Below are 57,291 nucleotides of genomic sequence, written 5' to 3'. Positions count from 1 at the left end.
GTGGCCTCGAACAGCCGCAGCTCCACCTGATAGTTGATCTGTGGGGTCAGCCGGGCCTGGGCCCAGCCGGCCGCGATGGTCAGGCCACCTCGCGCCGACACCGCCGCCGCGGCCACGATCAGGGCCGGCAGGGCCGAACGGACCCGGTCCGGGGTGGGGCCGGCGGCGAACAACTCGCGGAGCACGCTTGTCGTGGCGAGCAGGCCGAAGGTGGTCATCACCCCGGCGGCGATGTTCAGGCCGATGGAGGCGATCGTGTCGCGGCGGTTGGTGGACCAGGCAAGGCCGACCGCTTCCCGGACCAGCCGGGGCAGTCGGCGGGCCACCGCCCGGAAGCTGGTGTGTGCGAACTCCTGCGCGTGGTGCAGCCAGTCGCGATCCTCCAGCTCCGGCAGCATCGTGCCTGGTGGATCGTCCGGCTGGTCGTCCTCGACGGGGATGCGCTGGCGGGCCATCGACTCCACGGAACCCTCCTCGGGGGCGGGATCACAGACGCCGCCCGAGACTACTGCGCGCAACCACCCGATGTCTCTAGGTAGCCGGCGCGTCGCGTGGCACGTCCGGCGCACCCCCCGTGATCGGCAGCAGCACCCGGAAGGTGGTTCGTCCCGGCTCGGTCTCCACCCGGATGTCGCCGTGGTGTTTGTGCACCACGATCCGGTACGAGATGTCCAGCCCCAGGCCGGTGCCCGAGCCGACCGGCTTCGTGGTGAAGAACGGCTCGAAGATGCGCGGACGCACCTCCGGCGCGATACCCGGCCCGGTGTCGGTGATCTCCACCGTCAGCTGGTCGCCGACCCGTCCGGTCTGGACGGTCAGCACGCCCTTCTCCCCCATCGCGCCCAACGCGTTGTCGATCAGGTTGGTCCACACCTGGTTCAACTCGGCCGCGTACGCCGGCACCGGCGGGAGGCTGCGGTCGTACTCGCGGACCAGCTTGACCTCGGCGGGGATCTTGCCCTTGAACATCACAAGCGTGGCATCGAGCAGGTCGTGCACGTCCACCACCCGGTGCGGCGCGCGGTCCAGCTGCGAGTACTGCTTGGCGGCGTCCACCAGCCCGGAGATCCGCGTGACCGCGTCGCCGATCTCACGCATCAGCAACTCGGTGTCGACGGTGTAGGTGAGCCAGCGCACCGCCGCCTCCAGGTCCGCGGCGCCGACCTTGGCCTTCACCTGCGCCAACCAGGCCGCGTCGAGCCCACCGCCGACCAGGATCGGCGCCAGGTCCCACGCCCCGGCGACCCCGTGCTCCTCCAGCCAGTCGGTGAGGGTGTCCTCGGCGTCGGCGGTGGCCATCGGAGTCAACTTCGGCGCCGTGGCCACCCGGGCGACCGCCTCCTCCTGCAACGCGACCAGGCCGTGCAGGGCGCTGCCGTCGAGTCGCCCATCGGCGATCATGGCGAGCTTGTGCCGCATCCCGGCGACCCGGTCCCGCAGCACCGACGTTGCCCGTACCGCCGCCGCGGCCGGGTTGTTCAGCTCGTGGGTCAACCCCGCCGAGAGCGAACCGAGGGCCAGCAGCCGCTCCCGCTCACCGACGATGGTCTGTGAGTCCCGCAGGCCGAAGAACAGCCCCTCCAAAAGGTGCATGGGCATCGGGAACCACGACCGCAGGGCGTGCGCGAAGTCCTCCGCCGGCAGCACGAAGAAGTCCGAGTCGGCCACCGCCCGCATGCTGTTGCGGTAGACCTGGTCGACCTGATCACCCAGGTACGCCTGGACCGCTCCGCCGTACACCCCACGCTGGTCGGTGCGGCTGACCTCGACATCGTCTCCGCGTACCTGCCGGCTCAGCGCCACCGCCCCGCGCACCAGCACGAAGAAGCAGGTCGCCGCCTCGCCCTCGCCGTACACGAGGGTGCCGCCGGCACGCTGCTCGACGCGGCCACGCTCGGCCAGCCAGTCGAGCTGCCCGTCGTCGAGCGCCTCGAACAGGAACAGGGTGCGCAACTGCGCCGGTGTCAGCCGGTCAGACTCGGTGGGCACAGGGACTCCTTCGCTCGCGACTGCGGGGCTCATTGGGCTTCCAGGTAGCGGTGCACCAGCGACACCGCCATCGCACCCTCGCCGACGGCCGACGCGACCCGCTTGACCGACTCGGCCCGCACGTCCCCGGCGGCGAACACGCCCGGCACGCTGGTCTCCAGGTGGTACGGGTCGCGCGACAGCGACCAGCCGGCCGGCCGCCGCCCCCCGGCGAGCAGATCCGGGCCGGTCACGATGAACCCGCGCCCGTCGCGGACCAGCACCCCGTCCAGCCAGTCCGTGCGGGGCTCCGCGCCGATGAAGATGAACAGCCAGGAGGTGTCGACCGAGCGGGCCTCCCCGGTGCGGGTGTCGCAGAGGGTGAGCCGTTCCAGGTGGTCCTCCCCCGCCCCGGCGACCACGGCGGTGTGCGGATGCACGGTGATCCGGTCGATCCGTTCCAGCTGGTCGATCAGGTAACGCGACATCGAGGCGGTCAGGTCCGCACCGCGGATGAGCAGGTGCACCCTCGACGCGTACCGGGAGAAGTGGACCGCCGCCTGGCCTGCGGAGTTGGCCCCGCCGACGATGTAGACGTCCTGTTCGACGCAGCTCGGCGCCTCCGTGGCGGCGGCCCCGTAGAACACCCCCCGCCCGGTGAAGTCGGCCAGCCCCGGGGCGTCGAGCACCCGGTACGACACGCCGGTGGCCAGCACCACGGTGTGCGCGGCGATCTCGGTGCCGTCGCCGAAGCGCAGCAGCCGGGCGCCACCGGCCTCGCTGAGACCGACCACCTCCCGGGCGCTGAGCAACTCGGCGCCGAACTTGACCGCCTGCCGCCGGGCCCGATCGGTCAACTGAGCGCCGGACACGCCATCCGGGAAGCCCAGGTAGTTCTCGATCCGGCTGCTCTGCCCGGCCTGACCGCCGGTCGCCCGTCGCTCCACGAGCACGGTGCGCAGCCCCTCCGAGGCGCCGTACACGGCCGAGCCGAGACCGGCGGGGCCGCCGCCGATCACCACCAGGTCGTAGAAGTCACACGCCGGCACCACTGTCAACCCGGCCAGCGCGGCCAACTCGGCCTCGCTCGGGGCGATCAACGCCTTGCCCTCGGGCGTCACCACCAGCGGGACGTCCGCCTCGGTGGCCCCGGCCGCGTCGAGCAGCCGGACGCCCTCCGGGTCGTCGGACAACAGCCATCGGTACGGCACCAGGTTGCGGGCCAGGAAGTCACGAACCTTGAACGACGGCGCCGACCAACGGTGCCCGACGACCCGGATCTCGGCGCTGGCCGCGTCCGGGGTGACCGCCCACGCCTCCAGCAGGCCGTCGACCACCGGGTACAGCTTCTCCTCCGGCGGGTGCCACGGCTTGAGCAGGTAGTGGTCCAGGTCGACCACGTTGATGGCCTCGATCGCGGCGTCGGTGTCCGCGTACGCGGTGAGCAGCACCCGGCGGGCGGCCGGGAAGATGTCCATGGCCGATTCGAGGAACTCGACGCCTGTCATCTCCGGCATCCGGTGGTCGGCCAGCAGCAGCGCCACCTGTTCGCCGCGCAGTTTGACCTCTCGCAACGCGTCCAGCGCCTCCGGCCCGGAGGAGGCTCGCAGCACCCGATAGCGGTCGCCGTAGCGGCGCCGGATGTCTCGGGCAACCGCCCGGGACACCACGGGGTCGTCGTCGACGGTCAGGATCACCGGGTTCGCCATGGCGCCATGAAATCACCTGTCGGGGGTCGCCCGCACCATCGCCAGGCTCGGGCCACGGTTGATCGCGTTCGAGATGGGTAAGCCGGGGAGCCGCGCGGGTCGGCCGGACATCGACGGCCCGCCCGGTTGCCGCGCACACCTCGGGGGGCCCATGGCGGACGCGACACCGACCGGACCGACGTCGTCGTCGTCGAGTGGGATCGTGGAGCTGCGGGTGCACGGTGTCTCCGGCGCGGGGGCGGACCAGGTGTTGGACCGGCCGTACGTGCACCAGGTCGCCGGGGACCGCAGCGGGGGGTTCTACCGACCGCGTCCCGGCTATCCGGACTCCACCGGGACGGACGGGGTGACGCTGGAGGCGTACCGCTGGAGCGACCTGCCGTCCGGCACGGCCGTGCGGACGCTGTCGCTGGTCTTCCTGCTGCCGTTCATGCTCTGCAACGTGGCGCTCTGGATGCGTCCGGCGAACACCGTCTCGACGCGCGGCTTCATGGCGCTGTGCCGGGTGCTCGCCCTCACCCTGACAGCCCTCTACGTGCTCTCCATCGTCGGGGTGGCACTGGACCTGATCGCGTGGCGCTGCATGGACACCCCGTCGTGCCTGGCCGGCCGGAGCTGGCTGTCCTGGCTCGGCGGACGCCCCACCGGGCTGCGCCTGGGTGTGCTGGCGCTCGTGCCGGTCGCCGCCATCGGGCTCGTCTGGTGGCTGGGCGCTCGCCCCGGCCATTCGTTCGACGCGTTCCGGACGCCGTCGACGCCGGCGTCGAAACACCAGCTGAGCGCCGTCGGCCAGTGGGACGGCGAGCCGCTGGTGGGTCGGCTGCGCTCGGTCCACGTCGCGGCGGCCTTCGCCACACTGAGCGGCAGCCTGCTGGCCGCGCGGGCCAGCCAGCACCGCTCGTGGGTGATGGTGATCCTGCTGATCGCCACCGGGGCGGTACTGCTGGCCTGCCTGGTCCTGGTCACCGTGGTGCCGAGCATCGACCGCACCGACCCGTCACCCCGGGTGGACGGCGTGTTCCGCGGGCTGCGCACCATCGCCTGCGGCGTGACGATGTTGGTGATCGTGCACATCGTCATCAGCCCGGCGCCGTGGCCGCAGGGCGGTGCGCTACCCGGTTACAGCGCGATCGTGGCCTGGCTGTTCGTCAGCCAGACCGTGCTGGTGGCCGCCCTCGCCGCGCTGGTGATCTGGCGGCGGGGCGGCGGGCAGCGCCGGTCACCTCTGCGCGCGTTGGGAGCGCCGGTCTTCATGACGATCTCGGCCGGGCTCGCCGTGGCGTTCTCGGCCGAGCTGGTCTACCGGGTGGCGGACCTGCTCGATCGCGAAGGGACGACGGCGGACGGCCTGGAGACCAGCCCTCCCCTGGCGTACAAGTGGGCGATCTTCGGGTTTTTCCTGGCCGTGATGACCGCGCTGCTGGTGGCCGCCCTGGTCACCAAAGTGACCCGGCAGGGGCGGCGGCGGGCCGCGCGGGCGATCGTGGCAGCCGACTTCCCGCACGCGCCGCCGCAGGCGGCGGACCGGCTGCGGCGGGTCGAGCAGGCGGTGGCCCGGGCCCGTTTCACCGAACGGTTGGAACCGCTCTCCGTGGTGTACGCCGCCCTGGCGGCGCTCGGCCTGGCCACCAGCGTGCTCGGCCTGCTCCAACTCCTGCCGGGCGACGTGGCGCAGCGCTACGTCGGAGTGCCCGAGGGCATGGTCAACTTCCTGATCGGGTCGGGCAGCTACGTGATCGCCGCGATCCTGCTGGGCCTGGTGGTGGGCGGCATCTTCGCCTACCGGACAGCGCAGTTCCGCAGGTACGTCGGTGTGCTCTGGGATCTGGGCACCTTCTGGCCCCGGGCGGCGCACCCGTTCGCGCCGCCCTGTTATGCCGAGCGGGCCGTGCCGGAGCTGGCCAAACGGATCACCTACCTGGTCGAGCAGGGTCAGGGTGTGCTTCTCGCCGGACACAGCCACGGCTCGGTGCTGCTCGCCGCCACGGTTCTGCAACTACCCACCCGGATCACCGACCGGGTCGCCCTGCTGACCTACGGGTCGCCGCTGGGTCGGCTGTACTCCCGGCTGTTCCCGGCGTACGCCGACGAGCCGGCGCTGCGGGAGATCGGCGAACGGGTCGGCTGGCGCTGGATCAACCTGTGGCGCGACACGGACCCGATCGGCGGTTGGATCTTCGCCTCCCACCGCCCTGGGGAAGCCGAGACGCTGACCGGCCCGGCGGCGACGGTGGACCGGCGGTTGACCGACCCGCAGGACGTGGTGCCAGCCCCCAGCGACAGCGTTCCCCCACCCATCCTGGGACACTGGCCGTGTGAATCGCAGGAGGCGTTCGCGGACGCGGTACGGGACCTGACCGCGCGACTACGCCCCGCACGCGGCTGAACCGGCCGCCACCACTACCCCGGGGGCCGGATATCGTCGCCTGGTGACCCCGTCCAAGCCGCCCGCACGCCGGTTGATCGCCTCGAACAAGAAGGCCCGGCACGAGTACACCGTGCTGCGCACGTACGAGGCGGGCATCGTGCTGGTCGGCACCGAGGTGAAGTCACTACGCGAGGGGCGGGCCTCGCTGGTGGACGCGTTCGCACACGAGCGCGACGGCGAGATCGTGCTGTACGGCCTGCACATCGCCGAGTACACCTACGGCACCTGGACCAACCACGCCCCGCGCCGCAACCGCAAACTGCTACTGCACCGGGCCGAGATCGACCGGATCCTGGACAAGGTCCGCGAGGGCGGCGTGACCCTGGTCCCGCTGTCGATGTACTTCGAGAACGGCTACGCCAAGGTCGAGTTGGCCCTCGCCAAGGGCAAGCGCTCCTACGACAAGCGGCAGACGCTGGCCGAGCGCGACGCCAACCGGGAGATCGCCCGCGAGTTGGGCCGGCACCTCAAGGGCCACCCCCGCAGGCCCTGACGCGCCCGCCTTCGCCCAGCACAGGGTCCCGTCCGGACGCGCTCTTCGCGGGCGTTCTTCGCGGGCGCTCTGTGCGGGCGTTCTTCGCGGGCGCTCGGTGCGGGCGCTCGGTGCGGGCGCTCGGTGCGGGCGCTCGGTGCGGGCGCTCGGTGCAGGCGCTCGGTGCAGGCGCTCTGTGCAGGCGCTCTGTGCAGGCGCTCTGTGCAGGCGCTCTGTGCAGGCGCTCTGTGCAGGCGCTCGGTGCAGGCGCTCTTCGCGGGCGCTCTTCGCGGCCGTTCTTCGCGGGCGCTGGGTGCGGGCGTTCTTTGCGGGCGCTGTCTGCGGGCGCTGTGTGCGGGTGCCTTCGCGTGCGCTGTGCGTGGTCGCGGCGTGGCGCGCCGGGACATCGTTGACGTCGTCGGGGAGACGTGGTCTGCTCAGTCGATGCCGTTATCGAAAACGGTAATCATTATCTGATGCGGAGGAGAACCATGTCGCTCACTGTCCCGCCCGCCCTGCTCGACGCCGCCGAACGGGGCCCCGTCGACGACGACGCGTTCATCGCCTGCGTTCGCGACTCGCTGCCGTACGCCTGGGCCACCGTCAGCCGGGTCGTCGCCGAACTGGAGGCCAGCGACGCCGAACTGGCCGACAACGTCGTCCCCCCGCCCACCGACGACGACCGGGGGCAACTGCTCCGCGCGCTGGCGAGCGACGCGATCCGCGCCGGCCTGGAGCGGCACTTCGGCGTACGCCTGGCCTTCCAGAACTGCCACCGCGTCGCCGCGTTCCGCCCGTCGGCCGTCGACAGCGAGCGCTACCGGCGGTTCGTGTCCACCCGTGGCCAACTGCTCAACCAGTCCCCCGAACTCCGCAACTGCTGACCCTCGCGGTTGCCGGGCGGGCTCGCGCAAGCCCGCCCGGCTCCCGCGCACCCGCGCACCCGCGCACCCGCGCACCCGCGCACCCGCGCACCCGCGCACCCGCGCACCCGCGCACCCGCGCACCCGCGCCAAGATCTACGTCAACATCCCGGATGTTGCTGCCTCCGACGCGCGGGAGACAGCAACATCCCGGATAGTGCCCGGATCTTGATGACGAGCACCGTGCCCGAAGCCCCGGAGCGGGTTCGGGACGCCCCCGCACCCCGCACCCCGCACCCCGCACCCCGCACCCCGCACCCCGCACCCCGCACCCCGCACCCCGCACCAAGATCGTGCTCGAACCAGGATGTAGTGGCCTCATCGATACGCCGACACCACTACTTCCTGGTTCGAGCACGACCATGGGGCGGGCCCGAGGGCCCGCAGGCGTCTCGAGGCGAGCGGAAGAACGCAATTGCTGGCCTGACAACCGGCATGGCCGTGCGGTTGCTACCCGTGCAGGTCTTTCGCCCTCGCAATTGCGGGGTTTAAGGTGAGCGGGTGACGACGTACCGGATCGGGGAGGCCGCCGACCTGCTCGGCGTCAGCGCCGACACCATCCGCCGCTGGGTGGACGCCGGGCGCCTGACGGCCGGGCGCGACGAGCACGGCCACCGGGTCGTCGATGGCGTCGACCTGGCGGCGTTCGCTCGCGCTCAGGCCGCCGACCCGGACGCGGGCGCCGAGTTCTCGTCGGCCCGCAACCGGCTGCGCGGCATCGTCGTCGACGTCCGCAAGGACACGGTGATGGCCCAGGTCGACATCCAGGCGGGTCCGTTCCGGGTCGTGTCGCTGATGAGCCGGGAGGCCGTCGACGAGCTCGACCTGCGGGTCGGGTCGGTCGCCGTCGCGGTGATCAAGTCGACCACGGTGGTGGTGGAGCGGGCCGCACCCGCTCCGGCGCGGGGACGGTCGGCCGGATGAGCGCAGAGACGACCGGGCGGATGAACGCAGAGACGACCGGGCGGATGAACGCAGAGACGACCGGGCGGATGAGTACACGGACGACCGGGCGGATGAGCACACGGAGCAGACGTTCGGCGATAGCTGTCCTGGTGGTGGCGGGCCTGACGGTGGCCGGCTGCGGTGCGGGCGACGACCGGCCGGCCGGCGGCAGCGGGGACGGCCGGGTGACCGGCACGGTGACCGTGTTCGCGGCCGCCTCGTTGACCGAGTCGTTCACCCGCATCGGGAAGGACTTCGAGGCTGCCAACCCGGGCAGCAGGGTGAACCTGAACGTGGCCGGCAGTTCCGCTCTGGCCAACCAGATCATCCAGGGCGCGCCGGCGGACGTGTTCGCCTCGGCCGCTCCGGCGAACATGACGACTGTCACCGAGGCCGGCGCCGCCGACGGCACGCCGAGCATCTTCGCCCGCAACCAGTTGGTGATCGCCGTGCCCCGGGGCAACCCGAAGGCGGTGAGCGGCCTGGCCGACCTGACCGGCCCGGGCGTGAAGGTGGCGCTCTGCGCCAGTCAGGTGCCCTGCGGCGCGGCGGCCCGCACCGCCCTGGACGCGGCGGGGGTCGCGCTGACGCCGGTCACCCTGGAACGGGACGTCAAGGGCGCGCTCGCCAAGGTGAAGCTTGGCGAGGTCGACGCGGCACTGGTCTACCGCACGGACACGCGGGCGGCAAGCGCCGACGTGACAGGTGTGGAGTTTCCGGAGTCGGCGCGGGCGGTCAACGACTACCCGATCGTCGCGTTGAAGGACGCGCCGAATCCGAACGGCGCACGGGCTTTCGTCGCGTACGTCCGGTCGGCGCCGGCGCAGGCGGTTCTCGCCGAGGCGGGGTTCCAGGCTCCGTGAGGCAGGTCCACGACGACGACACACCCGGCGGGCGCCCGGCCACGCCCCGTCGGCGGGGGCGGGTGCCGGCGGCGCTGCTGATCCCCGCCGGGCTGGGGCTGCTGTTCCTCGTCCTGCCGTTGGCCGGGCTGTTGATCAAGGCACCGTGGACGACCCTGCCGGAGCGGCTCACCGAGCCGGGCGCGTTGACCGCCCTGCGGCTGTCGGTGCAGACCGCCACCCTGGCCACCGCGCTCTGCCTGCTGCTCGGGGTGCCGCTCGCCTGGGTGCTGGCCCGGGTCGAGTTTCCCGGCCGTCGGCTGGTACGCGCGCTGGTCACCGTGCCGCTGGTGCTGCCGCCGGTGGTCGGTGGGGTGGCGCTGTTGCTGGTCTTCGGCCGGCGTGGCCTGCTCGGCGGCTGGCTCGACAGCACGTTCGGCATCACCCTGCCCTTCACCACCATGGGTGTCGTGCTGGCCGAGGCGTTCGTCGCCATGCCGTTCCTGGTGATCGCCGTGGAGGGTGCGCTACGCGCCGCCGACCACCGCTTCGAGGAGGCCGCGGCGACGTTGGGCGCCAGCCGGTGGACCACCTTCACCCACGTCACGCTGCCACTGGTGGCGCCCGGCCTGGCCGCCGGGGCGGTGCTGTGCTGGGCGCGGGCGCTCGGTGAGTTCGGTGCCACCATCACCTTCGCCGGCAACTATCCCGGTCGGACGCAGACCATGCCGCTCGCCGTCTATCTGGCGTTGGAGACCGACCTGGAGTCGGCGATCGTGCTCAGCCTGGTGCTGCTCGTCGTGTCGGTGGGCATCCTGGTGGCGTTGCGGGACCGCTGGATGACCACCGCATGAGCGACCGACTTCTCGACGCCCGGCTCGTCGTCGACCGGGGCGTCTTCCGGCTCGACGTGCCGTTGCGGGTCGCGCCGGGCGAGGTGGTGGCGCTGCTCGGCCCGAACGGCGCCGGCAAGACCACGGCGCTGCGGGCGTTGGCCGGGCTGCATCCCCTCACCGACGGGCACGTCACCCTCGACGGCGTCGACCTGGACCGCCCGGCAACCGGTGGCTGGGTGCCCACCGAACACCGGTCGATCGGCGTGGTCTTCCAGGACTATCTGCTCTTTCCGCACCTCAGCGCATTGGACAACGTGGCCTTCGGGCCGCGCCGACACGGCGTCGAGCGGCGGGCCGCCCGCGCCGCCGCCCGGGAGTGGCTGGGCCGGGTGGGGCTTGACGCGCAGGCACAGCGTCGGCCCCGGCAGCTCTCCGGCGGTCAGGCGCAGCGGGTGGCGCTGGCCCGCGCGCTGGCCGTGGCACCGTCGCTGCTGCTGTTGGACGAGCCGCTCGCCGCGCTGGACGCCCGCACCCGGTTGGACACCCGCGCGGAGCTGCACCGGCACCTGTCCGCTCACGCGGGCGCGACGGTGCTGGTCACCCACGACCCGCTGGACGCGCTGGCGTTGGCCGACCGGCTGGTCATCGTCGAGGGTGGCCGGGTGGTGCAGGAGGGCGACGGGCCGAGCGTCACCGCCCGGCCGCGCACCGACTACGTCGCCCGGCTGGTCGGGCTGAACCTGTACCGGGGTCGCGCCGACGGGCACGGGGTGCGGGTGTCGCCGGAGCTGACCCTCACGGTCGCCGACCGGTTGGACGGCGAAGCGTTCGTGGCGTTCCGCCCGGCCTCGGTGGCTCTGCACCCGGCCCGGCCGGAGGGTAGCCCGCGTAACACCTGGGCGGGCACCGTGGCCGGCGTCCAACGCCACGGTGACAACGTGCGGGTGCAACTGGACGGGCCGATCGGGGTGGCCGCCGACGTCACGCCGGCCGCCGCCGCGCAACTGCGGCTGATCCCCGGCCAGCGGGTCTGGGTGGCGGTCAAGGCGACCGAGACCCACGCGTACCCGGCCACCGGCTGACAGGTCCAGGCCGGGTGGGTGGGCTCGCCCGGCGGACGCCGACGCCCCGACACAGCCGGCGCCGATCAGCAGCCACGGACCAGCAGCGCAACCAGCAGCGCGAAGCAGCAGCGCGGACCGGGTCAGCCGGCGAGCAGGTCGGCGTGTGCGGCGCGCAGCCGGGCCAGCGTCGGATCGCTGCCGGGGACGACTCGGCGATCCAGCTCGGCCCACGCCTCGGCCAGCGCCGCGCGGACCGCGCCAAGCTCGGCGGCGTGCCGCTGTGTGCTGCGTCGGTGCTGCTCCTCGAGGCGGCGGGCCCAGCCGGCGGTGACCGTCGCGAGCCGGTCGGCGTCGGCGCGGGCCTGGGCGCCGCTGCGGGCGGCTGCGGCGGGGACGATCGCGGCGACCGGACGCGGATCGCCGTCGCGGGTGACGACGGTGACCGCGTCAGTCAGCTCGGCCAGCGCGACGAGCTGACTGAACCGGGTGCGCGCCTCACGCAGCGGCACGGAACGCGGCGGGTCGGAATGAGGGGTGAGCGCGGGGACGGCCATGGATGCATGGTGCCGCGCGGGTATGACAACTATTCGCTGTCGTCAGTGGACGGTGCGTGGCGGGCAGACCACTCGTCGGCCAGCACCGACCAGACCTCGAGGTCGATCCGACCGTGCGGACCCGGGCTGACCTGGCGCAGCGTGCCGTCGAGGCGCAGGCCGAGCCGGTCGGCGAGGGCCTTGCTGCGGGTGTTGTCGGCGTTGGTACGCCACTCCACCCGTTGGATGCCGCGCTCGCGCACCGCCCAGTCGACGATCCGGCACACCGCCGGGGCGACGATGCCCCTGCCCTGCGCTGCCGGCTCCACCCAGCAACCGACCTCGCAGACGCCCCGGGTCACGTCGAACGACACGAACATGACCCCACCGACGAGCGTGCCCCGCCACCACAGCCCCCAGATGCCACCGCTGTCGCTGGCCCAGAAGTCGGCGTAGCGCTGCAACACCGCACGGGCCGACGGCAGGTCGGTGGCGACGAAGGACGGCGACACCCAGGGCTGGATGTGCTCACGGGCCCGATCGAGGTGGGCGAGGAACTCCTCGGCCCGCCACGGGTTCAACGGGCGCAGCTCGACGTCCTCGGACAGCGGCAGGGCGAACACCGGGCCTCCAAATCAATGCGCTTCTCACGTGGGTAGCCAGGCTCGCACAGGCACCGCGGTCGAGGCACGGCCGCCCTGCGCGCTCACACCGGCAGGTGGGTACGCAGCGCGGCGAACTGGGCCACGGTCAGGTAGGAGGGGTTGGCGGCCTGCGGCTGACGGAACACCTCCAGGGCGGCGAGCCGGTCATCGGCGCGCAACAGCAGCCGGGAAACCCGGTCCCGTTCGGCGAGGATGGGCAGATCCAGCGGTACCGACCACGGCTGCCCCGGTGCGCCTGGCCCGGCCGCCCCGGTGACCCGCCCGACACCCCACACTCCGTACGGCAGTCGGCCCCGGCTGCCGCTGGCCCAGAAAACCACCGGTTGCCCGGCGCGCATCAACCGCGCCCGGTAACCGGGGCGCACGCACCAGTTCGTCACCAGTGGCTCACTGGCGAACCGGGCGGCGAGGTCGACCAGGTCCGCGTTGCCCTTGATCAGCCAGGCGCCCAGGTCGTCGAGGCGTACCCGTGGCTCGGTCATCACGTATATCTTGCCCGGACCGCCGCCTGTTCGATCAGATGCGATTACGCGCTCGTTGGCACGCGCCTCGAACACCAGCAACGCTTCGGGTCCTACGGGCACGCCTGCACCGCGCTCGGACAGCCATGAGAGTGCACCGCCGACCAGTGAGTGCGAGAGCCACGGTGCGCTCCGTCGCCCAGCCGATGCTAGGTTCGCCGGCGTGACGGTGCAGATCACGGCCGGGCAGTTCCACGCGGCCGACGGTGTCGAGGACTGGCGCTGCCTCTACCACGTGGTCTCGGCGTACTTCCGCACCGGCTCGCTTGCCAAGGGCATAGCGTTCGTCGATGAGGTCGGCCGGCTCGCCGGTGGCGCGGAGCAGCAGTACGTCAACATCGATCTGCGTCATGTCGGCGTCACTGTGTCCCTGTTGTCGCGCGACGTTGCGCTGGCCCGGCGAATCTCGGCTGCCGCCAGGGACCTGAACATCCCCGCCGACCCGACCGCCGTGCAGCTCATCAACGTCACCCTCGACGCCCTCGTCGGCGCGGACGTGCTGCCGTTCTGGCGGGCGCTGCTGGGTTACCGCCAGATCGATGACGACTATCTAGCCGACCCGGCGCGCCGGGGTCCGGGCTTCGGAATGCAGCAAATGGATGCCCGGCGCCCACAACGCAACCGCATACACCTTGATGTCGCCGTCCCGCATGATCAGGCCGAGGCCCGCATCGCCGCCGCACTGGCCGCGGGCGGCCAGCTGGTCTCTGATGCGCACGCACCGAAGTGGTGGGTCTTAGCCGACGCCGAGGGAAACGAGGCGTGCGTCGCCACCTGGGTCGGCCGAGAATAGCGGCCTACTCGAAGGTTCGCGGCCACAATGGACCGTATCGACGCACGCTCGCGGACGTGGTCCGGCACTAACAGACACACTGGCTTGACCGTCGGCCACACTGACGGCATGACGACGACGATCCTGCCGATAGCCTCCGCCCATCCGGCGTTCGATCAGGTAGCTGCTCTGTTCGACGACTACCGGGCGCACTACGGCCAACCGTCAACCCCAGAGATCACCCGCTCATGGCTGCACGACCAACTCGCACAGCACCGATTCTCCGCCGCTGCCGCCACCCGAGCTGATCACGTTTGCGGCTTCATCACTGTCACGATCATGCCGGCATCGCTCATGCTGGGCACCTCATGGTCGATCCGCGACCTCTACGTGGCCCCACACCATCGCCGTGGCGGTATCGCGAACGCCCTGCTCCAGCACGTCATCCACAACGCTCGTGCCGCTGGCGCGCATCGCGTTTCACTCCAAACCGAGACCGACAACATCCCCGCCCTGACGCTTTACACCGACATCGGCTTCCAGCCCGTCACCGGCCTGGAACTACTCAACCTCACCTTCGATCCCACCCGCCAAGATCCAGGAGACATGCCCTAGACCGACCAGTTCCACCACCCGGTCTCGATCGAGGACGTACCGGGATGCGGTCGCAGACACCCCGGGGCCCTCCACATCGCGGTCCGGGACGACAGCAGAACGAATACGCGGCTCATCAAGCTGATCGCGGCCGGCGATTTCCCCTTCGACGGCACCTACACCGACTTCCGTCCGGACCAGCGCTGCCCGATGCTGCGGCTCCCGGCGACCCTCGACCCGCAGCCAGGCTTAGCCGGATAGCAGGTCGCCCAGGGCTTGCCCCCGGATTTCATGTGATGAAGGATTCCTTGTTCCGCCGGTTGACAAGCACTTGGTCGACACGGAGGAATGGCCCCGCCACGCCCGATCAACCCGCCACAGTCGAATACGCGCCCCTACCGGTCGCCGACGGCAGCGCCAATCAGATGATCATGTGGGTCCAGTAGCTGAGCCAGAGCACGAACAGCACGCCCTGCACCAGGGCGAGCGTCGCGGTCAGCCACACGTCGACGCTGGCGTGGCGGGCCCAGCGGGCCAGCACCAGCGCCACCGGGAACGCGGCGAGCAGATAGCGCAGCAGGCTCTTGTACACCGGCGGACCCATCGACAGCGGCACCAGCACCATGAGGGCGCCGTACACCAGGTAGGCCAGCTCCCGGCGGCGGAACCCGGCGACCAGCACGGCCAGGACGGCCACGGCGAACCACACCCGAGCGGCGTCGCGCGGTTCCCCGGCCAAACCGTCCAGCAGCACCGCAACGGGGTCCTGCACCGTGATGCCCCATCCGGTCTGCTGGGCGTGCTGGTAGGCGAACCAGTCCCCACCCCGCCACCGGCAGTACGCCATGAAGGTGAACCACCCGGCGGGCAGCAGCAGCAACGGCCAGCCGATCCGGAGGTAGCCGAGCAGGGCGCGCGGCCCGAGCCGCCAGTCGTGCTGCCGGAGCAGCACCAGGGCCAGCGGGAGCACCACGAGCAGGCCGACGGAGCGGCTCATCGCCAGGAAGTAACCGAACACGCCGACCAGCAGCCACCGGCGTCGTTCGGCGTAGTAGAAGGCGGCCAACGCGAGGCAGACGAAGAGCGACTCGGTCAGCGCGGCCTGGAACAGGAACGCGGTCGGCAGCAGCACCAGATACCGGGTGAGCCGGCGGGCCGCGTGCGCGTCACCGAGCAGCAGCTCCGCCAGCCGGTAGCCGTACCAGAGCGCCAGCAGGAACGCGACGTTGCTGATCAGTAACAGGGCGAGAGCGGTGTCGCCGCCGAGCAGCACGCCGACCGGCCGGGCCAGGAACGGGTACAGCAGGGGGAAACCGAAGTCGTTCCACGGTCCGGTCAGCGGCAGGGTGCTCAGCCGCAGGTAGAGCAGCGAGTCCCAGGCGAACCAGAAGGAGATCCACCGGTGCCCGGAGATCTCGCGCTGTTGCGCCCACATCAACGCCTCATCGGCCGGCGGGGCCCCGGGGACGCCGTCCCAGGCGTGCAGGACCAGGAGCCCGAGCAGGGTGAGCAGCAGCTTCGCGCCGAGGAACAGGCCGATGACGTACGGCCAGGGCGCCGGTGCCCGGCGGGCCAGGCGCGCTCCGCCGCGGCCGGCCGCGACCGCCCGGGCGGCCAGCGCCGCCGCGCCGCTGCGCCACCGGTCCATCAGCCCCGCTTCCCCGCTCCCCCGGGCCGCGCGGGGAGTCGCTCTTCTCGTGGTACGCCGCAGCGCACCCCCGCCGAAGCGGGGACCAGCCACCACCAAGTGTGACATTCTGCGCAGAACGGGTAGTCGCCGCGCCTCAACCATGGCGGTGAGCAGGGGAGCGCGCCAGCATGAGCGAGCAGAACGGCACGGTGGTCATCGGTGCGGGGCCGGCCGGGCTCACCGCGGCGTACGAGCTGCTTCGGCACGGCCGGTCGGTCCAGGTGTTCGAGGCCGACGAGGTGGTCGGCGGGATCAGTCGCACCGTGGAGCGCGACGGGTGGCGGTTCGACATCGGCGGGCACCGGTTCTTCACGAAGGTGCCCCGGGTGGAGGCGTTCTGGCACGAGATCCTGCCGGACGAGGACTTCCTGACCCGGCCCCGGATGAGCCGCATCTTCTACCGGGGCGCCCTGTTCAACTACCCGCTCAGCGCCGTGAACGCGCTGCGGAACCTGGGTCTGCCGGAGGCCGCGCGTTGCCTCGGCTCGTACGCCCGCGCCCGGTTGCGGCCACCACGGGACCAGTCCCACTTCGAGGGCTGGGTGTCGGCCCGGTTCGGCTGGCGGCTGTACTCGATCTTCTTCAAGACGTACACCGAGAAGGTCTGGGGTATGCCGGCGGACCGGTTGCAGGCCGACTGGGCCGCGCAGCGGATCAAGAACCTGTCGCTGGCCACGGCGATCCGCAACGCGCTGCTGCCCCGCCGCCGGCGCACCGACGTGACAAGCCTGATCGAGCAGTTCCAGTACCCGAAGTACGGGCCCGGGATGATGTGGGAGCGCTGCGCCGAGCAGGTCCGCGAGCGGGGCGGGCAGCTGTCCACCGGCAGCTGGGTCACCGCCGTGCACCGCGACCCGGACCGCCGGCGGGCGATCAGCGTGACGGTCAACGGCGCGGGCGGGCAGCGTACCGAAGCCGCCGACCACGTGATCTCGTCCATGCCGATCTCGGAGCTGGTGGCCGCGCTCCACCCGCCGGCGCCACCGGAGGTGCTGGCCTGCGCGGCCGACCTGCGCTACCGCGACTTCCTGACGGTCGCCCTGGTGGTGCCGGCGGAGTTCTCGTTCCCGGACAACTGGATCTACGTGCACGACCCGGGGGTACGGGTGGGCCGGATCCAGAACTTCGGCTCCTGGTCGCCGTACCTCGTCAAGGACGGCCGCACCTGCCTGGGCCTGGAGTACTTCGTGTTCGAGGACGACGACATGTGGCGTACCCCGGATGCAGGCCTCGTGGCCCTCGCCACCGCGGAGCTGGAGCGGTTGGGGTTGGTTCGGCCCGGCGTGGTGGAGGCCGGCTACGTGGTGCGCATGCCCAAGGCCTACCCGGTGTACGACGAGCGCTACCAGCACAACGTGGACGTGATCCGGGCCTGGCTGGCCGAGGCGGTGCCGAACGTTCATCCGGTCGGCCGCAACGGCATGCACCGCTACAACAACCAGGACCACTCGATGTTGACCGCGATGCTCACCGCCGAGAACATCGCCACCGGGAGTACGCACGACGTCTGGTCGGTGAACGTGGAACGGGACTACCACGAGGAATCCTCAGGCGGCGGCGGCGACGGCCGGCGGGGCACGGGCCGGGACGCGCCGGTGGTGCCCAGTCGGATCATCGCCGCGCCCGAGGGTGTCGGCGCCGTGGGAGGCGGCGACCGGTCGACGCAGGTGCCGCTGGGCTGAGTCGCCGGTCCAGGTCTGGAACCGCCGACGGGCATGGTCGACTCGGGCCTCCTTGGTGTCGGGGTGTCCCGGCGGCCCGGACGCCCCGACTTCCGGGACCGTGAGTGGATCAGAAGCGATTCACCGTCGGCCAGTAGGCCACGGTGGCGTCGTCCGGAAGCTGGACGTCGGGGCCTGCCTGGGCCTCGGCCTGCCGGACGCGGCTGAGGACGCCGGCCGGTCCACCGACGCGAAGCAGCTCCAGAACGCCGGGCCAGTCGGTCAGGCCGTACGGATCGACAAGACGACTGGCGCCGTTGCTGAGCAGCGCGACACCGTCCAGTTCCGCGAGGGGCCGATCGCCGGTCACCGCCTCCTGCGCCGCCTGCGGGTCGTCCTTGGCGATCCAGTAGCCGCCAGGCTGGTTGCGACGGGCACGGAGCGCGGTGGCGCAGGAGGCTCGCACGCGGTCGTACTCCGGTGTCCCCCGCGCGACGCCTTCCAGGGGCGCCGAGCAGTCGCGCCTGGCGATCCGCTCCCGCTCGTCGGTGACCACCCGGGGGCCGACGTGGGCCTGGTCGAGGACGAGGAAGGAGTCCGCGAGCAGGAGCCAGTCCAGGCGACCCCGGTCGGCGCGGACCATCGCGACGGTGGCCTGCGGGCTGCTGACGTCCGCGATGTCGCAGGTGTCGCCGTGCTCGGCGGCGATCTCACCGATGGCGGTGGCGAGGATCGCGGCGAGGTCTCGCCCGTCGCCGCGCGACAGGTGGCCGAGCAGCGCGCCGCCGAGGCGGTGGGTGTACCAGGCGACACCGTGGTGGCAGAGGTGTTCGGCTCCCGGAATGCCGGCGCCGTCGAGCAGGACGACAGCGCCGGGCACCGCGCCGACGAAGTCCTCGTTCGGCTGTTCGGTCCGGCCGGCGCTCGTCGCCAGGCTGACGTGCACTCGTCACCTCCAGTCGATAGCTGCCAGCAGGGCCAGGAAATAGGGAAACGGAACGGCCTGAGCAAGTGGCCAGCCATGATCGTTAAACCATAACGGTGTCGCACGCGGACGAGTCTTCGTCGATGCTGTCCAAGAGTTCATTGTGGACCCGACGGTCGATGGTTATGCTCCTGCTAGCCGCCCTGAGGCGTCTTCCCACAGCACAGGCCGACGCGGCCGCAGAACACCGATCGCGCCAGCGTGGTGACAAACGAGTAGGGCTTAAATTGACGGCAGCTACCGAAGAGCCAGCAGATACTTCTGACTTGCCAGAATATCGCGCCTATCTCCAACGCGGTGAGACACGACTGTCGACTCTCCACCGAGTAGCCGGCGCGTTTCTCGGTGGCGCGGGTCTGTTGACACTGCTTCCAGTCCTATTTCGGGACACCTTTTCGCAAGTCTTCTCTGGCCTGATACTTCTGCCCTATCCGTCATTTCCGGCGCCCGGTTCCCTGCAGCGCTGGCTGGTAATGGTGCCGGTGACCCTGTCTCTGGTGATCCCGCTGTGGGCACTATATGTACTACTTCGCGACCTGGTGCGTTTCTACTTCACGAGTCATCATTTCGGTGCGCAATCGGGAGGCGTCTCGTACCCCCGGTTCATCCTGTCCGGCATCCGCGTGTCCGACAAGTCCTTACGGAATCCCGAATTCATCCGTCAGGCCCGACAAGAGCTTGGGGTGACGGAACTCCTGGTGCCGGCGTCCGCAGTCGCGAGACAACGACTGCTGCGGGAAGCTCATTTGATAGGCCAGTGCAAAGGCATCGAAGTTACGTCGAACATGACCGTCGTCCAGAACAAACTTCGCGAGTTCATGTTCAACTACACGGCCTCGATGCAAAGAACACTTGCTCAGGAGTCGGCGAAGATGGAGGCGTCGGTCGCGCGACACAACCTCCTTCTGAGAGTGCTCGTGCTCCGATATGCCAAGGCGTTCCTTCTTACCATCCTGACTACCGGGATCACGATCATGGCACTCGTCATCCTGGACCTGGCCACCCCGGCCCGCAGGGCCGACTTGACGGGATCGCCGTCTGGAGAGGCAGTGCCCGGGAGTCTGATGTGGCTCGGCGTACTGGGAATCTATGCACTTTGGTGTCCTGTCGCCGCCTTCGTGGTACGTCGACCGGTAGCGTGGATCTACCAGGAACTCGACGACAAGAACCGCTCGTTCAGAACTCCGCAGAGTCTGCTTCAGTTCGAGATCGTCACGTTGGGCGCTGTCGGTTTCGCGAGCGTAAGCGTGACCGGCACGCTCTGCTGGTACGTCAATGATTCGGGAGACATCAGCCAGTTGTGGCCAGCGGTCGCCCTGGGGGTCACATTAACCGTCATCACACTCACTTATGTCGGACGAAATATTGCAGCTGGGCTGGCGAGGGGAAAATGACGGTCAGCGAGCACCGCGACGAGCAGGGCGCGGACGTGGCGGGCGATGTTGGTCAGACCGACCTTGAAGCAATCGGGGTCCTGCACCTGGAGGTTGCTGAACTCCGCGTCCAGTTGGAGGCACTGAAGAACGAATATGAACTCGCGGGCGCCTCTGTCAGAACTGACGCCGACGCGGACGTCGAGTTTATTCGAGAGTTGCGCGAAGAGGCCGAGAGCGTATTGAAGCTAGTGCGCGGCGCCACCCTCTTCGGCAGGTACGCGGACGACGCCGAGTTGCATCGCCGACAGGCAAACCGGTGGCGGAACTACGCGGTGGTGGTCCTCTTGGCCGCGGTCGGCCTCGGCTTCTACCTTGCCGTGCTGCATCCAGAAATTGCGTTGCTCACAGCAGCAGCGCCGCTGCTGCCGCTCGCGCTCCTCTTCACCTATGCGTCCATCGAGTCGCACAACCACCGTCGCACAGAATTTGACAGAAGACGCATATATCTACGGATGGCCGCGATCGAGGCCTACACGACCACGGACATCAGCAATGACGTACGCAACGATCTAGGCGGACTGCTGAACAAGTTCATCGAGAAACACTTCATCGAACCAGAATTGGACCCCAACGACCTCTCGTCAGTCTCCACCGGTTGGCTGGCACCGTGGCGTGCCCGGGTCGATGTTCGGCGCGGGTCAGGTCAGGCGCAGCGAGAACCCCAGCCCAGCGAAACTACCGGCACGCCGTCCTGACCACTGACGACAGTGCCATTCGTGTCAACGCACCCCTTCGTCTGACCGGGGACGGGCCTGGCCCGTACTCCGACACCCGAAGCGGTCGCGCCGAGGACGCCTCGGCCGCGCTGCTCGCGGCCGGTCCGGACCCTGGTTGCAGCAACACGCCGTCACTGGTTCGTCAGCGTCCACTCGAAGATTTCGTAGAGGGGAACGATCGTCAGTCTGCCCGCGGGAATGGGGCCGGACAGCCAGGTGGTCCCGCCGGCGTAGTGGAACGTGATGTCGGGATTTGGCGCCGGCGCCGGCGCCACGCTCATGAGCAGTGAACTACCTTTCCGACCGCCCGCCTCAAGCGCCCTTTTCCAGTCGGCCGACAGATGCACCCATTGCCGGATCATCGGTCGGAGGCCGCCGCGCTGGCTCTGGAAGATCTCGTTGACCGCGCGGATCGGCGTCGCGTGAAACAGCCGCGGTTGCTCCGTCAACTCCATGTAGTCGATCTCAACAGGCACCGAGTGGCCGTACATTGCCCGGATGTGCGTCTCCGAGCACTCGAACCGGGTCTCGTCGATTGCTGCGGCGACTGCCAGCACGTCGACAGTGGAGACGCGGAGCCCGTCCGCCCGCAGTTGCGCGGTGAGCACGTCGACCGGGGCCCACCCGGCTGAATCCCTGACGATCACCGGGTTGTGCCGCAGGTGGAAAGCTAGTGCCTTACTGATGTGCCGGCGTCGGGAGTCCGCAGGTTCGGGTACCGCCAGGCCGGCCGGAGCGCCGGTCCGGTGGGCCCACCGAATGAGGAAGTCCCGGGCCAGATCACGTCCGTGCGCTTCCGAAGCCTCGCCCGCGATGAGCCGCAGCAACCTCTGCCCGTGCAAACGCAGGGCACGGCTGCCGCCGGGTTCGGTAAGCGCGCGAACGGCGCGTGCCATCAACCCGGCGGTGTAGCCCTTGAGCAGGTCTTCGTCGCCGACCTCAGCACCGTCCAGGGCGAGCGTTCGACCGTACTCGTTCAGGATGTCGAGGCGTAGGGCCCAACCGTCAGTGGTGCAGCTCAGGACCGGGACGTCGTCAGTCAGCTGAGCCAGTTCGTACCCGACCGGACGCCACCCGACCGCCTCAAGGTCCACGGCGAGGATGCGTTCTTCGTCGGTAACGATCCAGTTGAACGCGTGGGCGTCGCGTCGCGGAAAGGAGGGCACCGCCCCGGCCAGCTCCCACCAGCGCTGGAAGTAGGACCGGTCTCCCGCCCGATCGACGAGGACTTTGAGCCAGCGCCCGATCTCCTTGGTCTTCAGTTCCTTGCGCATGCCGTGTGGCACACCAGCCGTCTGACGTTCGGTCGCGTGGATGTGCGCGAGGTACCGGGCCGTCGACGTGAGCCGGGCCAGCGCGACCGCTTGACTCTCGCCCCCGATGTTGGCGAGCGAGGAGCCTCTGGCGAATCGACGGACGGTCATCACCGGCCGCAGCTCCCCGGAGCCATCGGGCAGGCGTTCTTCGAGAACCGTTATGTGGTCGACCAACCCGTACCGGTCGGCCAGACCGGCCCGGCTGAGGGCCTGCTCGATAACCTCGGCTCGGCGTAGCTCAAGTTGACTGCTGCGGAACGACGTCCGCTTGAAGACGAACGTGTCGGTCGAAAGGCCAAGGTGGTCCTCGACGGTGAGGGCGTTGCTGCGGCCGCCGAGATGCCGATGCCGGACATCGGGGCTGCGGATCGCGCGGGCAGCCGCGGACCGGTACAGCTCGGTCGCGTCCCCGCGGGCGATGGCCCGCAGCCACAGCCGATAGCCAGACTCGTGCTCCAGTCTGCGTTCGATGTCGGCCAACTCCGTCTCTATGACGGCGCCGTTCTCCTCGATGTCGCGGCCGAGGACGACCAGGGGGTTGCAGGAGTTGGGGTCAGACACCGCCTCGTTCAGCAGCCGGATGATGCCGTCCTTGCGGAGCCGGGGGTTGCTCGTCAGCGCCGCAAGGTGGATCAGGTCGTCCCCCTGGCGAATCCGGCTGCCCTCGTCGCCGAGTGGCGCGGTGTTTCCCTGTCGGATCCGGCTCGCCTCTCGCAAAGCCGAGATCTTGCGATGTGTCGAGACAACGGGTGACACCGAGACCGCGCTCTGCAGGTCGGCAAGGACCCGCCGGCACAGCGGCTCGTCCCGCGAACTGATCATCAGCTTGGTGAGCGCCGTGATCAGTTGGTCGACCACGTCGAGGCCGGCACGGACGTCGTCCGTCTCGGCGAGCAAGGTGTTGAGGGCATGTTCGGCGAGGCCGAACGGGGTCCGCATGGAGCGGATGACGACTCGCGGATGCCAGTGTGGCGCGGCGTCCGTCAGGAGGTCGGCGAACGTTCCGAGGATCGTGCAACGCACGCGATCCGCTGGTTCGAGCCCAGTCGACTCGCGCGCCTGCCCGATGCTGTCGTGGGCGCGTCGCAGGCAGAGCGCCCTGGCGTCCTTCGAACCCGCCGCCTCGGCAAGCCGGAGCCACATTTCGGCTAGATTGAGGCAACGCCCGGGACGGGGTGGGTCGACGTCGTCGGTGTGCTCGTACTTGCGACGGGCGTCCACCAGAATCTTGACGTCGCCGGTGAGGTCGTAGAGACGGATCGTCGCCTCCAGGTAGTAAGGCACGGCGTCTTGCGCGGGGTTGCCGAGGCGCATCGATTCGTCCAGCAGGTTGAGGGCGTCCCGAAGCTGCTGTTCCTCGCAATTCTCGAACCGGGAGATCAGCACGGTCGCGACGGCCGCCTTGCCGAGGAACTGGCCGCGCGTATGCTCATTTGTCAGATGATGCTCCTCGACCACCTGCCGCAGATACTCACGAGCGAGTGACAGCGTCCGGGTGAAGACGAAGGGCCGCCGCCAATTCAGTTCCCGAGCATGCTCGTAGAGCGCGATGCCAACATGTTGGCGGCAGACGTGCAGCGACTTGTCGAATTGCATGCCCCCCGGCAGTGCAGAGGCGACGGCGTCAGGATGTGCTGAGAACCAGCGCTCGAAGGCGAGCATCTCCAGGACGCTGAGGTCACCGTGCTGCAGATGCTGTCTCCACAGGGCGACCACCTCAGGGGCACTCGTTCCGATCCCCAGCAGGGTAGCGAGTGAACTGGGCTCACCCTCGACGAAATGGTCCTCCAACGCGCTGGCGAGCGAAGTCATCCCCAGCTGGTCGACAATCCACTCCAGATCTTTCGCCTCATCTGCAAACTCAGCGGCTGCCTCCCGCGGGTTCACGACGATGCGCGGTGGCAGAGGAGTGGCTCTGTTTCGCAGCGCCGTGTCGGATCTCTGCCGGATCCGCCGAGCCACGTCGCCCGGCGTCGGAACTGGAGCAACGCCACCCATGACGTCACGATAGTTGCAAGGCGCGGCAGTGCTGTCGATTTCGACGGTCCAAAGTCGACTTCCGGACTCTAGGCCGATGCAGCAATCAGCTCAGGACGGACATTGCCGGCCGGCACGACCGATGGCGTCCCCGATCGCCCGGACCGGCACCGAACGAGCCGTCGCCGGGGCGGGAAACCGCTTACCAGAGGGCTATTGACGGTCGTCACTGGCTGTCAGTACCGTGATACGGGCAGCGAGAAAGCGCTTTCCGACCCTCACCGTCCGACAGGGAGCGCCCCCATGCCCCGACACCTCCGTGTGCTCTGCCTGATCCTGCTCGCCATCGCCACCGTGGTGAGCACCACCACCGCCCTGCCCGCCGAGGCCGCCCCGCGCTTCCGGGTGCTGGTCTTCTCGAAGATCACCAACTTCTACCACGACTCGATCCCGGCCGGCATCGCCGCCATCCAGCAGCTCGGCGCCGCCCACAACTTCGAGGTCGTCGCCACCACCGACGCGGCGGCCTTCACCGACGCCAACCTCGCCACCTTCGACGCTCTGGTCTTCAACAACACCAACTCCCTGCCGACCTCGGGCGACCTGCTCAACGCCAGTCAGCGGGCCGCGTTGCAGACGTTCATCCGCAACGGCGGCGGTTGGGCCGGTCTGCACGCCGCCTCGGCCAGCGAACGCGACTGGCCTTGGTACGAGGGCCTGGTCGGCACGATCTTCGACTACCACCCCGACTTCTCGTCCACCGGCGGCACCTTCCCCGGTCGGGTCAAGGTGCTCGACCGGGCGCACCCGTCGACGCGCAACCTGCCGGAACTCTGGGAGCAGAGCGAGGAGTGGTACAACTGGCGGACCAACCCGACCGGCAACGTGCACACCCTCGCGCAGATCAAGGTGCGCGACGGGATCAACGGCCTGGACGAGGGCGTCGACCACGCGTACTCCTGGTGTCAGCGCTACGACGGCGGCCGGTCCTGGTTCACCGCCGGCGGGCACGCCAGCTCCCAGTTCAGCACCCCGACGTTCCTGGAGCACCTGCGCTACGGCATCGAGTGGGCGGCCGGCGCGGTCGCCGGTGACTGCTCGGCCACCAGGACCAGCAACTTCGAACGGGTGGGGCTGGTCACCGAGAACCTGGCCGACCCGTTCGAGCTGGCCGTCGGCCCGGACCGGAAGGTCTACTACATCCAGCGCACGGGCGCGCTGAAGGTGGTCAACTCCGACACCCTCCAGGTCACCACCCTGCTGGACTTCGCATACACCTCGGCGATGACCGACCAGTCCGACGGGCTGCTCGGGATGACGCTGGACCGCAACTTCGCCAGCAACGGCTGGGTCTACCTGCTCTGGTCCGACAAGACCCTCAAACAGCTCAACCTGTCCCGGTTCACGGTCGCCAACAACAGCGTCGCGCTCTCCTCGGAGAAACGCCTCCTGACCGTCCCCACCTACCGGGGTGAGGGCCGGGCCAACTCGCACATGGGCGGGTCGCTGGCCATGGACGCGGCCGGGCGGCTCTACGCGGCGATCGGTGACAACACCGACCCGTTCGCGTCCAGCGGCTACACCCCCGTCGACGAACGCGCCGGCCGCGCCGCCTGGGACGCCCAGGGCACCGCCGGCAACACCAACGACCTGCGCGGCAAGATCCTGCGCATCACCCCACAATCCGACGGTACGTACACAGTGCCGAGCGGCAACCTCTTCCCGGCCGGCACCGCGAGGACCCGGCCGGAGATCTACGCGATGGGTATGCGCAACCCGTTCCGGATCACCATCGAGCCGCAGACCAACGCGGTGCTGGTGGCCGACTACGGCCCGGACGCCCGCGCCGCCGACCCCAACCGTGGTCCGGAGGGGACTGTCGAGTTCAACCGGATCACCACCGCCGGCAACTTCGGTTGGCCGTACTGCGTGGGCAACAACATCCCGTTCAACGACTACAACTTCGCCACCAACACGTCGGGGGCGAAGTTCAACTGCGCCGCGTCGGTGAACAACTCGCCCAACAACACCGGCCTGACCACCCTGCCGGCGGCGAAGTCCGCGCTGGTCTGGTACGCGTACTCGGCCTCCACGCAGTTCCCCGAGCTGGGCACCGGTGGTGGCGGGCCGATGAGCGGTCCGGTCTACGACTACGACCCGGCCAACACCCGCACGACGAAGTTCCCCGAGTACTTCGAGGGCAAGTGGATCACCTATGAGCTGACCCGCAGATGGTTCAAGACGCTCTCGATCCACAAGACGGCGCAGACCTTCAGCAACACGCGCTTCGGCCCCACCGCCGTGGGCGACCTCCAGTCGATCAATGGGATCTTCGACAACATGAGCTGGATCCAGCCCTTCGAGGCGGAGTTCGGCCCGGACGGTTCGCTCTACGTCATCGACTTCGGCGAGGGCACCGGCAGCGGGCGCGGCGGCAGCAACGCCGGCGCGGGCATCTACCGCATCGACTACGTCGCCAACGGGCGGCCGCCGACCGCGAAGATCACCGCCACCCCGGACAGCGGACGTACGCCGCTCGCGGTCACGTTCTCCTCGGCCGGGTCGTCCGCCGGTGACGGGTCGGCGCTCAGCTACGCCTGGGACTTCACCAACGACGGCAGCACCGACTCCACAGCCGCCAACCCGAGCCACACCTATTCGACAGCCGGGACGCACACCGCCCGGCTGACCATCCGCAACAGCGGCAACGGGTTGACCGCCACCGCGGTCACCGACGTGGTGGTCGGCAACACCCGACCGACGGTGACCATCACCGTGCCCGACGGCGGGTTCTTCGACTTCGGGGACAAGATTCCGTACACGGTGACGGTCACCGACCCGGAGGAGACGGCCATCGACTGCGCCAAGGTCACCGTGCAGACGCAGCTCGGCCACGATCAGCACGCCCACCCGCTGGACGTGTACACCGGCTGCTCGGGGCTGCTCGCCACCGAGGCGGACGCCGGTGACGGCCACGGGCCGGGGCAGAACCTCTACACCCTGATCACCGCGCAGTACACCGACGGCGGCGCGGCCGGCGGCGTGCCGGCGCTGACCGGCTCGACCCGCGTCCAGTTGCAGCCGAAGAGCAAGGAGGCCGAGCACTTCAGCGCGCAGTCCGGCGTCACGGTCAACGACCGGGCCACCGCCCGCGCCGGTAAGCGGCTCGGCGAGGTCGACCACAACGACTGGGTGGCGTTCGGGCCGGCGGACCTGCGCAACATCGGCTCGGTGACGCTCGGGGTGACCAACGGCGGGCTCGGCGGCACCATCGAACTGCGGGCCGGCTCGCCCACCGGCACCCTGATCGGCACGGCCAGCATCGGCTCCACCGGCGGATGGGACAACCTGGTCTCCCCCACCATCACGCTGACCAACAAACCCACAGGCACGACCACCCTGTACGCGAAGTTCGTCAACGCCGCCCAGGTCGGTGGCACCCCGGACCTGCTCGCCCTGGACTGGCTACGGTTCAACGGCGCCGGGGTCAAGCAGGAGCCGGGCGGGACGCTGTCCCTGGCCGCCAACCCGACCGGCGGCGCCGCGCCCCTGACCACCACCCTCACCGCCACGGCGACAGCGCCGTCCGGGCAGAGCATCACCGACTACGCGTGGGACTTCGGCGACAACAGCGCCATCACGCACGGGGCCACCCTCCGGTCGACGAGCCACAGCTACAGCCGTAAGGGAACCTTCACCGCCCGGGTGACGACGACCTACACCAGCGGGGAGACCCGCTCGATCAACCTGACTGTCACGGTCACCTGATCGTCGAGCGGTGGCGGGCGGGGATCCACTCGCCCGACCTCGTCGCCTACCTCGCCAGCCGGTCTCCGACTACATGACCGGTGCCACCCTGCGGATGGACGGTGGCAGGTACGACCGGTAGCCACCGCGGATGCCACCGCCCACCGTCGTGCCGTGGGTGACCAAGCGAGGGTGGGGCGGTGCCATCGGCACCGCCCCACCGCGATTACTGGTTACTCCCAGGCGCTCTGCTGCGTGCTGACGAGGTTGCCAGGAATGGCCGTGCCGTTGGTGCTCAACTCGGTGTAGGCCCAGAAGTCGCCCGCCGGCAGCGGCTTCTTCGGCTTCAGCGTGAATCCTTGCGTCGCACCGCGCTCCGCCGTGGATGGAAGCGTCAGCGTGGCGGCCGAGTACTTGGCGTTCCGGCCGACGATGGCGTGGCTCAGCTGGAAGTCGACGACCGGGCCACCGGGATACTGTGCGAACACGTACGCGGTGTAGCGCCCCGGCTCGGGCAGGAACTTGTACGCCTGCTCCGCGCTGGTCCAGTACCTGTCACTGCTGTAGATCAGCTTGTCGCCCTTGTACAGGTAGAGGTCGAGGTTCGTGTTCGGGTCCTCGGTGTTGGCTTCGACGATGATGCCGGCGGTGTTGGCCGGCACCGTGAAGTCGACCTTCTTCACTCCGGTGGCGCTCGGGTCGAACACACCGCCGTAGACGCCGGCCGGCATCGAGTACGACCTCCGCTGCACCGGCGTGTAACCGGTGCTGCGACCGGCGAGCGGTCCGGTGAAGCCGGGCTGGATCGAGCCGAACACACCGCTGGTCATCCGGCCGAACTCCTCCCCGTCGTCCGCGTACGGTCGGGGCGCGATCCCCCACGGACGGGCGGCGACCGGAATCCGGGCGCTGTGGGCCTTGCCGCGCCAGCCGATCGACCCGGTCACGTACCGGTCCCAGGGCGCGTCGCCCCGGCGCAGGGTGATGGTCACCTTCGCGGACCGACCCGGCTCCAGCGTCACCGATTCCGGTGCCACGGCGACCTTCATGCCGGCCAGGCCGGACACCGACGAACGGTAGGTCTCCCGTGCCTTGCCCACGTTGGTCAGGGTGCGGGTGAGCGTCACCGGGCGGGTCCCGTCGTACTCCCGCAACGAGATGGCCGGCAGGTTGAGTTCCTTGCCGTCCGGCGCGACCGTCTCGCTGAAGGCGGTCAGCTCCGCCGCCGTGGGCTCGATGACCAGACCCGGGTCGTTGGCCCCGGCCAGGTTGATGAATCCGCTGCCCTGCTCCAGGGGACTGCTGGTGCCGACCGTGTCGGTGGCGGTGGTCCGCAGCGCGGAGGCGACGGCGCCCGGTGACCAGTTCGGGTGCGCGGCACGCAGCACCGCGGCCGCGCCGGCCACATACGGCGAGGCCATCGAGGTGCCCGAGTACGCGTCGTACTGCCGCCCGAAGTTGCCCGCTGGTGAGACCGCGGCGACGATGTCCGCGCCCGGCGCGACCAGGTCCGGCTTGAAGACGCCGAGGGTCACCTTGTCCGGTCCGGTGGAGGAGAAGTCCGCGACGCTGGGTACGCCGGGGACGCTGGAGCCGTCACCCCCGGTGCGCAGAGACACCTTCGCGTCGGTGGGGTGGCGCATCAGGTAGTTGAACAACGTGCCGGCCTGCTTCTCGGTCGGCAGGTAGACGACCGGGAAGTTGAAGATCGAGTTGATCCGGTAGTTGCCGACCGGGTCGAACACCACCATCGCCGCCCCGCCCTTGGCCTTGATCTCGGCGGCGGAGTTGAACATGTTGGACAGCGCGCAGGCGACCACCTTGCCCTTGATCTTGGCAGGGTCGAGGCTGCCCGGTTCGCAGTACACCGCGCCCAGGTCCGGCGATCCGGCCTGCTCGCCGAAGACCATCGGCCGCGAGTCGCCACCGGGCAGAGCGTCCAGTGAGCCGCCGACGAGCTTCGTGCCGTCGCCCAGCTTGACGGTCGCCTCGTCGAGGTTCGTCACCGCCGCGCCGACCGTGGTCACCCAGGGCGCCGCGTTGCTGATCGCCCCGCTCACGATGCCGGTGTTGCCGGCCGACGCCGCCACGAAGACTCCCGCCAGCGTGGCGTTGAGGAAGGCGATACCGATGGGGGTGTTGGCTTCCCAGTCGCCGAGGTCGCTGCCGATCGAGAAGTTCAGGACCTGCACGCCGTCGGCGACGGCGGCGTCGATCCCGGCGATGATGTCGGCGTCGAAGCCCATGCCGCTCCAGAGCACCTTGTAGACGGCGATCTGCGCGTCCGGCGCGACCCCGGAGACGGGACCGAAGCGTCGACCGTCGATCTCGACGTTCGGGATCGGCAGACCGGCCGCCGTGGAGGCGGTGTGCGTGCCGTGCCCGGACATGTCGCGGGGAGAGAGCACCTCAGCCTCGGGCACCGAGCCGCCGCCCGCGAGCCAGGTGTCGGCGAAGTACCGGGCGCCGACGATCTTGCCGTTACAGTGCTCGGCCACGAAGGCCACACCGGTCTGGCAGGTGCCGTGGAAGGTCGCGGGTACGGGCATCTTCTTGGCGAACGACGCGCTCTCCGGCCAGATGCCGGTGTCCAGAACGCCGATCACCATGCCCGCGCCCGTACCGGGGCCGGGCTTCACCGGCTTGCCGGGGGGACCTCCCAGCGGGGCCTGGTCCGGCGCGGCCGGAGGGGTGGCGGCCGGGGCACCGGCAGGCGGGGCGGTCGGCGTCGCGGCGGGCGGCGGCGTCGGGGTGCCGAGGGCCCGTGCGGCGGTGACCGCGCGGACGCGCTTGTCCGCCCTCAGGGTGGTCACCTGCTGTGCGGTCAGCTTCGCCGAGAAACCGTTGAACGCGGTCGCGTACGCCGCGGTGATCTTCACTCCGGCGGCGGCGGCAACGGCTGCCCGCTGCGCGTCGAGGTGTCCGCGGTAGGCCCGCGACGGCGCGGACGTCACGTCCAGCCGGTTGCCCGACTCCGGACGGGTCCGCGCCAGCCCGGACACACCACCGGCGTACGAGGTCAGGGGGTCCTCGGCCAGTTCGACGATGTACTGGCCCGAACCGGTCTCGTCCATCGTGGCCCGCTGGCTGGCCGAGTCCTTGCCGCCGGGTCGACGGTCGGCCCCGTCGGTCAGGGTGACCTTCTTGTCGTTCCCGGGCGTGAAGTAACCGGCCGTACCGCTGCCGTTGCCCGACGGCCCGACGGGGGCCGCCGACGCCGACCCCGCAACACCGGTTGTGCCGGTGACCAGGGCGAAGACCAACGTCGGTATCGCTAGTCTTCGCAGCCTGTTTCCGCTCGTGCTTGTAGCCACGAGGCTCCTTTCGATTGCTCCACTGTGGAGCTGTTCTCCTCGATCGCGGCCCGCTATGGGAGCGCTCCCCCACCTAAGCCGCCAAGGGTTAATCAACGGTTTGGGCAGTGTTACGGATCGCTGGTGCGTATAAGATCACGTTCTGCCAGCCGCGACTAGATCATCTTTTCCAGACGCCGCCCGAGCAGGGTGCGCACCCCGGCGGCACCACCCGATGGCGAACGCCGACCATCGCCAGGTCGCACCACTCTGGGTACGGGCGATGTCGGCGGCGCAGGCTATTCGGACAGGTGCGCGGGCTGCTCGATGATGAACCGCACGCCGCCGTCGGGTCCGTCGCTGATCACCGTGCGGAGCGGCGCGTACAGCATGACCGCCGGGTCGTGCCGGAACATCCGCCCGGCGGTGGTGTGGCTGCCCATCAGGTATTCCACGCAGCGCAGGCGGTCGCCCGCGGGCTTCATCATCGGTTGCAGGTCGCCGCTGCTCCAGTAGAGGAGGAAGTCGTACGGCGCTCTCGGTGTCGTATCCGGACGAACCGCAACGCCGCCAGTCGTCGTCCGGGCCCGCCCCAGGCCGGCCCGAGCGTTACCGCCTGAGCGTTACCGGGCGACGTGGCCCAGGCTCACGCCTGACGCGCGTGCTCTCGCGTGCCATCGCCCGGCAGTGCGTTGGACCTCGATGGGGTGCTTGAAGGCCCGGGAGATCGCATCGGACGTGATGGCGGCTTCGGCTCGACCACTGGCAACGGCGCGACCGTCGGAGATGAGCAGCGCGTGCGTGGTCGTCGCGGGCAGCTCCTCCAGATGATGGGTGACGATGACCGACGCGAGGTCGGGAGTCGCGCTGACCACCTGCGCGATCGTCTCCAGAAGTTGCTCGCGGGCGGCGACGTCGAGACCCGTGGTCGGCTCGTCGAGCAGGAGGAGCCGCGGGTCACCGGCCAGGGCGCGGGCGATGAGGACACGCCCTCGTTCTCCTTGAGACAGGACGGGCCACGCCGCGGTGCGGCGGTGCGCCAGGCCGACCGAGGCGATGAGCGATTCGGCCTTCTCGACCTGTTCCGCCGCGGGTGCCCACCGCATGGGCGTCTCGATCGTGCCGGTGATGCCGGTCAGGACGACCTCCCGCACCGAGAGCGGCGACCGGAGCGGGTGGCGGGGATCGACGTGGCCGATGTCGCGCCGCAGCGCCTGCAACTCCACCCGCCCGAGTCGCTGCCCGAGCACCCGGACTACCCCGGAGGTGGGATGGACCCATGCTCCACAGAGATTGAGCAGCGTGCTCTTGCCAGCGCCGTTCGGGCCCAGGAGCGCCCAGTGCTCGCCTCGGTGGACCGTGAGGCTGAGGCCGCGGATGATGAGGTTGTCGCCGCGCCGGAAGGTGACGTCTTCCAACTTCAGGACGGTGTCCGTCACGGGAGGTCCTCCTGAAGTGAGAGGAGCGAGGCGGGCCTCGGCGACTGCGCTGACGTCTGCCCCACGTAGGACCAGGTCCCAGTCCACGGCCATGATCATACTCCCCTGCTCTTCCGAGGAGTGGTGTCGGCTGGTCCCGTTGGGTGCGCCCGTGAACCGGTTGCGGTCGGCGTGCATGTCTACGTCGTGGCACCGACCGAGGAACGCCCCTACCGGACGCTCATCACGTCTGGGATGAGCGAGCTACCGATGACGGTCCCCGAGGGCCATGGCATCAGCCCGTACGCCGAACTGATGCTGTGCCTGCCGGCGGACTGGCCGCTGACTCGGCGGACCGGGCTGGACGATGACCCGGCCGGCTGGCCGCTGCGAGTCCTCAAGCACCCAACTGTCGCCGAGCGGGGCTTCAGTAGAGCCACCGGTCGAGCACTCCGGGCCAGAAGTGGGTCGTATGGTCGCCGTCCCCGAACGCGGGCGGGTCAAGGTCCCTGATCCGTTCCAACAGGTCGGCGATCTCCGCGAGCGCCTGCTCTTCGGCCTGTCCGTCTTCGTCCCAGCGGTGGATGACGGTTGAGCTGGTCAGCCAGCTACCAACCAGATGCAGCGAACACAGCCAGTGGATGATCGTTGAGTTGACGAACCCGGCGCTGCCGTCCGGCGACCATATGTGCACCTCACCGGTTTCCGGCGCGGCACCGTACATCCAGCGCGGGTCGTCGGAGTTCGCCAACCGGTACATCGTCGGCCCTGCCTCGAATGACACCGCACCAACGAGGTCATCGAACAGCGGTACACCACAGGAGACCAGCGCGGCCTTCTGCGGCTCGGGAAGCCACCACGTCGCCACGTCCAGCTCGGTAGCACGCACCACCCGCCCGGTACCAGCCCAGGCCGTGACCGCTCCGAACGCGGGGGGCAACGGAAGACCCTCAGCAGGCACGCCGATGAGGGTAGTCCTGGCAAGCACCTACTGGCACATCAGCGCCGACCACGGCGGCACCGCAGACATCTATGCCGCCCTTGCCGACAATGCCCTCGGCAGTCTCATGATCAGCCACTTCTCCGCAGGCGCCGTTCTCGACCTGCTTGTCAGGTTCATCGGGCTCGCCGATGCTGTTGTGCTTCCGCCTGGCTGCCCCACCGTGCTCGCGCACGAAGGCCAGCGGCACCACCTTCCCGAGCAACTCCGCGCCGACGCCGTGGTCGTCCATGCGGGCGCGGACGTGGAGCGCGTCCTCCGGAGCTGCTAGCGATTCCTGAGGCTGCGCCCTGCCTGAGGATCTGGGCAGGTTGCGGAGAGGCCAGAGGTGCGTGTTCAAGAATCTTGTCTGACCTTCGCGATGTCCAGATCCAGCATGGGGCCGAAGAACCTGGTGAAGTCTTCCAGGGTGTTCGATCGGAAGGGCTCCAGATCAGCGAGCATCACACCTACGAACATCTCGTCGCCAACGCCGGCAACGTGCCGAATCTGGGCGAGAGGCTGACCCGCTTCCTCGATGGCCGTGACGACGGCCGGTCGCCCGACCTGACGCCCCTCCAACTCTCTCCCGGTGACCGAATCCTGTTGTGCTCGGACGGTCTGAGTTCCTAGGTGCCCCACGAGCAGATACGGGCCACGCTCGCTTCCGACAAGAGTCCCGGAGAAGTTGCCGACCAGCTCATCGACCTGGCGGTGGGCCAGGGCGGGCACGACAACGTCACCGTCATCGTGCTTGACGTGACCCAGCGCTAGACGCCGACTCCATGACGCCGCCAGAGCACGGTGCACGCCCCGGCGAGGGCCAGCCCGAGCAGCGGCGCGACGCCGACCCCGGCGAGCGTGCAGGCGACCGCCAGCAGCGCCGGCGGCACCCAGCACCAGGCGGGCACGGTCCGTGGCAAGCGACCGCGTCGACGGGCGGCGGCCTCGGTCGCCATCGGCACCACCAGCACCGGCAGCGCGGCGGCCAGCAGGGTGAGCCAGGGCAGCACCAGACGGTCGAAGCGGGCCACCGCCAGCATCCCGCCGAGCACCGCGACGGCGAGCATCGCCGCTCGGGCCGGCACCCGCGGTGCGAGGCCGCGCACCGCCAACGCCCCGGAGTACGTGGTGGTCAGCGCCGCGGCGAAGACCGCCACCGCGACGAACAGATTCGCGTACGCGGCCAGCCCCGAGCCGCTGGCCAGCAGCGCGACCACGTCGGCTGAGCCGGTCCGCAGCCACAGGCCGGCACCGGCGAGCACACCGAGCAGCGCCGGACCGATCAGCAGCCCCACACACCAGGCCAGGTCCCGCCGCCGGGCCAGACCGACGCTGAAGTCCGGTGCACGCAGCGCGAACACGGCCGCGTACCCGATCAACGCGGCGGCGTCGGCGAGCCCGCCACCGGCGAGGCGGACCGGTGCGGCGGGTGGCGGCAGCACGGTCAGGCACCAGCCGACCAGGACCACGGCGCTCAGTGTGGTGAACACCGCGACCCGGTTGCCGAGCCGGGCCGACCCCCACGAGACGGCGAGGACCGCGACCTCCAGCAGGGCCGGCCCGGCCCAGCCCGGCAGGTGCGTCAACGCGGCCAGGGAGGCCCCGCCGAGCCCGACGTTGAACCCGTTCCAGCCGATCATCGACACGGTCAACACAGCCGCCAGCAGCAGCCGCGAGGTGTTGCCCAGGTACGCGGGCAGCACCGCGGTCAGCGTCCCACCGTCGCCGAGCGGCCGGCGCAGACCGATCCGGCCCTGCCCCCAGAGCAGTGCCGCCATCAGTGCCGCGCCGACCAGCAGCCCGGCCACCGGCACCGCGCCGCCGTGCCGGGCAGCCATCGCCGCGCCCAACACCAGGGTGGCCGGCGCGGTGCCGATGCCCAGCCAGGCCCCGACCGCCGCCGGCCACCGCCCACCGGCCAGGTCCACCGGGGACCGGCTCGGGCCGACGTCGGGGAGACGGTCAGACAACGTGATCCAGGTAGCCGGCGATCGCCGCGTCCAGCACCTCCGCGCCGGTACGCGCCCACACCTCGGCGGAGAAGACCTCCACCTCGATCGGGCCGACGTACCCGGCCGCGTCCACCGCCTCGCGCAGCCGGCGCAGCTCGATGCAGCCGTCGCCGGGCAGCGCCCGCCCGAGGAGCACCCCCTCCGGCAGCGGCGTCACCCAGTCACAGACCTGGAACGCGGCGATCCGTGGGCCGGCCCGCTCGATCTGCGCGTACACGGTGTCGTCCCACCACACGTGGTACGCGTCGACCACCACACCGACGACCGTCGGGTCGAACAGCTCGGCGATGTCCAGCGCCTGACCGAGGGTGGCGATCACGCACCGGTCGGCGGCGAACATCGGGTGCAGTGGCTCGATCGCCAGCCGCACCCCGGCTGCCGCCGCGTACGGGGCCAGCTCACCGATCGCGTCGGCGACCTGACGGCGGGCGCCGTCGATGTCCCGGCTACCGGGCGGCAACCCGCCGGAGACCAGCACCAGCTCCGGTGCGCCGAGGGTGGCCGCCTCCTCGATGGCGCGCAGATTCTCCGACCGCCAGTCGTCGGCCCCGAAGAAGCCGCCGCGACACAGCGAGGTGACGGTGAGGCCGGCCTCGCGGACCAGCCTCGCCGACCGGGCCAGGCCGTGTTCGGCGACGGGCTCCCGCCACAACCCGATGCCCGGGACGCCGGCGACCACACACCCGGCCACCACGTCGGGCAGCGGCCACCGCTGGGCGGTCGCCTGATTGAACGAGAACCGGCGCAGCCCGGTCACTGCCGAACACCGGCGACCGTGAACAGCGCCCGGGCGCGGGCGGCGGCCAGGTCGGCGTCGGGCAGCAGCCCGGCCGCGTCGGCCAGGGTGAGCAGGGTCGCCAGGTGCGCCGCGGACCGACCGGACTGTGCGCCGCCGACCATCGTGAAATGGTCCTGGTGCCCGGCCAGCCAGGCCAGGAAGACGATCCCCGTCTTGTAGTGCCAGGTCGGGGCCGCGAACAGGTGCCGGGCCAGCGGCACGGTCGGCGCGAAGATCTCGTCGTACGCCGCCAGATCGCCCCGGTCGAGGGCGGCCAGCGCGGCGGCGGCGGCCGGCGCGATGGCCGCGAACACCCCGAGCAGCGCGTCGGAGTGCCCCACCTCGTCACCCCGGATCAGCTCCGGGTAGTGGAAGTCGTCGCCGGTGTAGAGGCGTACCCCGGCTGGTAGTCGGCGGCGCAGCGCCACCTCGCGGCCGGCGTCCAGCAGCGACACCTTGATGCCGTCCACCTTGGACTGGTGGCCCTTGATCAGCTCGACGACCGTGTCGGCGGCCAGGTCCAGGTCGACCGCACCCCAGTAGCCGGTCAACGCCAGGTCGAACATCGGGCCCAGCCAGTGCAGCACCACCGGCCCCTCGGCGGCGGTCAGCAGGTCGTCGTACACCCGGAGGTAGTCCTCCGGACCGCGCGCCGCGGCGGCCAGGTGCCGGCTGCACATCAACACCGGCTGTGCGCCGGCGGCGCGTACGTCGTCGAGCTGCTCGATGTACGCGGCCCGGACCGCGGCCAGCGTGGCCGGACCGGGCGGCAGCTGGTCGGTGCCGACCCCGGCGACGATCCGCCCACCGACCGCCCGAGCCTCGGCGGCGCTGCGGCGGATCAACTCCCGGGTGGCCGGATAGTCCAGCCCCATCCCCCGCTGGGCGGTGTCCATCGCCTCGGCGACCCCCAGCCCGTACGACCAGAGGTGCCGACGAAACGCGAGCGTGGTGTCCCAGTCCACCGCCGCCGGGGCGCCCGGCACGTTCTCCGCACCCGGGTCGGCGACCACGTGCGCGGCGGCGTACGCGATCCGGCTGGTCAAGGGGGCGGCCGGCCGGGCGAACCCGCTCCCTGAGGCCAGCCGGTGCCGCCGCCCACCGGGCAGCACGACCTCGGCGGTCACTGATCCACCTTTCGTTCGCGACTGCGGGGCTCGCAACCCCGGCTCACTCCTCGCACTCACGGGCGAAGCTCCGGCACCTCGATGCGACCGCCCTCGCGGGCCGAGCGCAACCCCAACTCGGCGAGCTGCACCCCGCGCGCGCCGGCCAGGAAGTCCCACCGGAACGGCTCACCGGCCACGACGTGCCGCAGGTACGCCTCCCACTGCACCTTGAAGCCGTTGTCGAACTCCTCGTTGTCGGGCACCTCGGCCCACTGGGCCCGGAAGTCCTCGGTGACCGGCAGGTCCGGGTTCCACACCGGCTTCGGGGTGACCGCCCGGTGCTGCACGCGGCAGTTGCGCAGGCCGGCGATCGCACTGCCCTCGGTGCCGTCGACCTGGAACTCCACCAGCTCGTCGCGGTGGACCCGTACCGTCCACGACGAGTTGATCTGCGCGATCACCCCACCGTCGAGTTCGAAGATGCCGTACGCGGCGTCGTCGGCGGTGGCCGCGTACGCGTGACCGGCCTCGTCGACCCGTTCGGGCACGTGGGTGGCGGTCACGCAGGAGACGGCCGTAACGCGGCCGAACAGCTCCTCCAGCACGTAGTGCCAGTGCGGGAACATGTCGACGACGATGCCGCCGCCGTCCTCGGCCCGGTAGTTCCACGACGGCCGCTGAGCGGGCTGCCAGTCACCCTCGAAGACCCAGTACCCGAACTCGCCGCGCACCGAGAGGATCCGGCCGAAGAAGCCGCCGTCGATGAGGCGCTTGAGCTTGCGCAGGCCGGGCAGGAAGAGCTTGTCCTGCACGACACCGGTCCGTACGCCGGCCGCGTCCGCCGCCCGGGCCAGGTCGAGCGCCGCTGCGGTGTCCTCGGCCAGGGGCTTCTCGGTGTAGATGTGCTTGCCGGCCTCGATGGCCTGCCGGATCGCCTTCTCCCGCTGCTGGGTGACCTGCGCGTCGAAGTAGATCTCGACGTCGTCGCGGGCCAGCGCCGAGGTCAGGTCGGTGGTCCAGTCGGTCAGCCCGTGCCGTTCGGCAAGCTCCCGGAGCTTCGTCTCGTTGCGTCCGACCAGGACCGGTTCCGGCCAGATGGTGGTGCCGTCGGCCAACGCCACACCTCCGGATTCGCGGATGGCCAGCAGTGACCGGACGAGGTGCTGCCGGTAGCCCATCCGTCCGGTCACGCCGTTGACGATGATGCCGATCGACCTGCGGGTCATGGTGTTCCTTCCGTCGTGCTGGTCGTGCCGATCCGCGCTCAGTGGTTGGCGGCCGCGCTGCCGAGCAACCCACGCAGGTCGGTGGCGAGCCGGTCGAAGCGGGGATCCGACATCACCTGCGCGTAGTCGCGGTGCGCCGGCAGCTCGACCGTGCAGGTGCGGATGATCCGACCGGGCCGGGGACTCATCACCACGACCCGGGTGCCGAGGAAGACCGCCTCAGCGATGGAGTGGGTGACCAGCACCACGGTCGTCCCGGTCTCCCGCCAGATCCGGTGCAGTTCGGCGTTCATCTGCTCCCGGGTCAGCGCGTCCAGGGCGCCGAACGGTTCGTCCATGAGCAGCACCGGCGGGGAGTGCAGCAGCGCGCGGCAGAGCGCCACCCGCTGCTGCATGCCGCCGGACAGCTCGTGTGGCAGCGCCTTCTCGAAGCCGGTCAGGCCGGTCATCTCGATCAGCTCGTCGGCGCGGCGGGCCGCCAGCGCCCGGTCCATGCCGCGCATCTCGGCCTGGAGCAGGATGTTGGCTCGGGCGCCGCGCCACTCCAGCAAGGCGGCCTTCTGGAAGACGAAGCCGATCTCCTTCTGCGGGCCCCGAACCGGGCGGTCCAGCAGCGACACCTCGCCGCTGGTCGGCTTGACCAACCCCGCGACGATCTTCAGGAGGGTGGACTTGCCACAGCCGGACGGCCCGACGATCGTGACGAACTCGCCCGGCTCGATGTCCAGCGACACGTCGTCCAACGCGGTGGTCTGCGACCGTCGGGTGGTGAACCGGACGGTCAGCCCGGACATCCCGATGGCGGTGCCGGTGGCTGCCGGCGCGGCGGTCACCGGGTCACCCCTGCGCCGCGTACGAGGAGTCCCAGTACGCGTTGGGCGCCCCCGGGTCCTTCAGCTCGGCGTAGCGGGACATCAGCTCGATGGTCTCGGTCCACTGGGCTTCGGTGTTCACCCCGGGTGGGCCGTCCGCGCCGATCAGCGCCAGGTTGAGCGTCAGCTGCTTGGTGAGGACCTCGGGCGCCGGCTCGTTCTCGGCCAGGGCCGCCATCGCGTTGACCGCGCCGGCCGGGTCCCGGGCGGCGTCGGCCCAGGACTTCTGGGTGGCCCGGACGAACTTGCGGACCAGCTCCGGGTCCTTCTGCAGGGTCTGGGTGTTGGCGATCAGACCGGTGCCGAGCAGGTTCATCCCGTAGTCGGCGAAGAGCAGCACGTCGACCTTCTTGCCGGTCTTGCTCTCGATGGTGGGCGCCTGGTCGTGGAAGAAGCCCATGATGGCGTCGACCTTGCCCTCGGCCAGTGCGGCGATCTTGCCGGCGGCGTCGACGTTTACCAGCTTGACGTCGTCCTTCTTGACGCCGTTCTTCTCCAGCCAGGCCGGGAAGGTCGCGTAGAGGGCGTCGCCGGGGGTGCCGCCGACGGTCTTGCCCTTGAGGTCGGCCGGCGTCTTGATGTTCTCCTCGGTGAAGAACTCCACCGAGGAGGGCCCCTTCTCCAGGTACGCGCCGAGGCTACGCACCGGCATCCCACTGGCCACCGACTTGAGCAGCACCGGGCTGTCCGCCCAGCCGAAGTCGGTCTGCTTCTGCGCGACCTGCTTGACCGTGTTGCCCGAGCCGTTGCCGGGCAGCACCTTCAGGTCGATGCCCTCGGCGGAGTAGTAGCCCTTCTGCAGGCCGTAGTAGAAGGGCGCGTGCTCGCCGTAGGGCACCCAGTTGAGGGTGAGGGTGACCTGCTTGCTGCCGTCGGCGCCAGTCTTGCCGGTGGAGTCGTCCCCGCCGCAGCCGGTGGCGGCGACGAGCAGGGCGGCGGTGGCCAGGATGGTGGTGGCGGTGCGTTTCATCGGTGCCTCCGTGATGGGGTCGGTCAGGAGGTGGTGAGGGACACGCCGGCCCGGCGGCTGGCGTGCCACGGAATGAGCAGCGCCTCGGCGATCTCGACCAGGACGAACAGGACGATGCCGATGGCGGACATCAGGATCAGGTCGGCGAACAGCAGCGGAGCATCGAGGTTGCCGTTGGCCAACAACAGGACGTAGCCGAGCCCTTCACTGGCGCCGACGAACTCGCCGACCACGGCGCCGACCACGGCGAGGGTGACGGCCACCTTCAGGCCGGCCATCAGGTGCGGCAACGCGTTCGGAAAGCGGATCTTGCGGAAGGTGCGCCACGGCCCGGCACCCATCGTGGCGGCGAGATCGAGCAGCTCCGGGTCGGTGGAGCGCAGCCCGGCCACCCCGGAGATGACCACCGGGAAGAACGCGATGAGCACCGCCAGGATGATCTTCGGAGTGAGACCGAGGCCGAACCAGACCACCAGCAGCGGCGCGATGGCGATCTTCGGGATGACCTGTGCGAACAGGACGATCGGGTAGAGCGCCTTGTCCAGGGTGCGGGAGTAGGCGATGGCGACCGCGGTGACCAGGCCCAACGCGGCGGCCAGCACGAAGCCGAGCACCGTCTCGTAGAGGGTGACCAGGGTGTGCCGGGCCAACTCGGACCACTGGGTGGTCATCGTCTCCCAGACCTGGCCGGGCGTGGGCACCAGGTAGTTCGGGACGTACTCCCGGGCCGCCACGAACCACCAGGCGACGACGAAGACCGCCAGCACCAGCGCCGGACGCCAGAGCGAGTCGGCGAAGACCACCGCCCGGTGACCTAATGTCGGGCGTGGAGGGCGGCCGCCACCGGGTGGCGGACCCACCATCGTGGACGAATTCGCGCCGATGGCGTCCGGCGTATCGACGCTGCCCGGTGTGGAGGCGGCTGCCCGCGCACCGCTCGCCCCGCCGGCGGCGGCCTGCCGGCCCGCCGTGTCCAAAGAGTTCTCGGTCACGCGGAACCTCCTCGGGGCCCGACTCGGCGCACAGGGCCGGGCCGGTCAGCGGATCAGGCAAACGCTTTCCTGGAGCGTAGGCGGCACCCCCACGCCGGGCAAGGCCTTTCCTCGATCTATTCGTCGATTGCCGGCACAGCAGGCGCCGGCCGCTCCGAGATCGACTCGGCTTCCTGAAAACCGGGCCGTCAGCGACCGCCGGACACCGCGACTTTCGTGAAACCGAGTGGATCACTCAACGTTCCAACCTGGACCGACGGTGGGATCCGCGTCGTCAGTGGGCCGTGGGGTACGTGTCGAGGAGGCCGCACATCCCCAGCCGGCCGCGCTCGACCGGCTCGTCCACCGCGTACACCCCGGCGTCGCCCAGGTGCCCCGGATCACCCCGCTCCAGCGCGTCGAGCTGCGCGGCGGTGTCGGCGGCGGCGCGGCCCGCGCCGGTCTCCCACCGCTGCCGCCACCGCGCCAGCAACGGCTGACGCAAGGCGATCGCGGCGGCGTGGAACGCGGCCAGCGCCGCCGGCCCGCCGGCTCGCAGCGCCTGAAAGCCGGTCACCGCCAGATCCCGCCTGCGGTACGCGGCGCGCACGTCCGCGCCCGGCGCTCCCCCGTCGGGCAGCGCCGCCGCCGCGGCGTACGCGGCCGGGTCGGCCAGCACCTCGGATGGGAAGGTCAGCACCGCGTCACCGGCCTCGGGCAGGCCGCTGTTCTGCATGAGCACCACGATGGCCAGCCCGCCCCCGTTGACCAGGCGGTGCGCGGTGCCCGGCTCGAACCAGACCACCACCCCCGGCCGCAGCGGCGTCTCCCGGAATCCGGCAGTGGTCAGGGTCTGCACCGCGCCCTCGCCGTCGGTCACCACGTACCCCTCGGTGCAGCACAGATGCACGTGCGGCGTGCCGCCGACCAGGCCGTCCGAGGCCACGGTGTCGTAGACGCGCAGGCGGGACACCCCGATCCCGCCGGGCAACGGTGCCGGCCGATCAGGCATCGAAGTACTCGTCGGTGTCGTCGGACACGGCCAGGCCTCCCTGCGGGAAAGGGCTTTCTCTGCGGTACGGTGACGCTAGCCGGCACGACGAAACGCCGTCAACAGATCGAGGGGGCGGGCCATGGCGACCCTGTCCGATGTGGCCCGTCGAGCGGGCGTCTCACCCGCCACCGCCTCCCGCGTCATCAACGGCAGCAGCAAGCCGGTCACCGACGAGCTGCGCGAACGGGTGCTCGCCGCCGTCGCCGAGTTGCAGTACGTGCCGAACGCGCACGCCCAACTGCTGGCCCGCTCGCACCGCAGCGCGGTCGGCGTGATCGTGCACGACGTCTCCGACCCGTACTTCGCCGAGATCACCCGAGGGCTGCAACGGGTCGCCACCGACCAGGGCCGGCTGCTGATGATCTGCAACAGCTACCGGGACCCGGACCGCGAGTTGGAGTACGTGGAGCTGCTGCGTGGTCACCAGGTGGCGGCGCTGATCCTGGCCGGTTCGGGCTACCACGACGAGGCGTTCACCCGGCAGCTCAACGAGAAGCTGGCCGCGTACGAGGCCACCGGCGGGCGGGTGGCGGTGATCGGCCGGCACGAGCACTCCGGCGACGCGGTGATGCCGGACAACCGGACCGGCGGCTACCTCGCCGGGCGGGAGCTGTGCGGTCTGGGGCACCGGGCGATCGGCGTGGTCGCCGGCCCGCGCATCCTGACCACCACGACCGACCGGCTGGCCGGGCTCCGGCAGGCCCTCACCGAGCAGGGTCGCGAGCTGCCCGAACGGCGCATCCGGTACGCGGAGTTCGACCGTGACGGCGGCGCCGAGGCCACCGCCCGACTGCTCGACGCCGACCCGGAGCTGACCGCGATCGTGGCGCTCAACGACTCGATGGCCATCGGCGCGCTCGCCACCCTGCGCGCGCGGGGGCTGGCCGTGCCGCAGCAGATCTCGGTGCTGGGTTTCGACGACATGCCTATCGCCCGGGACGTGACCCCGGCGTTGAGCACCGTACGACTGCCCCTTGTCGACATGGGTGTGCGGGCGATGTCCCTGGTGCTCGGCGTGGGGGCCCCGACGCCCCGGGTCGAGGTGCTCCCCGCCGAGCTGGTCCGCCGCGACACGGCCGGCCCCGTCCCACGGCCCACCCGCGCCACCGCGGGTTCCGCGCCACGGGCACGGCGAGGTGACACCACGTCGTGACCGCTGCCAGCCCGACCCAGCGGCCCCTCACCCGCGCCGATGTGGCGTACCTGGTGGGCGCGTCGTTCGGGCCACGCACCCGGGTCCGGGAGGCTGGTCCGCTGGCCGGCGGTGGGTACGCGACGGTCTGGTGGGCGCTGCTCGACGACGACCGTCGAGTGGTGCTGAAGCTGGCTCCGCCGGCCGGAACGCCGCTGCTGCGCTACGAACGCGGGCTCTGCGCCGCCGAGGAGCGGTACTTTCGGCTCGTCGCGGAGCGGGCGCCGCAGGTGCCCGTACCCCCGGTGCTCTGGCGCGGCGCCGACCCGGCGTACGGCGAGTGGTTGGTCACCGCGATGCTGCCCGGCCGCCCGCTGTCCGACCTGGCCGAGGGCGGTGTCGCGGTCGACGACTGCGCGGCGCGCCACGACCTCGGGGTGGCCCTCGCCGCGGTGCACCGGGTGACAGGTGAGCGGTTCGGGTACGACGGCGACCGGGCCGGCGGGCCGACCTGGCGGGCGGCGTTCACGGCGATGCTCGACGCGCTCCTGGCCGACGCGGCCGACTGGGACGTCCGACTACCGGTGACCGCGGATCGCCTGCGCGCGCTGGTGGGGCGGCACGCCGACGTGCTCGACGAGGTCCGCCGCCCGGCGTTGCTGCACTTCGACTGCTGGGACGGCAACCTGCTGGCCGCACCCGACCGGGACGGCCGGCTGCGGCTCTGTGGCCTGGTGGACGGCGAGCGGTTCCTCTACGGCGACCCGCTACTGGACCTGGTGTCCCCGCTGATCTTCCGACGCGTCGAGGACGAGCCGGAGCACCCCGTGCTGCGCGGCTACCAGGCCGCCGCACCCGAACCGCTGGTGCTGGACGCGTCGGCACGCCGCCGGCTCGGTCTCTACCGGTTGCACCTGTACCTGCTGATGACTGTGGAGATGCCCAGTCGCGGGATGAGCGCACGCAGCCATCCCGGGCGGCACGCCCGGTTGGCGGCCCTGCTCGACGAGGAGCTGGCGGCCCTCGGCGCTCGCTGAACCAAATCTCCGTTGCCGGCGCGGGCCACCGCTCGTAGCCTGCCCTGCGTGCTGATTCGGGAGTTCGTCGAGCGGGACTGGTCGCAGGTGTGGCAGATCATCGAGGAGGTGATCCGGGCACAGGAGACCTTCCCCTACGACCCGGCGATGACCGCCGAGCAGTCGTACGGCATGTGGGTCGAGGCCGCGCCGGGGCGGACCGTCGTGGCGGTCGACGGCGACCGGGTACTCGGCACCGCGAAGATGGGCACCAACCGGCCCGGGCCGGGCGCGCACGTGTCCACGGCGAGTTTCATGGTCGCCGCCGACGCCCGGGGTCGGGGCGTGGGCACCGCGCTGTGCCGCGACGCCCTGGCCTGGGCGCGCCAACAGGGGTACGCCGGCATGCAGTTCAACGCCGTGGCCGAGAGCAACCGGTCGGCGGTGCGGCTGTACCGGCGGGAGGGCTTCGAGGTGCTCGGCACCGTGCCGGGCGCGTTCCGCCACCCCACCCTCGGCCGGGTCGGCCTGCACGTCATGTACCAGGAGTTCTGACCAGCCCCGCCCCGCCCCGCCCCGCCCCGCCCCGCCCCGCCCCGCCCGCGTCGATCATGGACTTGTGGTGCCGCGCAAAAGGGGCATGCCTTCCCAACGCGCCCACCACAAGTCCATGATCGACCAGGAGGCTCAGCCGCCGGCCGGGGCCGGGCGCAGTCCGGGCTGCGCGGCGGCCGGCTCCGCGCCGGCGCGGCGGATCGGGGTGAAGAGGCCGGCCACCGCGACCAGCAGGCACCCCGCGCCCGCCACGAGCGTGACCGTCGGAGCGCCGTGCCGGCCGGCGGCCCAGGTCAGCACGACGGCGCCGGCCGGGCCGAGGGCGTAGTGCGTGCTCCAGAACGCCGACGTGACCCGGCCCAGCAGGTAATCAGGGGTGATCTCCTGGCGCAGGGACATCGAACAGATCCCACCGACGCTGAGACAGCACAGGTACACCGCGGTCAGCGCGGTGACCGCCGGCACGCTCGTGGCGATGCCGACCCCCGCCACCGCGAAGCCGCAGATCGCGTGCGCGCCGATCCAGGTGGCGCCGAAGCCGCGACGGCGGCGCAGCGGGGCCACCAGCAGCGCGCCGGCGACCGTGCCCAACGCCGCCAGGCCGAGCACCGTGCCGACGGTGCCCTCCGAGCCGCCGAGGTCGTGCGTGACGTGGTAGATCAGCACGTCGACGAAGCCGTAGGTGAGGAAGATGAAGACCGACAACAGGACGGTCAGCGCGCGCAGCACGGGCTGTCGCCACAGGAACCGCGCCCCGGCCAGGAACTCGGCCAGCGGGCGCTGCCGGGCCACCGCCTCGTCCAGCTGGACGGGGCGCAGTCGGATGAGCCGCAGGCCGGCCGCCGAGAGCGCGAAGCTCGCCGCGTTGACGGCGATCGCGGTCGCCGGGCCGAAGCGGGCCGCCACCACACCGGCGAGCAACGGCCCGAGGACGGCCGCCGCCGCGTACGTCGCCTGCAACCGGCCGTTGGCCTCGGTGATCCGGTCCCGATCGACGAGGTTGCGGACCGCGGTCACCGCGGCGACCTGGAACAGCATGCCGGCCGCCTCGCAGATCGGCAGCACGACGAAGAGCAGCCAGACCTGCGGGCCGGCGAGCCACGCCAGTGGCACCAGGCCGTAGAGCACCAACCGGATCAGATCGGCCACGATCATCAGGGTGCGGCGGTCGTACCTGTCGACCAGCACCCCACCGAAGATCCCGGCGACGACGGACGCCGCGCCCGCGACGGCGGTGAGCAGGCCCATCTGCGCCACCGACCCGGTCGCCTGGAGCACCAGCAGCGGCACCGCCAGGTAGGCGAACGAGTCGCCCGCCGCCGAGAGCGACTGCGCGACCCAGTACGTGCCGAAGGTCCGGTCCCGCCAGAGCGGAGCCCGACCAGCGGTGGCAGATCGGCTCATCGCGCCAAGGGTAGTGAACGCGCCCCTCCGACGCTGGCCGTGGCGGGGGTCACATCCCCGCCATGTCACGAACCAACGGGCGGCACGCATCTCGTGGTCGTCAGTTCGATCAGAGAGGCGAAACAATGAGCACATCGCATCGGCAGGTTCCGGCGGGCCCGCACCGCGTTCTGATTCTGGGCGCGGGCTACGCGGGCATGGCCGCGGCGACCCAGCTCGCCGCACGTACCAGACGGGCCGACGTGCAGGTGACAGTGGTCAACGCGCAGGAGCGCTTCACCGAGCGCCTCCGGCTGCACATGACGGCGACCGGGCAGCGGCTCGCCGAGCTGAACATCGCCGACCTGCTGGCGGGGACGGGCGCGCAGTTCGTGCGCGGCTGGGTGACGGCGGTCGACGCCCACGCGAGGACCGTCCGCGTCGACGACAGCCGGGTGCTGCGCTACGACACCCTGGTCTACGCGTTGGGCAGCGTGACCGACACGGCGGCGGTCCCGGGCGTCGAGGACCACGCGTACGCCCTGGACAGTCCGGGTGGCGCGACCACGCTGGCGGACCGGCTGGCACGGCTCGGCACCGGCACGGTCGTCGTCGTCGGAAGCGGGTTGACAGGTGTCGAGGCGGCCGCGGAGATCGCGGAGCGGCACCCGGAGCTCGACGTCACGCTCGTGGGCCAGCAGGATCCCGGGGCGAGCATGAACACGAAGGCCCAGGCGTACCTGCGGGCCGCACTGACCCGCCTCGGTGTCCAGGTGGTCACCGGAACCGCGGTCACGCGGGTAAAGCCCGACGGCGTCGAACTGGCCGGTGTGCAGACCTTGGCGGCTGACGTCGTCCTCTGGACCTGTGGTACCCGGGTGGCGCCGCTGGCGGCCGCCGCCGGGTTGACCGTCGACGAACGCGGTCGCGTCGTCACCGACCCCGCGTTGCGGTCGGTGTCGCACTCCGAGGTGTACGCGATCGGCGATGCGGCCGCGATCCGGCAGGGCTACGGGGTGCTGCACGGCACCTGCCAGAGCGGCATGCCGACCGGTGTGCACGCGGCGGTGTCGATCGCCCGCACGCTGCGGAACAGGCAACCCCGACCGTTCCGCTTCGGTTACTACCACACGCCGGTGAGCCTGGGCCGAAACGACGCGGTCGTGCAGTTCACCCGGCCCGACGACAGCCCTCGCCGCGGGTGTCTGACCGGGCGGCTGGCGGTCTGGTACAAGGAGACCGTGAGCGCGTCGCCCTGGCCGACCTACCGCCGCATGTCGCGGCTGCCCTCCTCCGGTGCGTTCTGGCCGCGCGGCGGCCGCTTCACCCGCCTGCGGGACGCACGGTGACGCACCCACCGGACGCCGACGAGCAGGTGTTCCACGGTCATCGCAACCTGCTGTTCTCGGTGGCCTACCGCATCCTCGGCAGCGCCGCCGATGCCGAGGACGCGGTGCAGGACGCCTGGATCAGATGGTCATCGGCAGACCGCTCCCAGGTCGCCGACCCGAAGGCGTACCTCGCCCGCATCGTGTCGAACCTGGCGATGCAGCGCCTGCGCTCGGCCCGGCACCAACGCGAAACCTATCTGGGGCCGTGGTTGCCCGAGCCCGTCCTGACCGATGGGGACGCCGCCGACGTCGTCACCGACGCGGAGTCCGTGTCGGTGGCGATGCTTGTGGTGCTGGAGACGCTCAGTCCGCTCGAGCGTGCCGTGTTCGTCCTGCGCGAGGTCTTCGACTTCAGTCACGCGGAGATCGCGGTGGCGGTGGAACGCTCCGAGGCGGCGGTCCGCCAGACCGCTCACCGTGCTCGTGAGCATGTGCGGGGCCAGCGGCCACGCTTCACCGCCGACCGGTCGCAGCAGCGCGGGGTCACCGAGCGATTCCTCGCCGCCTCGACAGGTGGCGACATCAACACCCTGTTGGAACTGCTGTCTCCGGACGTCACGTTGTGGACCGACGGTGGCGGTAAGGTCCGCCAGGCGCTGCGTCCCATCAGGGGCGCGGAGACGGTGGCCGCCTGGTTCGCGGCCATCGGCACCGTCACCTACCAGGGCGTTACGCCGCACGACATGCGCGCCGTCCTGGTCGAGATCAACGGCGGGCCGGGGCTGGTGTTCAGCGGCGCCGGCCGGGTGATCGCCACCGTCTCCTTCGACATCGACGCCGACGGCCGCATCACCACCATCCACAACGTCGCCAACCCCGACAAGCTGCGAGCCGTCGCCGACGGCACCGCCCACCACCTCGGGACACGCTGAGCGGGCCGGCGCACCGTCAGCCGGCGCTGGTGAGGTCGGTCGTCGCCGCGAGCTCGGTGACCACGTCCAGGAACCGGCGCAACGCGGGCGCGGTGTTGCCGGCCAACCACACCATCTCGGTGTACGCGTGGGCGCTGGTCAGCGGGACGAACACCACGCCGGTACGGCGCAGGCTGGCCGCCGAGCAGGCGAGCCGGGTGACGCCGACGCCGGCGGCGACCAGGCCGAGGAGGCTCTGCACGCCGGCCTCCTCCTGAACGATGTCCGGGACGAAGCCCGCTTCCCGGAACTGCTCCTCGCGGCGGCGCGACTCTGGCAGCTCTCGCTGGAGCTGCTCGGCGACGCAGAGCGTGCCTGACCAGCGCCGTATGCCGGAACGCGCGGAAACGGCCGTGGGGTCCCCCACGGCCGTTTCCGGGGAACGCTCAGCCCTTGCGCAGCGGAGCGAGCGCGGTGCTCCAGGCGACCACCTGGTCGAGCGTGGCGGTCAGCGAGTCCTGGTGGAACTGGTTGGGCTTGAAGACGCTGAAGTTCTCGAAGTCGGTGAAGAGCGACAGCGCGACCTGTGCGCGCACGTCGGCCATCTGCAGCTCGCCGGAGATCAGACGCAGGTGCTCCACGGCGCGCGTTCCGCCGACCGAGCCGTAGCTGACGAAGCCGACGGCCTTGTTGTTCCACTCGGCGTAGAGGAAGTCGATCGCGTTCTTCAGGGCGCCCGAGGTCGAGTGGTTGTACTCGGGGGTGACCATGACGAACCCGTCGAACGACGCGATTGTCTCGGCCCACCGCTTGGTGTGCGGCTGGGTGTACTGGCCCATCGAGGGCGGGTACGCCTCGTCGAGGTGCGGCAGCTGGTAGTCGAGCAGGTCGATCAGCTCGTACTCCGCGTCGGAGCGCTGCTTGGCGATCTCGAGCACCCAGCGGGCGACGGCCTCGCCGTTACGCCCCGGGCGGGTGCTTCCGAGGATGATCCCGATCCTGGTCATGTGTGGCGCCTTTCAGAGGTCCTTGCCTGACGGCGGGAACGCTACTGGTGATTGATTGGTCAAGCAAATACCTGCAGTATGGGCGTAGTCACACGGAGGGTAAGCACTTGCTCAGTCAAACAAGTATGATAAGAGGATGTCCAACCCCTCCGCAGCGACTCCTCAACCTCTCACCCCTGATGAGGAATCCCTGGTCCGCGCCCTGGGCCAGGTCATGCACGTCCTGCCCCGCGCCATCGACGCGGACATGGTCGGTGACCGTCAGCTACCACTGACCGAGTACACCGCGTTGATGAACCTCTCCGAGACACCGGAGCGGCGAATGCGCATGAACGAGCTAGCCGCGCTCTGCCACCTCTCGCTCAGCGGCATGACCCGCACGATCATCCGGCTGGAGACGCAGGGCCTGGTCCGGCGTGAGCGGTGCGCGGAGGACGCGCGCGGCTGGAACGCCGTCCTCACCGACGCGGGCTTCACGCGTCTGGAGGAATCCTGGCCCAGTCACCTGGCTGCCGTACGCCGCCGGTTCCTCCAGCACTTCGAGGGCTTCGACCTCGCCCAACTTGCCCGCGCGTTCCAGCGGGCCGGCACAGCCGAGACGACCGACTGAGCCAGAGTCGGCCCGGCCGGTCACCAGCCCGGCTCAGCCGGCCAGCCGACCCTCGGCCACCAGCGCCCACGCCAGCAACCCGAAGGCGCCTGTCGACGCGACGGCACGGACCACGTTGCCGCGTACCCAGGTGACCTCGAAGCGCGCCCGCAGGGCCGCGAGGTCGGTGGCGCCGTCGACGTCGTCGGCGCGGGCCAACACGTTGTTGAGTGGCACGTTGACCACGGCGGTGACGCCGAGCACCACCAGGTACAGCAGCAGCGCCGCGACGATCCACGGCAGCAACGCCCGACGCCCGGCCTGCAGGTGCGCCACCGCCGCCAGCAGCGTGAACAGCAGCGCACCCCCGAAGCACACCGCGAACCATCCGTTGAGGATCGACTCGTTGATCCGCCGCATGGCGAGCACCAGCGTCCGATCGTCGGTGCGAGCCAGGCCCGGCATGACCGCGTACGCGAAGGCGGCGAACAGCCCGGCGGTCAGGCCGGTGGTCAGGGTGGCGGCGAACAGGCTCGCGGTACTCAGAAATCCCATGCGCCTATTGCACCCGCTGGCGTGCGCGCTGACCAAACGCGATCGCGGTCACCGGGCCAGCGCGTCGGCGACGAGCGGTTTGCTGGGGAGGCCGGAGCGGTGCCGGTGCCGCCGGCCACCGCCGGAGTGCGCGAGGCACCCCGGCGGCGGCCGGCCGCACAGTCAGCGCAGGCCGAACGCTCGGGTGATGCTCTGACTCACGGTGTTGCCGGCGGTGTCCCGCGCGGTGGTGCGCAGACTCACGAAGCCGGCCTTCGCCGGTGCGGCCAACGAGGTACGCCAGCCGTCGCCGTGCCGGGTCAGCCGCTGCTTCTGCCAGGTCGCGCCGTCGTCGTAGGACACCTCGACGGTCACCGCGCCGATCGTGCCCGTGACGCCGGGCAGGTGCGAGGCGAGCACGGTCAGCGGTGCCCGCCGCGACGCCCTGCCGGCGGAGTCGATGGCCACCTGGTAGTCCAGCTGGATCATCGGCAGCACCTCGGCCGACTCCTCCCCGGTGACCGCCGAGCGGAAGCCCCACTCGGTGCGGGTATGTCGGGAGTACGGGTTGGTCCAGGCGGCCCTGTCGTTCTCCACCACCAGCCGGTACGGCAGTCGCTGAGACGCCAGCCCGGAGACCTGGAGGTACTCGGCGTTACCCCAGTTCAGCTCCTTGTCACCCTGGTAGAGGGTGGTGCGGTTGACCATGTCGTAGTTGGCGTACGCCTCACCGATGTGGCCGCCGCCGTCGCCCCACCCGGGCGCGGGCAGGTAGACGGTGTCGAGGTACCGGACCGGCACGTAGTTCCCGCCCATCCGGGGTCGCTGGATCGGCCCGAACCAGGTGACGGCGCTCGGCTTGCCGGCCGGGTACGTGGTCACCGCCTGCAGGTGTTGACCGGTCTCGCCGGCGATGAACGCGTCGTCGATCCACCGCTGGTCGGCGCTCACCCAGTCGGTTCGCCGGCCCTGCGCCGGGGCCGGCTCCTGGTTGCTCGACGCCCAGCCGCGCCAGACGTCGGTGCGGAACTCCAGCGCCTTGCCCTGCCGGTAGTTGCGGAACTCCACGTCGACCCGGGCCAACTGCCGCTTCGTGGGCCGGTAGGTGGGGTCGGCCGGCACGGTGCCGGTCCAGTGGTGCGCCACGTCGTACAGGTAGGTGGTCTCCGGGTGCGAGTCGACGGTGAGCCGCACCGCGCCACGCTCCAGCGCGGCGATGAGCTGCCCACCCTCGTCCGCGCCGAGCGTGGCCACGGTCACCGGGGCCGGGCTCTCCGGGCTCCACGGCGCCTCGTCCCACGGCTGGAGCCGGCCGACGCCGTCGTTGACCACGAGCAGCAGCTTCGCCCCGGCCGCGGCGGCGGCCTGCGCCTGGGTGGCGATGTCCACGCTGTCGCTGCGGCGCACCACCACGGCCCGGTCCCGGACCGGCCGCTTGGCCAGCCCCGTCGCCGACGCGTCGGCGACGTAGACCGCGTCCAGTTGGCGACGACCCGCCGGCAGCGCCGGGGTCGCCCGCTTCACCAACAGATCGTCGTACGAGCGACCGCCCGCCGAGATGGTCAGGGCCGGCTGCTCCAACCGCCACCGGGCGCCGAACTCGAACTCGCCGTCGGTGACCGGACGGCTCGTGGGCAACGCCCACATGCTGTCGTACGAGTCGTCGGGCAGCACCTGACTCTCGGTGAGACCGTTCTTCGTGGACCGGTGGATGTCCATCCGCAGCGCGCTGGCGGTGACCTCCTGCGGCACCCGGGCCTGCACCTGTCGGGCGGCGCGGGCGTCCAGGGTGACGGTGCGGTCCCGATCCAGGTTGACGTCGGTGAAGCTGAGCATCGCCATGCCCTTGGAGTGCGGCCCGTGCGCGCCGCGCACGTCGGCGGAGATCCAACCGTTCCAGCTCGCCACCGGCAGCCGCAGCGTGGCGGTGCCGCTCTCGGGTAGGTCCACGGCGGTGAACAGGGTGTCGGTGGTGAGGATGACCTTGCCGACGAGCGGCTTGCCGTCCCGGTCCTTGGCGACAAGCGTCAGGTTCTGCCGCTGACCCTCCTTGCCGGCGCCGATCAGGGTGCGGCCGCGCACCGCACCGGCGTCGTCGGTGGCGACGATCATGCCGCTGACCTGCTTCTCCACCGGCAGCTTGTCGTACGCGGCGCTCACCGTCACGGTGGCGGTGCCGCCCGCCGGCACGGTGACCCGGTCGGCGGAGAGCGCGAACAGGCCGGCCGGCGCGGTGGCCGCGTCGAGGACCAACTTCAGGGCGACCGGCGCGTTGCCGACGTTGGTGTAGGTGACCGTGCGGTCGACGGACATGCCCGGCTGCTGCGGCCACGCCTGGAAGCCGGAGTAGGCGCTCGGGGTGGCGAAGACGGTGGCGTGCGCGGCGGCGACCGCGTCGACCCGGCCGGTACCCGCCTGGTACGGGGTGTACTCGGGAGTGGCCTTGACCGTGCTGACCAGCGCTTCCTTGATCCGCTGACCGGTCCAGTCCGGGTGGGCGGCGGCGACCAGCGCGGCCGTGCCGGCCACGTGTGGGGTGGCCATCGACGTGCCGCTCATCAGCGTGTAGTCCCCGGAGCCGCCCCGCACGAGGTGGGAACGGGCCGCCAGGATGTCCACGCCGGGGGCGGTGATCTCGGGCTTGAGCCCGCCGTCGCCGGCACGTGGGCCCTGGCTGGAGAAGTCGGCGAGGTGGTCGGTGCTGTCGACGGCGCCCACGGTGAGCGCGGAGTTGGCGGCGCCCGGGCTGCCGATGGTGGCCGGGCCGCTGTTGCCGGCGGCGATCACGAAGAGGGCGCCGGTCTCGGCGCTGAGTCGATCGACGGCCTGGCTCATCGGGTCGCTGCCGTCGGTGGCCTCGCCGCCCAGGCTCATGCTGACCACCCGGGCCTTCTGCTCACGGGCCGCCCACTCCATGCCGGCGATGATCCACGAGTCCTGTCCGCTGCCCTCGCTGTTGAGCACCTTGCCGATGTGCAACCGGGCGCCGGGGGCGACGCCCCGCTCGACGCCACCGGACGCGGCGCCGGTGCCGGCGATCGTCGAGGCGACGTGCGTGCCGTGGCCCTTGTAGTCGAGGATGTCGGGCTCTTCGGGCACGAAGCTGCTGGACTCGGCGATCTGGCCGACGAGGTCGGGGTGTTCGGCGTCCGCACCCGAGTCGAGCACGGCGACGTCGACACCGGTGGCGGTGTTGCCCTCGGCCCACAGCTTCGGTGCGCCGATCTGCGCGGTGGACTCGGCCAGGTCCGCGTGCACCCGGCCGTCCAACCAGACCTTCGCGATGCCGTTGGCCAGGGTCGGGGCGTCACCGGTACGACGGGTCGAGCCGCCCGTGAGCGCCGTCCAGAACCGGTCGGCGGTGGCGCGCTGGCGGGTCAGCGCCGCGCCCTGCACGCTGTCCAACTGTCGGACCAGCTCGGCGCCGTCCACGGCCGGGCGGGTGCGGTTGCGGGCCGCCGCGTCCGTCATCGTGACGATCAGCGGAAGCGCGTCGGTGTGCGCGTCGTCGTAGCCGTCGGCGATGAGGTCGGTGACGTTGAACAACTGCCGGTCCAGCACCCCGCTTGTGACATAGGACAGCGCGGCGTCCGGGTAGACGTAGGTGTCGCCGTCGCGCACGGTGCGGTGGAAGCTCGGAGTGCTGCCGTCGGGCCGGCGCACGGTCGACACCGTGCTGCCGTCCGCCGCGGTGGTGACCGTGACCGTGTCACCGGTGATCAGGGTGACGGTGGACGCGCGTCCGGCGGCGGCCGGGGGTTGGCCCGCCGAGTGGTCGGGATTGTTTGGCGGGGCGGCGGCCGCTCCCGCGCCGGGTGGGGTGAACCCGGCCGCCAGGGTGAGGGCGGCGCCGAGGGCGATCAGCCCGGATCGGCGGCGCCGGTGAGACAGAGTCACGATGACCTCTTTGTGTCGAGAAGTGGTACGCACCACAGCATCGACGCAGATCCCAGCCCGGCCCCGCCTCCATCCCCGACGCACTTACGCCATGGCACAAACCCGCCACCCAAGCCCACCCCCACCCCGCCCCACCCCCACCCCACCCCACCCCGCCCCGCCCTGCCCTGCCCGGCCCCGCCCTGCCGCCGTCGATCATGGAGTTGTGGTGCCCGGCAACTGACGTAATGCGGCTTTTGCACCCCACCACAACTCCATGATCGACGGTGCGGGAGGCGGGGCGGGGCGCGGCAGCGGCGGGGGCGGGGCAGGGCGGGCGGGGCGGGGCGGGCGAGGCGCGGAGGCGGGGCGAGGTGCGGGCGGGGGCGGGGGGCGGGGCGGGAGGGTTAGGGGGTGGGGCGGGTCAGGTTGGCTAGGGCGTCCAGCTGGGTGGGGTCGGAGAGGGCAGAGCCGACTGCTACGACCCGTACACCTGCTTGCAGGAACGCTGCCGCGTTGCTCGCGTCGAGGCCGCCGGTGGCGACGAAGCGCAACTGGGGCAGCGGGCCTGCCACGGCCTTGAACCAGGCCGGCCCGAGGGAGATCGCGGGGAATGCCTTGAGCCAGGTGAGGCCGTGCCGCAGTGCCTGCTGGGCCTCGGTGGGGGTGGCCACACCGGGCAGGTGCGGCAGGCCACGCGCGGCGGCGGCGTCGGCGACCGCGAGGTCCAGGCCGGGCGCGACGGTGAACCGGGCGCCCGTGTCGGCCGCCGCGGCGACCTGTTCGACGTCGAGCACGGTGCCGGCGCCGACGATCCGGTCACGCTCGGCCCCCGCCTCGACGGCGGCCCGCAGCGCCGGCACCGCGTCGGCGGTGGCCACCGGAACCTCCACCACGTCGATGCCGAGGTCCCAGGCACGCTCGGCGAGCCGAACGGTCTCGGCGACCGGCAGGCCGCGCAGGATCGCCATCACCCTGGCGCCGCCGAAGATGTGGTCGAAGTCCGGTGTGGTCATGGTGCACTCCATCCGAGGTCGCGGTGAAACTGTTACTGCTGGTCGTCAGCCCGACTCAGGTCGTCGCCCCCGGCTTGGTCAGGTCGAGCGGTGACCAGGCGTCGGCAGGGGCGTCGATCAGCTTCTCGAACCAGACCCACGGCGGGACCGGGGCGTTGTCGCCGCTGCTGGTCAACGCCTGCGCCGCGACGAGGTGGCCGAGGCGCAACCGCCGCACCGGGTCGAAGTCGCGGAGCAGCCCGGCCAGGTAGCCGGCGGCGAACGCGTCTCCGGCGCCGACCGGCTCCACCACCGTCACCCGGGGTGCGGGCACGAAGACCGGTTCGGCGTCGCGGACCAGCGCCGTGGCGCCCACCGCGCCGTCCTTGACCACCACGGTCCGCGGAGCGGGCAACAGCTCGCGTACGGCCGCCGGGTCGGTGGCGCCCCAGAGGGTTTCCGCCTCGTCCTGCCCGACGAAGACGAGGTCGCAGCGGTTGGCGAGGTCGCGCAGCACCGGCGCGGCCTGCTCGGCGGGCCACAGCCTGGCCCGGTGGTTGACGTCGAAGCTGACCAGCGCCTCCGCCAGCGGTCGGTCGGTCACCGCGTGCTCGACCAGCGCCCGGCAGGAGGCGGACAGCGCCGGGGTGATCCCGGACAGGTGCAGCACCCGGGCACCGGCCAATGCCGGGTCGGCCAGCGTGGCGGGGTCCATCCGGGTGGCCGCCGACCCGGCCCGGTAGTAGTGCACGGCGGTCCCTGCCGGGCCCGGGTCCTTGACGTACAGGCCGGTGGGGGCCGTCGGGTCCACACACACCTGGTCGACGCGGACGCCGGCGGCGGCGACGTGTCGGACGACGGCCCGGCCGAAGGGGTCGTCGCCGACCCGACTCACCCAGGTTGTCAGGTGTCCGAGGCGGGCCAGGTAACCGGCCACGTTGGACTCGGCTCCACCGACCGACACGGCGACCCGTTCGGCGTGCTCGAGCGGCTCACCCGGCGCGGGGCAGAGCACCACCATCGTCTCCCCCACCGCGGCCACCTCGATCGACGGAAGGCCGGCCGGGGCGCTCGCCGGGTCGGGTCGGGGGGCGGTCGGCATCGGGCACACGTCCTCGGGGCGGGGTGCTGGGCGTCGCCGAGCCTAGGTGTCCCGCGCGGGACGGGCAACCCGTCGTACGTCACACCTTTGACGCTCAGGGCAACGTCAGCCCGTACGCGGCCAGCACCTCCGCGATCGGCTGGTAGTAGGTGGTGCCGCCGGCGGTGCAGTTGCCGGTGCCGCCGGAGAGGATGCCGAGGATGGTGCCGGTGGAGGCCACGTAGAGCGGTCCGCCGCTGTCCCCCGGCTCGGCGCAGATGTTGGTGCGGATCAGGCCGTAGATCACGCCGGTGGCGTAGTTGACGGTCTGGTTGAGGCCGGTGACCGTGCCGCAGCGCACCCCCGTGGTGCTACCACTGCGGCACACCGCCTGAC

Annotated in this window: 51 protein-coding genes (2 of these 51 cut by a window edge); 21 read left to right on the top strand and 30 right to left on the bottom strand. The window is 70.9% G+C overall.

The window, feature by feature from the left end:
* The 3 genes from ACLQ3B_RS13670 to ACLQ3B_RS13660 form a co-directional block, all read right to left on the bottom strand.
* A protein-coding gene (locus ACLQ3B_RS13670; protein WP_425780904.1) for an ABC transporter ATP-binding protein crosses the window boundary here: on the bottom strand, window positions 1-455 show its 5' portion. 1,492 nt of this gene lie to the left of the window's left edge; the window shows 455 of its 1,947 coding nt (coding positions 1-455); its start codon is at window positions 453-455; its stop codon lies beyond the left edge, outside the window.
* Window positions 456-531: 76 nt separating this feature from the next.
* Window positions 532-1,989, bottom strand: coding sequence for an ATP-binding protein (locus tag ACLQ3B_RS13665; protein ID WP_425780691.1), 1,458 nt, complete (start codon window positions 1,987-1,989; stop codon window positions 532-534).
* A gap of 29 nt (window positions 1,990-2,018) precedes the next feature.
* Window positions 2,019-3,677, bottom strand: a complete 1,659-nt coding sequence (locus ACLQ3B_RS13660; protein ID WP_425780689.1) for an FAD-dependent oxidoreductase — start codon at window positions 3,675-3,677, stop codon at window positions 2,019-2,021.
* Between the two features lie 202 nt (window positions 3,678-3,879).
* Here ACLQ3B_RS13660 and ACLQ3B_RS13655 point away from each other — a divergent pair, with 202 nt between their 5' ends.
* From ACLQ3B_RS13655 to ACLQ3B_RS13625, 7 genes are all read left to right on the top strand, one after another.
* A complete protein-coding gene (locus tag ACLQ3B_RS13655) occupies window positions 3,880-6,063 on the top strand; it encodes a hypothetical protein (protein WP_425780687.1) in 2,184 nt (727 codons plus the stop codon).
* Between the two features lie 43 nt (window positions 6,064-6,106).
* Window positions 6,107-6,598, top strand: coding sequence for an SsrA-binding protein SmpB (gene smpB, locus ACLQ3B_RS13650; RefSeq protein ID WP_124822617.1), 492 nt, complete (start codon window positions 6,107-6,109; stop codon window positions 6,596-6,598).
* A 470-nt stretch (window positions 6,599-7,068) separates the two neighbouring features.
* The gene (locus ACLQ3B_RS13645) at window positions 7,069-7,461 is read left to right on the top strand and encodes an SCO5389 family protein (protein WP_425780684.1); all 393 of its coding nucleotides are present in this window, start codon (window positions 7,069-7,071) and stop codon (window positions 7,459-7,461) included.
* 540 nt (window positions 7,462-8,001) lie between these two features.
* Window positions 8,002-8,424, top strand: coding sequence for a TOBE domain-containing protein (locus ACLQ3B_RS13640; protein WP_425780682.1), 423 nt, complete (start codon window positions 8,002-8,004; stop codon window positions 8,422-8,424).
* Window positions 8,425-8,516: 92 nt separating this feature from the next.
* Entirely contained in the window at window positions 8,517-9,308 is a 792-nt protein-coding gene (gene modA / locus ACLQ3B_RS13635; protein ID WP_425780681.1) for a molybdate ABC transporter substrate-binding protein, read from the top strand.
* On the top strand, window positions 9,305-10,141 hold the full coding sequence (locus ACLQ3B_RS13630) for an ABC transporter permease (protein ID WP_425780679.1): 837 nt from the start codon (window positions 9,305-9,307) through the stop codon (window positions 10,139-10,141). The genes modA and ACLQ3B_RS13630 overlap by 4 nt, the downstream gene beginning before the upstream one ends.
* Window positions 10,138-11,205: an ABC transporter ATP-binding protein gene (locus tag ACLQ3B_RS13625; RefSeq protein WP_425780677.1), complete on the top strand. Its 1,068-nt coding sequence runs from the start codon at window positions 10,138-10,140 to the stop codon at window positions 11,203-11,205. The genes ACLQ3B_RS13630 and ACLQ3B_RS13625 overlap by 4 nt, the downstream gene beginning before the upstream one ends.
* A gap of 122 nt (window positions 11,206-11,327) precedes the next feature.
* Here the strand turns inward: ACLQ3B_RS13625 and ACLQ3B_RS13620 are convergent, their stop codons facing one another.
* The 3 genes from ACLQ3B_RS13620 to ACLQ3B_RS13610 all read right to left on the bottom strand — a co-directional run bounded on the left by ACLQ3B_RS13620 (window position 11,328) and on the right by ACLQ3B_RS13610 (window position 12,867).
* Window positions 11,328-11,741: a type II toxin-antitoxin system Phd/YefM family antitoxin gene (locus ACLQ3B_RS13620; protein ID WP_366339046.1), complete on the bottom strand. Its 414-nt coding sequence runs from the start codon at window positions 11,739-11,741 to the stop codon at window positions 11,328-11,330.
* A 29-nt stretch (window positions 11,742-11,770) separates the two neighbouring features.
* Window positions 11,771-12,343 (bottom strand): GNAT family N-acetyltransferase, encoded by a 573-nt coding sequence (locus ACLQ3B_RS13615; protein ID WP_425780675.1) that lies wholly within the window; start codon window positions 12,341-12,343, stop codon window positions 11,771-11,773.
* Between the two features lie 83 nt (window positions 12,344-12,426).
* Window positions 12,427-12,867, bottom strand: coding sequence for a hypothetical protein (locus tag ACLQ3B_RS13610; RefSeq protein ID WP_425780673.1), 441 nt, complete (start codon window positions 12,865-12,867; stop codon window positions 12,427-12,429).
* Between the two features lie 202 nt (window positions 12,868-13,069).
* Between ACLQ3B_RS13610 and ACLQ3B_RS13605 the strand changes: the two genes are divergently transcribed.
* On the top strand, window positions 13,070-13,699 hold the full coding sequence (locus ACLQ3B_RS13605) for a VOC family protein (protein WP_425780671.1): 630 nt from the start codon (window positions 13,070-13,072) through the stop codon (window positions 13,697-13,699).
* Between the two features lie 108 nt (window positions 13,700-13,807).
* Window positions 13,808-14,293: a GNAT family N-acetyltransferase gene (locus ACLQ3B_RS13600; RefSeq protein WP_425780670.1), complete on the top strand. Its 486-nt coding sequence runs from the start codon at window positions 13,808-13,810 to the stop codon at window positions 14,291-14,293.
* Window positions 14,294-14,693: 400 nt separating this feature from the next.
* On the opposite strand, the gene ACLQ3B_RS13595 is transcribed toward ACLQ3B_RS13600, so the two are convergent.
* The gene (locus ACLQ3B_RS13595; RefSeq protein WP_425780668.1) at window positions 14,694-15,920 is read right to left on the bottom strand and encodes a hypothetical protein; all 1,227 of its coding nucleotides are present in this window, start codon (window positions 15,918-15,920) and stop codon (window positions 14,694-14,696) included.
* A 170-nt stretch (window positions 15,921-16,090) separates the two neighbouring features.
* Between ACLQ3B_RS13595 and ACLQ3B_RS13590 the strand changes: the two genes are divergently transcribed.
* The gene (locus tag ACLQ3B_RS13590; protein ID WP_425780667.1) at window positions 16,091-17,644 is read left to right on the top strand and encodes an NAD(P)/FAD-dependent oxidoreductase; all 1,554 of its coding nucleotides are present in this window, start codon (window positions 16,091-16,093) and stop codon (window positions 17,642-17,644) included.
* 109 nt (window positions 17,645-17,753) lie between these two features.
* Here the strand turns inward: ACLQ3B_RS13590 and ACLQ3B_RS13585 are convergent, their stop codons facing one another.
* On the bottom strand, window positions 17,754-18,569 hold the full coding sequence (locus ACLQ3B_RS13585; RefSeq protein ID WP_425780665.1) for a hypothetical protein: 816 nt from the start codon (window positions 18,567-18,569) through the stop codon (window positions 17,754-17,756).
* A 305-nt stretch (window positions 18,570-18,874) separates the two neighbouring features.
* Here ACLQ3B_RS13585 and ACLQ3B_RS13580 point away from each other — a divergent pair, with 305 nt between their 5' ends.
* Both ACLQ3B_RS13580 and ACLQ3B_RS13575 read left to right on the top strand, forming a co-directional pair.
* Complete coding sequence (locus ACLQ3B_RS13580) at window positions 18,875-20,002, top strand: hypothetical protein (RefSeq protein ID WP_425780663.1); 1,128 nt, start codon at window positions 18,875-18,877, stop codon at window positions 20,000-20,002.
* Window positions 19,999-20,739: a hypothetical protein gene (locus tag ACLQ3B_RS13575; RefSeq protein WP_425780661.1), complete on the top strand. Its 741-nt coding sequence runs from the start codon at window positions 19,999-20,001 to the stop codon at window positions 20,737-20,739. The genes ACLQ3B_RS13580 and ACLQ3B_RS13575 overlap by 4 nt, the downstream gene beginning before the upstream one ends.
* A 152-nt stretch (window positions 20,740-20,891) precedes the next feature.
* Here ACLQ3B_RS13575 and ACLQ3B_RS13570 read toward each other — a convergent pair whose 3' ends face one another.
* Window positions 20,892-24,074, bottom strand: a complete 3,183-nt coding sequence (locus ACLQ3B_RS13570; RefSeq protein WP_425780659.1) for an RNA 2'-phosphotransferase — start codon at window positions 24,072-24,074, stop codon at window positions 20,892-20,894.
* 282 nt (window positions 24,075-24,356) lie between these two features.
* Between ACLQ3B_RS13570 and ACLQ3B_RS13565 the strand changes: the two genes are divergently transcribed.
* Entirely contained in the window at window positions 24,357-27,821 is a 3,465-nt protein-coding gene (locus ACLQ3B_RS13565) for a ThuA domain-containing protein (protein WP_425780657.1), read from the top strand.
* A 212-nt stretch (window positions 27,822-28,033) separates the two neighbouring features.
* On the opposite strand, the gene ACLQ3B_RS13560 is transcribed toward ACLQ3B_RS13565, so the two are convergent.
* From ACLQ3B_RS13560 to ACLQ3B_RS13550, 3 genes are all read right to left on the bottom strand, one after another.
* On the bottom strand, window positions 28,034-31,063 hold the full coding sequence (locus ACLQ3B_RS13560; RefSeq protein WP_425780655.1) for a S8 family serine peptidase: 3,030 nt from the start codon (window positions 31,061-31,063) through the stop codon (window positions 28,034-28,036).
* A 329-nt stretch (window positions 31,064-31,392) separates the two neighbouring features.
* Window positions 31,393-31,581 (bottom strand): hypothetical protein, encoded by a 189-nt coding sequence (locus ACLQ3B_RS13555; RefSeq protein ID WP_425780653.1) that lies wholly within the window; start codon window positions 31,579-31,581, stop codon window positions 31,393-31,395.
* Window positions 31,582-31,716: 135 nt separating this feature from the next.
* On the bottom strand, window positions 31,717-32,532 hold the full coding sequence (locus ACLQ3B_RS13550) for an ABC transporter ATP-binding protein (RefSeq protein ID WP_425780651.1): 816 nt from the start codon (window positions 32,530-32,532) through the stop codon (window positions 31,717-31,719).
* Between the two features lie 120 nt (window positions 32,533-32,652).
* On the opposite strand from ACLQ3B_RS13550, the gene ACLQ3B_RS13545 reads away from it, so the two are divergent.
* The gene (locus tag ACLQ3B_RS13545) at window positions 32,653-33,024 is read left to right on the top strand and encodes a suppressor of fused domain protein (RefSeq protein ID WP_425780649.1); all 372 of its coding nucleotides are present in this window, start codon (window positions 32,653-32,655) and stop codon (window positions 33,022-33,024) included.
* On the opposite strand, the gene ACLQ3B_RS13540 is transcribed toward ACLQ3B_RS13545, so the two are convergent.
* Complete coding sequence (locus ACLQ3B_RS13540; RefSeq protein WP_425780647.1) at window positions 32,939-33,472, bottom strand: SUKH-4 family immunity protein; 534 nt, start codon at window positions 33,470-33,472, stop codon at window positions 32,939-32,941. The two genes, ACLQ3B_RS13545 and ACLQ3B_RS13540, sit on opposite strands and share 86 nt — an antisense overlap.
* A 4-nt stretch (window positions 33,473-33,476) precedes the next feature.
* On the opposite strand from ACLQ3B_RS13540, the gene ACLQ3B_RS13535 reads away from it, so the two are divergent.
* Window positions 33,477-33,782: a hypothetical protein gene (locus ACLQ3B_RS13535; RefSeq protein ID WP_425780645.1), complete on the top strand. Its 306-nt coding sequence runs from the start codon at window positions 33,477-33,479 to the stop codon at window positions 33,780-33,782.
* Window positions 33,783-33,847: 65 nt separating this feature from the next.
* On the opposite strand, the gene ACLQ3B_RS13530 is transcribed toward ACLQ3B_RS13535, so the two are convergent.
* From ACLQ3B_RS13530 to ACLQ3B_RS13490, 9 genes are all read right to left on the bottom strand, one after another.
* Window positions 33,848-34,222: a hypothetical protein gene (locus ACLQ3B_RS13530; RefSeq protein ID WP_425780643.1), complete on the bottom strand. Its 375-nt coding sequence runs from the start codon at window positions 34,220-34,222 to the stop codon at window positions 33,848-33,850.
* Between the two features lie 38 nt (window positions 34,223-34,260).
* The gene (locus tag ACLQ3B_RS13525; protein ID WP_425780641.1) at window positions 34,261-35,463 is read right to left on the bottom strand and encodes a hypothetical protein; all 1,203 of its coding nucleotides are present in this window, start codon (window positions 35,461-35,463) and stop codon (window positions 34,261-34,263) included.
* Window positions 35,456-36,253 carry a sugar phosphate isomerase/epimerase family protein gene (locus ACLQ3B_RS13520; protein WP_425780902.1) on the bottom strand — a complete coding sequence of 266 codons (798 nt, stop codon included), beginning with the start codon at window positions 36,251-36,253 and terminating at the stop codon, window positions 35,456-35,458. Before ACLQ3B_RS13520 ends, ACLQ3B_RS13525 begins: the two co-directional genes overlap by 8 nt.
* A 5-nt stretch (window positions 36,254-36,258) precedes the next feature.
* Window positions 36,259-37,410 carry a dihydrodipicolinate synthase family protein gene (locus ACLQ3B_RS13515; RefSeq protein WP_425780639.1) on the bottom strand — a complete coding sequence of 384 codons (1,152 nt, stop codon included), beginning with the start codon at window positions 37,408-37,410 and terminating at the stop codon, window positions 36,259-36,261.
* Between the two features lie 56 nt (window positions 37,411-37,466).
* On the bottom strand, window positions 37,467-38,618 hold the full coding sequence (locus ACLQ3B_RS13510) for a Gfo/Idh/MocA family protein (RefSeq protein WP_425780637.1): 1,152 nt from the start codon (window positions 38,616-38,618) through the stop codon (window positions 37,467-37,469).
* Between the two features lie 38 nt (window positions 38,619-38,656).
* Window positions 38,657-39,412 carry an ABC transporter ATP-binding protein gene (locus ACLQ3B_RS13505; protein WP_425780900.1) on the bottom strand — a complete coding sequence of 252 codons (756 nt, stop codon included), beginning with the start codon at window positions 39,410-39,412 and terminating at the stop codon, window positions 38,657-38,659.
* A gap of 43 nt (window positions 39,413-39,455) precedes the next feature.
* Complete coding sequence (locus ACLQ3B_RS13500) at window positions 39,456-40,460, bottom strand: ABC transporter substrate-binding protein (RefSeq protein WP_425780635.1); 1,005 nt, start codon at window positions 40,458-40,460, stop codon at window positions 39,456-39,458.
* A gap of 23 nt (window positions 40,461-40,483) precedes the next feature.
* Window positions 40,484-41,452, bottom strand: a complete 969-nt coding sequence (locus tag ACLQ3B_RS13495) for an ABC transporter permease (protein ID WP_425780633.1) — start codon at window positions 41,450-41,452, stop codon at window positions 40,484-40,486.
* Window positions 41,453-41,726: 274 nt separating this feature from the next.
* The gene (locus ACLQ3B_RS13490) at window positions 41,727-42,443 is read right to left on the bottom strand and encodes a cupin domain-containing protein (protein ID WP_425780631.1); all 717 of its coding nucleotides are present in this window, start codon (window positions 42,441-42,443) and stop codon (window positions 41,727-41,729) included.
* A 121-nt stretch (window positions 42,444-42,564) separates the two neighbouring features.
* Here ACLQ3B_RS13490 and ACLQ3B_RS13485 point away from each other — a divergent pair, with 121 nt between their 5' ends.
* Genes ACLQ3B_RS13485 through ACLQ3B_RS13475 form a run of 3 tightly spaced genes read left to right on the top strand, consistent with a single transcriptional unit; the run spans window position 42,565 to window position 45,188 of the window.
* Window positions 42,565-43,638, top strand: a complete 1,074-nt coding sequence (locus ACLQ3B_RS13485) for a LacI family DNA-binding transcriptional regulator (RefSeq protein ID WP_425780629.1) — start codon at window positions 42,565-42,567, stop codon at window positions 43,636-43,638.
* Window positions 43,635-44,654, top strand: a complete 1,020-nt coding sequence (locus tag ACLQ3B_RS13480) for a phosphotransferase family protein (protein WP_425780627.1) — start codon at window positions 43,635-43,637, stop codon at window positions 44,652-44,654. The genes ACLQ3B_RS13485 and ACLQ3B_RS13480 overlap by 4 nt, the downstream gene beginning before the upstream one ends.
* Window positions 44,655-44,702: 48 nt before the next feature.
* The gene (locus tag ACLQ3B_RS13475; RefSeq protein ID WP_425780625.1) at window positions 44,703-45,188 is read left to right on the top strand and encodes a GNAT family N-acetyltransferase; all 486 of its coding nucleotides are present in this window, start codon (window positions 44,703-44,705) and stop codon (window positions 45,186-45,188) included.
* Window positions 45,189-45,320: 132 nt separating this feature from the next.
* On the opposite strand, the gene ACLQ3B_RS13470 is transcribed toward ACLQ3B_RS13475, so the two are convergent.
* Window positions 45,321-46,592, bottom strand: coding sequence for an MFS transporter (locus ACLQ3B_RS13470; RefSeq protein WP_425780623.1), 1,272 nt, complete (start codon window positions 46,590-46,592; stop codon window positions 45,321-45,323).
* A gap of 125 nt (window positions 46,593-46,717) precedes the next feature.
* Between ACLQ3B_RS13470 and ACLQ3B_RS13465 the strand changes: the two genes are divergently transcribed.
* Window positions 46,718-47,920: an NAD(P)/FAD-dependent oxidoreductase gene (locus ACLQ3B_RS13465; protein ID WP_425780621.1), complete on the top strand. Its 1,203-nt coding sequence runs from the start codon at window positions 46,718-46,720 to the stop codon at window positions 47,918-47,920.
* A complete protein-coding gene (locus tag ACLQ3B_RS13460; protein WP_425780619.1) occupies window positions 47,917-48,834 on the top strand; it encodes an RNA polymerase sigma-70 factor in 918 nt (305 codons plus the stop codon). The genes ACLQ3B_RS13465 and ACLQ3B_RS13460 overlap by 4 nt, the downstream gene beginning before the upstream one ends.
* Window positions 48,835-48,850: 16 nt before the next feature.
* Here ACLQ3B_RS13460 and ACLQ3B_RS13455 read toward each other — a convergent pair whose 3' ends face one another.
* A complete protein-coding gene (locus ACLQ3B_RS13455; RefSeq protein WP_425780617.1) occupies window positions 48,851-49,240 on the bottom strand; it encodes a LysR substrate-binding domain-containing protein in 390 nt (129 codons plus the stop codon).
* 19 nt (window positions 49,241-49,259) lie between these two features.
* Window positions 49,260-49,820, bottom strand: coding sequence for an NADPH-dependent FMN reductase (locus ACLQ3B_RS13450; RefSeq protein ID WP_425780616.1), 561 nt, complete (start codon window positions 49,818-49,820; stop codon window positions 49,260-49,262).
* A 136-nt stretch (window positions 49,821-49,956) separates the two neighbouring features.
* Between ACLQ3B_RS13450 and ACLQ3B_RS13445 the strand changes: the two genes are divergently transcribed.
* Complete coding sequence (locus ACLQ3B_RS13445) at window positions 49,957-50,430, top strand: MarR family winged helix-turn-helix transcriptional regulator (protein WP_425780614.1); 474 nt, start codon at window positions 49,957-49,959, stop codon at window positions 50,428-50,430.
* Window positions 50,431-50,463: 33 nt separating this feature from the next.
* Here ACLQ3B_RS13445 and ACLQ3B_RS13440 read toward each other — a convergent pair whose 3' ends face one another.
* The 5 genes from ACLQ3B_RS13440 to ACLQ3B_RS13420 all read right to left on the bottom strand — a co-directional run.
* Window positions 50,464-50,964: a DUF1772 domain-containing protein gene (locus tag ACLQ3B_RS13440; protein WP_425780613.1), complete on the bottom strand. Its 501-nt coding sequence runs from the start codon at window positions 50,962-50,964 to the stop codon at window positions 50,464-50,466.
* A gap of 162 nt (window positions 50,965-51,126) precedes the next feature.
* Complete coding sequence (locus tag ACLQ3B_RS13435) at window positions 51,127-54,840, bottom strand: S8 family serine peptidase (RefSeq protein WP_425780611.1); 3,714 nt, start codon at window positions 54,838-54,840, stop codon at window positions 51,127-51,129.
* Between the two features lie 386 nt (window positions 54,841-55,226).
* Window positions 55,227-55,835 (bottom strand): bifunctional 4-hydroxy-2-oxoglutarate aldolase/2-dehydro-3-deoxy-phosphogluconate aldolase, encoded by a 609-nt coding sequence (locus ACLQ3B_RS13430; protein WP_425780609.1) that lies wholly within the window; start codon window positions 55,833-55,835, stop codon window positions 55,227-55,229.
* A gap of 55 nt (window positions 55,836-55,890) precedes the next feature.
* Window positions 55,891-56,916: a sugar kinase gene (locus tag ACLQ3B_RS13425; protein ID WP_425780607.1), complete on the bottom strand. Its 1,026-nt coding sequence runs from the start codon at window positions 56,914-56,916 to the stop codon at window positions 55,891-55,893.
* Window positions 56,917-57,010: 94 nt separating this feature from the next.
* Window positions 57,011-57,291: the final stretch of a S1 family peptidase gene (locus ACLQ3B_RS13420; RefSeq protein WP_425780605.1), read on the bottom strand. The gene runs 580 nt beyond the window's last position; only the last 281 of its 861 coding nucleotides appear in the window; its start codon lies beyond the right edge, outside the window; its stop codon occupies window positions 57,011-57,013.

Origin of the sequence: Micromonospora sp. DT53 (genome assembly GCF_049841535.1) — a bacterium.
Lineage (GTDB): Bacteria > Actinomycetota > Actinomycetes > Mycobacteriales > Micromonosporaceae > Micromonospora.
The sequence above is the reverse complement of the archived record's forward strand: the minus strand, read 5'-3'. Positions and strand labels throughout refer to the sequence as shown.

Coding starts and splice junctions, on each gene's coding strand:
- ACLQ3B_RS13430 (WP_425780609.1), bottom strand. CDS start 55,835: ATGACCACACCGGACTTCGACCACATCTTCGGCGGCGCCAGGGTGATG.
- ACLQ3B_RS13555 (WP_425780653.1), bottom strand. CDS start 31,581: ATGATGAAGCCCGCGGGCGACCGCCTGCGCTGCGTGGAATACCTGATG.
- ACLQ3B_RS13645 (WP_425780684.1), top strand. CDS start 7,069: ATGTCGCTCACTGTCCCGCCCGCCCTGCTCGACGCCGCCGAACGGGGC.
- ACLQ3B_RS13590 (WP_425780667.1), top strand. CDS start 16,091: ATGAGCGAGCAGAACGGCACGGTGGTCATCGGTGCGGGGCCGGCCGGG.
- ACLQ3B_RS13535 (WP_425780645.1), top strand. CDS start 33,477: ATGAGGGTAGTCCTGGCAAGCACCTACTGGCACATCAGCGCCGACCAC.
- ACLQ3B_RS13570 (WP_425780659.1), bottom strand. CDS start 24,074: ATGGGTGGCGTTGCTCCAGTTCCGACGCCGGGCGACGTGGCTCGGCGG.
- ACLQ3B_RS13610 (WP_425780673.1), bottom strand. CDS start 12,867: ATGACCGAGCCACGGGTACGCCTCGACGACCTGGGCGCCTGGCTGATC.
- ACLQ3B_RS13490 (WP_425780631.1), bottom strand. CDS start 42,443: ATGCCTGATCGGCCGGCACCGTTGCCCGGCGGGATCGGGGTGTCCCGC.
- ACLQ3B_RS13485 (WP_425780629.1), top strand. CDS start 42,565: ATGGCGACCCTGTCCGATGTGGCCCGTCGAGCGGGCGTCTCACCCGCC.
- ACLQ3B_RS13465 (WP_425780621.1), top strand. CDS start 46,718: ATGAGCACATCGCATCGGCAGGTTCCGGCGGGCCCGCACCGCGTTCTG.
- ACLQ3B_RS13565 (WP_425780657.1), top strand. CDS start 24,357: ATGCCCCGACACCTCCGTGTGCTCTGCCTGATCCTGCTCGCCATCGCC.
- ACLQ3B_RS13470 (WP_425780623.1), bottom strand. CDS start 46,592: ATGAGCCGATCTGCCACCGCTGGTCGGGCTCCGCTCTGGCGGGACCGG.
- ACLQ3B_RS13450 (WP_425780616.1), bottom strand. CDS start 49,820: ATGACCAGGATCGGGATCATCCTCGGAAGCACCCGCCCGGGGCGTAAC.
- ACLQ3B_RS13500 (WP_425780635.1), bottom strand. CDS start 40,460: ATGAAACGCACCGCCACCACCATCCTGGCCACCGCCGCCCTGCTCGTC.
- ACLQ3B_RS13575 (WP_425780661.1), top strand. CDS start 19,999: ATGACGGTCAGCGAGCACCGCGACGAGCAGGGCGCGGACGTGGCGGGC.
- ACLQ3B_RS13600 (WP_425780670.1), top strand. CDS start 13,808: ATGACGACGACGATCCTGCCGATAGCCTCCGCCCATCCGGCGTTCGAT.
- ACLQ3B_RS13660 (WP_425780689.1), bottom strand. CDS start 3,677: ATGGCGAACCCGGTGATCCTGACCGTCGACGACGACCCCGTGGTGTCC.
- ACLQ3B_RS13625 (WP_425780677.1), top strand. CDS start 10,138: ATGAGCGACCGACTTCTCGACGCCCGGCTCGTCGTCGACCGGGGCGTC.
- ACLQ3B_RS13505 (WP_425780900.1), bottom strand. CDS start 39,412: ATGTCCGGGCTGACCGTCCGGTTCACCACCCGACGGTCGCAGACCACC.
- modA (WP_425780681.1), top strand. CDS start 8,517: ATGAGCACACGGAGCAGACGTTCGGCGATAGCTGTCCTGGTGGTGGCG.
- ACLQ3B_RS13620 (WP_366339046.1), bottom strand. CDS start 11,741: ATGGCCGTCCCCGCGCTCACCCCTCATTCCGACCCGCCGCGTTCCGTG.
- ACLQ3B_RS13425 (WP_425780607.1), bottom strand. CDS start 56,916: ATGCCGACCGCCCCCCGACCCGACCCGGCGAGCGCCCCGGCCGGCCTT.
- ACLQ3B_RS13510 (WP_425780637.1), bottom strand. CDS start 38,618: ATGACCCGCAGGTCGATCGGCATCATCGTCAACGGCGTGACCGGACGG.
- ACLQ3B_RS13445 (WP_425780614.1), top strand. CDS start 49,957: ATGTCCAACCCCTCCGCAGCGACTCCTCAACCTCTCACCCCTGATGAG.
- ACLQ3B_RS13440 (WP_425780613.1), bottom strand. CDS start 50,964: ATGGGATTTCTGAGTACCGCGAGCCTGTTCGCCGCCACCCTGACCACC.
- ACLQ3B_RS13595 (WP_425780668.1), bottom strand. CDS start 15,920: ATGGACCGGTGGCGCAGCGGCGCGGCGGCGCTGGCCGCCCGGGCGGTC.